The sequence below is a fragment of the Arthrobacter sp. K4-10C genome (assembly GCF_059090085.1).
Genome location: NZ_JBNHFI010000003.1, coordinates 284291 through 340126 on the forward strand (window position 1 = coordinate 284291; position 55836 = coordinate 340126).

Consider the following 55836-nt stretch of genomic DNA (forward strand, 5'->3'; position numbering starts at 1 on the left):
ACTTGCCGGTTTGCGGGACGTTGAGTTGGCGCAATGGCAGTCGCCGGCCGGACGGGCCTACCGGCATGCCGTAAGCCTCCAGGCGGCGGCGATGCGCCGGGTCATCGATCAGCTCCATGAAGCGGTGTCGGCAGTTAATTGCCATGCGCGCGCAGTCCTGAACTCCGAATGTACTTCCAGCGGTTCCTACTGATGGCAGAGGTAACCCCGTCCGGCACCGGAGGGAATATCCACTTATCCCGTTCCGCGACGGACGGGAACCTCCTCATATCCGGTGGCATTGGAGGAATCAGCTTCCAGTTGGAAGAGTTGGCCCTTGGAGCGGAGAAGCTGGATGCCCTGGCGTCGGCGCTCGGTGCCATCGAGTTTGAGGTACACCGCATTTGGAAGGATCTGTGCCCGTACCAAAACGAGCCGAGGACCACCGGAACTGCAGCACTCTACTCCGTCATGGATGCGCAGCGCAGCGTTCAGGCCGTCCGTACCGGGCTGCAACAGGTCAGCGACAAGGTCTGGGAGTGCAGGCGGGACTACGAAGCTGCGGAAGGATTCTCCCGCGCAAGCCGAAGCCTTGGGCTTTGGGATCCCTCGGTGGAACTTGAGAAGCATGCGGACTTTTGGCGGACGGGTTTCCTCAATGGCAAAGCGGCCGAGATGCTTGCCGGCGATTCCGTCTCGGCCTTGCCCTTGATCAAGGCCATCACCGAGGGAGCGGTGCCCGCGTCGGCGCCACGTCCCCTCACGGTACGGCAAGAGGAGTCCGTCCCTATTGATCTGGATGCTTCACCGGCAGGCCTGCTCGAGCGGGTCCGTCAGATCGATGCGCGCGGCAGTGGGTACGTGGAAGTCATAGAGGTGGATAACAACGCCGTCAAAACCTACGTCGTGGTTATACCGGGAACACAGATGGCGGATGCCGGCTCCGGGACCAATCCGTTCGGCCTTGGAGGCATAGCTGACGGGTTGGGCGGCAATTCTACCGGCATCAATACCGCTGTCCTTGAGGCGTTGCAGGAGGCGGGTGCGGAGAAGGGGGCTCCGGTAGTAGCTGTGGGGTACAGCCAGGGCGGTATCCATGCGATGAACCTCGCGGCCGACGAACGGTTCCGCTCGGAGTACGACATGAAGTACGTGCTGACAGCAGGGTCGCCCGTTGGCCGCATAACGCCCCCTCCGGAGGTCAGTACGCTCCACCTTGAACATCGGACCGATTGGGTTCCGGGGAGCGACGGTGCCCCCAACAGGGATGGCAGGAACCAGGTAACGGTCACAATGAATGACGACTTATATGTTCGGCCGGGGGAAGACGTCGGTTTGGGCCCTGGTCACAGTTTCGGCGGGTACCAGGAAGCCGCCCGGCTGGTGGCGGACAGCAACGATGCATCCCTGATGCAGTCCACTGCCGTGCTGGGCAGCGTCCTGGGGGCCGGCGGGGCGGCCACGGCCACCCGCTTCTCCCTGTCGAGGGCCAAGAGTCCCGCGTCCACGCCTACTCCACCTGATCCGCGCGGACACGAACGTGCCCATGGAGGCCGCTGAATCCTGCGGTACGTAAAAGGTCGGCGCCCGAAATGAGTTAGCGCTTCCGTCCTCCTGGCAGCACACCCGCCACCAGCGAGACCAGCGAAATGATGATTGCGGCCAGCACTGCGGTCCAGAAGAAGGAATCGATGCTGAACTCCACCGGCGTGTAACTGCTGATCCATGACGTCAGGTAGAGCATGGCTGCATTGATGACGATTGTGAACAGGCCCAGGGTCAGGATGGTGATCGGCAGGGCGAAGAATCTGACCAGGGGCCGGACAAAGGCATTCACAATGCCAAAGATGGCTCCGATGAACAGGTATGCCAGGACAAGCCCGATGGTGTCGGTGCCCTCGGTGACGCCGGTCTTCGCGACGGCCTCAGAGGTCGCCGAACCGGAAATTTCCAGGCCGGGCAGGACCCAACTCGCCACCCACAGCGCGGCGGCGTTGATGATGACCCGAAGAATGAAAGAACCCATGGACCAATGCTTGCACAGGGGGCTGAATGGGGGCTGGCAGCACACCACCTTCCGTCCCTGGCCGGCAGGGCGGAGAGAAGTAGGCTGGACTTCATGACGTCATCAGAGACCCTGGCCGGTGGAATCGCGCCGCGACCGGTGGTTGGCCAATTACCCCGCTATGCAGCAGGAAAGGCGGCTGCCCCCGTCCAGGGACTGGCAAGCTACAAGCTCTCCTCCAACGAGAACCCGCTACCGCCGATCCCTGCCGTCATTGACGCGATAGCGCACCAGTCGGACTTCAACCGATACCCGGACCCGCTCAGCAGCCGGTTGAGGGCGGCGCTCGCCGAATTCCTTGACGTCCCCGCGGACGACATCGTTACCGGGGCAGGCAGCCTGGGCGCCCTTAACCAGATCCTGGCTACCTTTGCCGGCCAAAATGACGACGGCAAGCCCGATGAGGTGATCTACGCCTGGCGTTCCTTCGAGGCCTACCCCATCAGCGTCGGACTCTCCGGCGCCCGGAGTGTCAGGATTCCCGTGACCTCTGACGGCCGGCACGATCTGGACGCCATGGCCGCAGCAGTGACCGCGCGCACCAAGGTAATCCTCCTGTGCACGCCGAACAACCCCACCGGTCCGGCACTTACAGCCGCCGATACCGAGGCCTTCATCCGCTCCGTTCCTTCAAGCGTGGTGGTGGTTATTGACGAGGCATACCAGGAGTTCGTCCGGGCAGGGGATGCTGTGGATGGCCTCGCCCTTTACCGCAAATACCCCAATGTTGCAGTGCTCCGCACGTTCTCCAAAGCCCACGGGCTGGCAGGGCTCCGGGTGGGCTACAGTGTGTCCAATCCCGGGCTCACCCAGTATTTGAGGGTGGCCGCGACACCGTTCGCCGTGTCGCAGATTGCCGAAAAGGCGGCAATAGTCTCCCTGCAAAATTTCCCGCAGGTTGTAGAAAGGGTACAAACCCTCGTAGACGAGCGGGCGAGGGTCATGGAGGGCCTGAAGGACCTCCGCTGGGTTGTGCCCGACGCCCAAGGAAACTTCGTTTGGCTGGCGTTGGGCGCTGAGAGCGCCCGTTTTGCAGAGCTAGCGGCAGCACAGGCCTTGTCCGTCAGGGCCTTCCCCGGTGAGGGTGTGAGGGTCAGCATCGGCGAGCAGGAGGCCAATACGCGCTTCCTGCAGTTGTGTGCGGACTATACAAACGCGCCGCAGCCTTCCTAGCGCTTAACAAGTAGTCCCGCGCCTACCTACTGAAGATAAAGTTAGGATCAGTAAGCCAATGTATATGCCCCAAGCGGAATGTATTCCGACCGAGGCATATATCCCAGCGACATTTGCATTGCATCCGGATGCGGCAAGCAAGGAGACGGTATGGGCACACATCTGCCTTCCACCGAGTTTGACGGAACAGCGGTAGACGACCAGCGCGAAGCTGACGCGGAAGCTGTCATGGGCGAGCCCCCTGCCCAGATGGTGCAGCTGCTGGGTCCCGACGGCAAACTGGGCACGGACCCGGTGTTCAGCGAGTACGCCAACAAACTGTCGCCCGAGGACCTGCGCGGACTGTATGCCGATATGGCCGCGATTCGCCGCTTTGACGTTGAGGCCACCGCCCTGCAGAGGCAGGGCCAGCTTGCGCTTTGGGTGCCGCTGACGGGCCAGGAGGCAGCCCAGATAGGTTCGGGCAGGGCAAGCCAGCCGCAGGACTACATTTTTCCCACCTACCGTGAACACGGCGTGGCGTTGACCAGGAAGGTGGACCTGGCTGAACTTCTGCGCCAGTTCCGGGGTGTGTCCAACGGCGGCTGGAACCCGAAGGACACCAACTTCCACCTCTACACACTGGTCCTGGCTGCCCAGACGCTCCACGCGGTGGGCTACGCCATGGGAATCCAGCGGGACCAAAAGCTGGCAGGAGCATCCGGTGTGGCGCGGCAGGAGCAGGATGCCGCCGTGATTGCCTACTTCGGTGACGGCGCCAGCTCCGAAGGCGACGTCCATGAGTCCATGGTCTTCGCCTCCTCCTACAACGCCCCTGTGGTGTTCTTTTGCCAGAACAACCACTGGGCCATCTCCGTCCCCACCAACGTACAGACCCGCGTTCCGTTGTCCAACCGTGCCAAGGGCTACGGCTTCCCCGGCATCCGGGTGGACGGCAATGATGTCATCGCCGTGCACGCCGTCACCGAGTGGGCACTGGAACACGCGCGGCAGGGCAAGGGCCCTGTCCTGATTGAGGCCTTCACCTACCGGGTCGGTGCCCACACCACCGCGGACGACCCCACCAAGTACCGCCATTCGGCCGAAGAGGACGCCTGGCGCGCAAAGGATCCCCTGCTCCGGCTGGAGAAGTACCTGCGTGCGGAGGGCCTGGCGGATGATGCCTTCTTTGCCAGGGTGAAGGCCGACGGCGACGAGCTCGCAGCGTATGTCCGGCGCACCACCCACGACCTTGAGACCCCCGACATCCGCTCCGCCTTCGCCAATGCCTACGCCGAGGCCCACCCCCTGGTGGCCGAGGAACTGGCATGGTTCGAGGAATACGCGGCCGGGTTTGCCGGTGAGGAACCCTCCCCGGAGCATGGACAGGCAGCAGCAAAGGCAGGCCACTGATGACCACCATGACCATCGCCAAGGCGATCAACCAGGGCCTCCGCGCCACATTGGCCAGCAACCCCAAGTCGCTCCTGATGGGCGAGGACATCGGCCCCCTGGGCGGCGTCTACCGCGTGACCGACGGACTGATCGCCGAATTCGGCCCCGATCGGGTGGTGGACACCCCGCTGGCTGAATCCGGCATCATCGGCACCGCCATCGGCCTTGCACTGCGCGGGTACCGGCCGGTCTGCGAAATCCAGTTCGACGGATTCGTCTTCCCCGGCTTCAACCAGATCACCACGCAGCTGGCAAAAATGCATGCGCGCAGCAACGGCAACCTCACCGTGCCAGTGGTCGTCCGCATTCCCTACGGTGGCGGCATCGGGTCCGTGGAGCACCACTCCGAGTCACCGGAGGCGCTGTTCGCCCACACGGCCGGGCTGCGGATCATCACCCCGTCCAACCCCCACGACGCCTACTGGATGATCCAGCAGGCCGTCGCGTGCCAGGACCCTGTGATTGTCTTCGAGCCCAAGCGCCGCTACTGGCTCAAGGGCGAAGTGGACGTGGAAACACCCGGCTCCGCCGCGGACCCGTTCAAGGCCCATGTCCTGCGCGAAGGCACCGACGCCACGATTGTGGCTTACGGCCCCCTCGTCCCGGTGGCCCTCGCGGCAGCGAATGCCGCGGAGGAGGACGGCCGCAGCGTGGAGGTTATCGACCTCCGGTCGATCTCGCCGCTGGACTTTGATACCGTCACTGCCTCCGTGCAGAAGACCGGGCGCCTGGTCGTTGCCCACGAGGCGCCCACCTTCGGCGGGATCGGCGGCGAGATCGCGGCGCGCGTCAGTGAGCGCGCCTTCCACTCGCTTGAAGCCCCCGTGATCCGCGTCGGCGGCTTCCACATGCCGTACCCCGTTGCCAAGGTGGAGGAAGACTACCTTCCGGACATCGACCGCATCCTGGAGGCGCTGGACCGCGCCCTCTCCTACTGAGGACACCATGACTCTCAACAAGTTCAACCTGCCCGACGTCGGCGAGGGCCTTACCGAGGCCGAGATCGTTTCCTGGAAGGTCAAGCCTGGCGACGCCGTCGCCATCAACGACGTCCTGTGCGAGATCGAAACGGCCAAGTCCATCGTCGAACTGCCGTCCCCCTTCGCGGGTACGGTCACGGAACTGCTGGTCCCCGAGGGGGTGACCATCGACGTCGGCACACCCATCATCAGTGTCAGTGATGAGGTGGCGGGAGACCCCACGCCCGCTGACGTGCGCGCCCCGGAAACGCTCGTGCAGCCTGTGTACGGGAAGCTGCCTGCCGACGCAGAGGGTGTGAAGGACGACGGCGGCGCCCAGGACAACGCCCCGGCCGCCGGTCCGCTGGTGGGGTCCGGCCCCAAGGCCGACGCCGTCAAGCGCCGTCCACGGAAAACGCAGCCCTCCGCCGCCGTGACGCTCAATGAGCCGGAGGTGGAACCGGTCCAGCCGCTCACGCCGGCTGCCGTGACCGCCGCGCCGCCGGTGACTGCCGGAAGCGCCGGCAGGCAGGCTCCCGTTCAAAGAGCCGGCGACGCCGTCGACAACCGTCCCACCCTGGGCGGCACCCTCACCGGCCTGGTCAACCGCGTCCTGGCCAAACCTCCAGTCCGCAAGATTGCACGTGACCTGGGCATCGACCTGGCGGACGTGGTGGCCACCGGTTCCCGCGGTGAAGTGACCCGGGAGGACCTGGTCAGCTACCAGGCCCAGCGCGACGCCGAGCTGGACAAGGCCGACGGCTTCTGGGGCAAGGCCGGCAGGCCGCAGGACCAGCGGATCGAACGGATTCCGGTCAAGGGCGTCCGCAAGGCCACGGCCAAGGCCATGGTGGAGTCGGCCTTTGCTGCGCCGCACGTCAGCATTTTCGTGGACGTGGATGCCAGCCGCACGATGGAGTTCGTCAAGCGGCTCAAATCGTCACGGGACTTCGAGGGGATCAGGGTTTCGCCGCTGCTCATCCTGGCAAAAGCCGTGATCTGGGCTGCTGCACGGAACCCCAGCGTCAATGCCACCTGGGTGGACAACGCCGACGGCGGTGATGCTGCTGAAATCCACGTCAAGCACTACATGAACCTGGGCATTGCGGCGGCCACCCCGCGCGGCCTGATGGTGCCAAACATCAAGAACGCCCAGGACCTGTCCCTCAAGGAACTGGCGCTGGCCCTGAACAACCTGGCCACCACTGCACGGGCGGGCAAGACTCAGCCTGCAGAAATGCAGGGCGGAACGCTGACCATCACGAACATCGGCGCCCTGGGCATCGATACCGGCACGCCCATCATCAACCCGGGTGAGGTGGCCATCGTCGCGTTCGGCACCATCAAGCAGAAGCCCTGGGTCCTGGACGGCGAAGTGATTCCGCGATGGATCACCACCCTTGGCGGCTCGTTCGACCACCGGGTGGTGGACGGCGACCTGTCCGCACGCTTCATGGCCGACGTCGCAGCCATCCTGGAAGAGCCCGCGCTGCTCCTGGACTGAGGACGTGGTCATCAACAGCAACGCCATCCGGGCGAAGAACAGGACGGCCAGATGGCTGACCGAGACGTTCCAGCCGCCTGTAGTGGTGAGCATCCAGCTGCTGATCAGTCCCCTCACGGAGGACGGGTTTCCCGAAACCATGGTGTACGGGGCGCTGGCTGCGTTGTTTGTCTGCGTGCTGCCACTGATCCTGCTGCTGGTTCTGGTGCGGTTCGGGAAAGTCACCGACCACCACGTCAGCGACCGGAAGCAGCGGGCGCCCGTCTTGCTGATGGCTCTGGGTTCGATCCTGGCCGGCCTGCTGGTCCTGGCGTCGGCAGGTGCGCCGAGCAGCGTGGTAGCCATGGTTCTTGCCGTGGTGGGCGGGGTGGTGGTCCTGGCGGTGGTGAGCCCGTTCTGGAAAATAAGCGGGCACGCTGCCGCCATCTCCTGTTCCGCCGTTATCGCCGTCCTGATGCTCGGCGCGGCATGGGCACCCGTGCTGCTGCTGATTCCGGCGGTCGGCTGGTCGAGGGTGGTACTGCGCGCCCACACCGTGGCTCAGGTGGTGGCAGGCTCACTCTTCGGGGGAGTGGTGATGGCGGGCATCTGGTGGATGCTTCAGGGCCTGATGGTGCCGTAGGACATGGTGGTGAGCATCTCCAGCGTGGCCGGGTCGGTGGTGGTCCCCAGGGCCACTGCCGCAGCGGTCATCAGGACACCCACGGCGGCGGCCATGCCGGCCCACGCGGTGAGAAGCTTCCAGTCCTCGCGCAGGACGCTCCGCACGGTTTCCGGAAGCTGAAGGTCCGGGGAAATGAGGTTCGGTGCGCTGTCCACGGAGCCGTCATCCAGCAGGGCCACGACAGTGCCGTTGCTGCGGTCGACGCGCATGGAGCAGATGTGGTTTCCGTGGCGGGCCAGGAGGATGTCGTGTCCTACGAGCTGGCGGCGCTGGAGAGTGATCAATGGTGCCCCTTGGTAGTGTGGTTCTCTTTTCCGCACCGTTGGGGCTTATCCAATTTTATCGTCGCGCCGAGGGCTTAACCGACGTGTGGGGCGTGAGAACGGACACCCCCCGCAGCGACGCTTGCCACCAGGGGGAGTGTCCGCGGTAACTCCTAGTCGGCGTCGTAGGTGTTGGCGATGTAGACGTCGCAGGGTGCGTTGTGTGCCACGCTGTTGGCCACGCTGCCCAGCACCCGGCCGATGCCCTGCATCCTGCGGTTTCCCACCACGATGATGCGGGCCTCTGTGCGGACTGCTTCCTTGATGAGCGCATCTGCCGGGCGGCCACGGGCAGCGGAATACGTCACGTTGACCCCGCCGCCGAGGGATTCCGCAACGGTGCGGGCCACCTGTTCGGCCGCATCGGCATCAGAGACGATCCACTGGTCGCTGCCGCTGCCAAACACCTCGGTCCGGTCGCTGTCGAAGGCCGAGACGACGTGGAGTGATGCGTCCAAGGCAGCGGCGAGGTCCCGCGCGGACTCGGCTGCCTTTTTGGCAGTTCCACTGCCGTCGACCCCAACAACGATGATTCCGCTCATGTATATGCTCCTTTGCTTGGTTTCTGCGGCACTGCTCAGGCCAACGCTACAGGGCGGAGATGGCTTCTTGAAGCACCGGCGCCAGGCGGCGAACCCCTTCGGTGATGGCTTCCGGAGGCACGGCACTGAAGGCGAGGCGCAGCTTGTTGGAAGGCTCGTCCGACGGCGTGAAGGCGGCACCGGGGATAAACACCACCCCGGCGTCAATTGCCTTGCGCAGCAGCGGGTACGTATCCAGTCCTTTTGGCAGCGTCACCCAGACAAAGAAGCCGCCCTCGGGGCTCGTCCAGGTTGTTCCTGCCGGCATGTACTCCTTCAACGCGGCCAGCATCGCCTGGCACCGCTCGGCGTAGAGGCCCCGGTAGGTCTCGATCTGGCCCTTCCAGTCGTAGTCCCTGAGATACGCGGAGACCAGCATCTGGTTCAGGGCCGGCGGGCAGAGCGTGACGGACTCGGCGGCAAGGTAATACCGGCGCTGCAGGTGTTCCGGCACCAGTGCCCAGCCTATGCGCAGGCCGGGGGCGAAAATCTTGGAGAACGAACCCATGTAGATCACATCGTCGGGATTTCCGGCACGCAGGGGAGCCAGAGGTTCGCCTGTATACCGCAGAAGACCGTAGGGGTTGTCCTCAAGGATCAGGATATTAGCGTTACGGCATATGTCCACGATCCGCTGCCTGCGCTCCCTGGCAAGGGTTATTCCGGAGGGGTTGTTGAAGTTCGGGATGGTATAGAGGAACTTAATGCTTTTGCCCGAGAGCTGGAGCGCCGCAATCTTGGCCTCCAGGAGTTCCGGCACCAGGCCGGACTCGTCCATCTCCACGGTTTCCACCCGGACCTGGTAAGCCTCGAAGGTGTTAAGGGCGCCAACATAGGTGGGGTCCTCAACCAGTACCACGTCACCCGGGTTGCAGAACACCTTAGTGGCCACATCCTGGGCCGACTGTGAGCCGGCGGTGATCACCACATTCCGTGGAAGCGCGTCCAGGATTCCCTCCGCAGCCATGACGTCGCAGATCTGCGTCCGCAGTTCCTCTGTCCCCTGTCCGGTCCCGTACTGCAGGGCAGTGAGGCCGTCCTCCGCGATGATCCGCGCGGCGGTGGCTGCCAGGCGGTCCAACGGCAAGGACTGGAGGTAAGGGCTTCCGCCGGCGAGGGAAACCAGGCCCGGGCGCATGGAGATGTCGAAGACATCCCGCACGGCGGACTGCCGGATGTTGGCGGCGCGCTCCGAAAAGAGTTCCTCGTGACGATGGGCCGACGTTGCGGCCCGCTCGATCGCATCTATTGCTTCCGCTGGCAGCGTCCCTGCTGCATCGATTGTTTCGTGGCTCACACCGACAGGATACAGCCGACAGTTGCCTCAAATGCAACATTCGTTGTTTCAGAACGACCTGTCCGGCCGTCAGTCCTGCCTCAGCGCTTCGGCCAGGCTCTGCCCGTTCACGTAGATCTCAGCCCGGATGGCACCCACTGCGGCTACCGCTGTCTGGGTGAGTTGCGCCTCAACGCGGGGGAGGTCGCATGCGCCGCCCAGGCTGAGGGTCCCGGCAAGGTAAACCGTCACAGTAGTACCGTCGAAGGTGCCTGACAGGAACTTCAGCCGGGAATTCTCCAGCGCATTGTAGACTTCCGGTCCAAACCCAACTGCCGCGCCGGTTGTATCCTCCTCTTCGAGCAGGGCGCCAATCGCGGCCGGCAAGGGTTCGTCGGTATCCTGCGCCGCGCGGTCCACGCCCACCAGGCTGTCGTTGCAGCCGAAGCGGACGCCGTTGCTGCCGCCGTCGTCCAGAAGCACGTAGTATGCGGTCGCGGTGCGTGGTGCTGCCGGGGTGCCGGCAACGCTTTCGGGCGCCGTGCCCGGGGTTGGGGTTGCCGTTGCCCGCCCCGTCTCAGGCGTGGGCAATGCTTCCGGTTGCACTGGCGGCGCTGGAGGAGCGGCCGTCGGTTCGCCCGTGTGTGTGCTGGACGAGGGAGGTTCGAATCCCGTTCCTGCCGGCGGCGCCTCCTGGGGTTGCGGCGCCGGGGCTCCCGGTGGTGGTGCGGCTGTCGCGCTGCCCGGGAGACCAAGTGGGAACGGTTCTCCGCCGGGTGCGGCCGGTGCGGGGTTTGTGCAGGCGCCCAGCAGCAGCGGAAGCGCCAGGCAGGCTTTTGCCATCCCGCTCCAGCCCTGCCGACGCCTTCCGGCGTTCAATGCTGCTGCTGCCATAACTGCACCGCGATCCGTTCCGGTACGTTCCGTGGATTAACGTTACGGCGCTCATTTCCGGCGCGTATGTCCGGGAGGTACCGGTTGGGACAAGAGTTGGTCACGGCGGTACCTGCATGCGGCAGCGCCCGGTCCGCGGGACTGCGTACCGGGCGCTGGGGCCGGCCGTGCGTCTAGGCGGCGGGTGCCGCTGCGGCGAGTGCGTCGAGGACGCCCTTGATCTGCTCAACCACCTCGGCGTCATCCTTGGGGTGAACCTCGGCGAACCGGACCATGGAGCCGGGAACGGCGAGCTTGACGTCCTCCAGGACCTGGGCGCCCGCGATGCCTACGGCCTTGCGGGCCTCATCCTGCGCCCAGACGCCGCCGTACTGGCCGAACGCGGTGCCGACGACGGCGGTGGGCTTGCCGGCCAGCGCGCCGGCGCCGAAGGGGCGCGACAGCCAGTCGATGGCGTTCTTCAGGGCTGCCGGAACGGTGCCGTTGTGCTCGGGGGTTACCAGGAGGACGGTGTCAGCTTCGCTGGCCGCGGAGCGAAGGGCGGCGGCAGCGGCAGGAACCTTGCCTTCGACGTCGATGTCCTCGTTGTAGAAGGGGATGTTTCCCAGGCTATCGTGAATGACCACGTCCACCTGCTCGGGGGCGTTGAGCTGGATGGCCTCGGCCAGTTTCTGGTTGGTGGATTCGGCGCGCAGGCTGCCGACGAGTGTCAGTACGGTGCTCTTGGTCATGAAAACTCCTGGGATAGTGGCAGCGGTGGCCCGCACGCCGGTTCTGCTGTGGCTGGTCATGCCTTACACCACACTAAACGGACTGCGGTCCGTTTGTATTCCCGGGGCTAGAATGACGCTTGTGAGCTCCATCCCACTGCGGCCGGGAATGACGCCGGCGACCGCCGCTGAACGCAGTGACGCCGCCCGTAACCGGGAGCGGCTGCTGGTGGCCGCGCGGGAACTCATCAAGGAGTGTGGCGCCAAGGGCCTGACCATGGACCGGCTCGCGGAGCGCGCCGGAGTGGGCAAGGGGACCGTGTTCCGCCGTTTTGGCAGCCGGGCCGGTCTTCTGCTGACGCTGCTGGACGACTCGGAAGCTGCCTTCCAGGCGCGCTTCCTGTTCGGACCGCCGCCCCTGGGTCCCGGTGCCCCCGGGCTCGACCGGCTGATTGCCTTCGGAGCAGGGCGGATCGCGTACGTTGTGGAGTTCGGTGACCTGGTGCTGGCGGCGGAGAACGCTTCGCGTGGCCGGCCTGAGGTGCCGGCAGAGGTGCTCCGGCACCGGCACGTCGAAGTGCTGCTCCGGGACGCGGGATGCGATTCCGATCCGTGGCTGATGGCGGGGTCGCTGAGCGCCACCCTCGATGCCGTCAGGCTGCTCAACTTGGTCCGCGTGCACGGCATAACCGCTGACAGGCTGGCGGCTTCCTGGGAAGACCTGGTCACGCGGGTGGTAAAAGGAGCTTAGAGCGGGCGGTCACAAGCCTTACCGTTTAGTCAAATTAACTTCACAGACCATTCATAACGATTTGATACGGGCGGATAGTTTCCCCGGCATTCAGCGGCATTTTGAGTTGGGGCCTGTGGTAGTTTCCTCTGGAATGTGACCCGCGACATAGCTCACCAAAACTGCCCGTCAAGGGCTGCGGGACGCCAACCACCAGCTGGCAAAGGACCCGGCGAAGCGGCACAACTCCCGCTGATCCGGTGAGGACGGAAGGATCTTGCTCGTGACTGTAGATTTGCCTGGCATCCCAGTCCGGAGGGGGGCGCAAAGGCCCCAAGCCGGGTGCCGTTCCGCTGCCCCGCCCGCGGTGGCGAAGCGGAAGTAGCGTGCTCAGGTATCTCGGGAGGCGCGGCCTCACCTACGTCATCATGATCTTCCTGACCACTTCGGCGGGCTACTTCCTGGCTGTCAGTTCCCTCAAGCCTGCTCTCCTGGAACAGGAACGCATCCCGCGCCCCACTCCCGAACAGGTGGCCACTTCCATGCGCCTGAAGGGGCTCGACCCGGACCTCAGTCCCTGGGAGCGGTACGTGGACTGGCTGACCGCCATTGTCACCCGCTGGGACTGGGGCAGGAGCCCCAACGGTGCCTACATCAACGCCGAATTCGGGGACAGGGTGTGGATCTCCACCAGGTTGTTCCTGGCATCCATCATCCTGACCCTGGTCATCGGCGTGGCCCTGGGAGTCTACTCCGCCGCCCGGCAGTACAAGTTCCAGGACCGGGTCATCACCTCCTACAGCTACCTCGCGTACATCGTGCCCGCACCCATTGCCTATTTCCTGGTGCAGCTTGGGGCCATCAACATCAACGAGTCCGTGGGGGAACGCATCTTCTTCGTCACGGGGATCTCCACCCCAGGGGTGGAACCCGGCTGGGCACAGTTCACGGACATGCTGGCGCACTATGCAGTTCCCACAATTGCCATCACCCTGGTGGGTTGGGGTTCCTACCAGATCGCCCAACGCCAGTACCTGCTGGACAACGTAAACGCAGACTTTGTCCGGACGGCGCGCGCCAAGGGGCTGAGCCGCAACCAGGCCATCGCCCGGCACGCCCTCCGCGTTTCCTTCATCCCGGTGGCGCAAAGCATCGCCTTCACCATCCCGGCCATCTTTGCCGGCGGATTCTTCGCGGAGAAGATCTTCGCCTGGCCGGGAGTTGGTTCCTGGAGCATCGACGCAATCTCGCTTCAGGATGTCAACGCCGCTACCGCTACCCTCGCCTACGGCTCGGTCATTTTCGCCCTTGGGGCCATCCTGGCCGACTTCGCCACCACACTGGTTGACCCGAGAGTGCGGGTGCAGTAGCCGTGACCAACCTCAACGCCGTCGACCCGGCAGCCGCCGCGCAGGACGCGCACCTGGAAAGCGCCGACGTCGTCATCGGTAAATCCACCATCATCTTCCGCCGGTTCATGCGGAACAAGACAGCCGTGGCCGGCCTGGCCATCTTCCTTGCCCTGACCCTTTTCTCGTTCGTGGGCGGTTACTTTACGTCCTGGGACAAGGAAACCATCGACCCCTTCAGCATCGGGATGCCGCCCTCCGCCGAGCATTACCTTGGCACCTCCCAGGCCGGCATCGACCTCTACGCCATGACCGTCGAGGGCACCCGGATCTCCATCCTGATCGGACTGGTGGTTGGCTTGGTTTCAGTGCTCATCGCCGCGGTCTATGGCTGCACCATGGCCTACTTCGGCGGCAAGGTGGACAAAGCGATGCTCTTCGTCCTGGAAGCGCTCATCATGATGCCGGCACTCCTGGTTGTCGCCGTAGCCACCAGCGGCGGTGGGGCCGGACTGAAGCGGGACCTGCCTTCCTGGCTGCTGCTGATCATCGTGCTGCTCGTCTTCAGCTGGATGGGAACCGCCCGGCTCATCCGCTCACTGTCCATGTCCCTCATGCAGCGCGACTTCGTGAAGGCAGCCCAGTACATGGGCGTGCCGCCGCGCCGGATCATCTTGCGGCACCTGGTGCCAAACATCGGCTCGCTGCTGGTCCTGGACATCACCCGCGGCGTCACCGCAGCCATCCTCGCGGAGGTTGCCTTCTCCTTCATCGGCATTGGCATCAAGCTCCCGGATGTGAGCCTTGGTGTACTGATCGGCGGTGCCACGTCCCAAGTCCAGACCTTCCCCTGGATGTTCTGGGTGCCCCTGACCGTCATGTTCCTCCTCACCGGCTCCCTGGCGATGATGAACGACGGCCTGCGCGACGCCTTCGATCCCAGCTCCAGTTCAAGCGGCAAGGCCAGGACGAGAAACGCCAGGAACAACGCGACGGAACAGGCACCTGTGAAGAAGAAGAACGCCTCATGAGCAGTGAAACCACCGCCGGACCGGCGGAAACCACAGGGTCGCCGGCTGAGCAGCTGCACGTCGCCGGGCTTTCCGCAGCCAACAACGCCGTACTGTCCGTCCGTGACCTGCACGTCCGGTTCAACTCCGAAAACGGTGAGGTGCACGCTGTCCGCGGCGTGGACTTCGACCTGATGCCCGGCAAGACGCTTGGCATCGTGGGCGAGTCCGGTTCCGGCAAGTCAGTCACCTCCCTGGCCATCATGGGGCTGCTGCCCGACACCGCCGAGGTCTCCGGCTCCGTCAGGCTCAACGGCCGCGAACTGCTTGGCCTCAGCGACAAGGCGATGTGCGGGTACCGAGGCAACGAACTGGCCATGGTCTTCCAGGATCCGCTGTCCTCCCTGACGCCGGTGTACACCGTGGGCACCCAGATCATCGAGGCGCTCACCATCCACAATCCCGGCATGAGCAGGCAGGCCAAAGAAGCCCGCGCCGTCGAGCTTCTCGCCATGGTGGGGATTCCCAGCCCCAGGAACAGGTTGAAGGCCTTTCCGCATGAATTCTCCGGCGGGATGCGCCAGCGCGTGATGATCGCCATCGCCATCGCCAACAACCCGCGCGTGCTCATTGCGGATGAGCCGACGACGGCCCTGGACGTCACCATCCAGGCGCAGGTCCTTGAGGTGCTCCACAAGGCACAGGAGGAGACGGGCGCCGCCGTCGTCATGATCACGCACGACCTCGGTGTGGTGGCGGGCATGGCCGACGACATCATGGTCATGTACGGGGGCAGGCCGGTGGAGACCGGCGCCGTGGATGACATCTACTACAACCCCCGGATGCCGTACACCATGGGACTGCTCGGGGCGGTTCCGCGGGTGGACGCGGCGGAAAAATCGTCCCTGGTGCCCATCGACGGCATTCCGCCCAACCTGCTCCACCAGCCCACCGGCTGCGCATTCGCCCCGCGCTGCCCGCTCGCCTCGGAGGCGTGCCTGGCCGGGGAACCTGGGCTGGCCTCTGTTCCAGGCAGCGCACAGCACCGCGCCGCCTGCATTAAGTCGAACGCCTTGGGAGCGGACGTGGACGTGCAGGAGTTATTTGCCGCTCCACCGGTGCCCGTCTCCCGGTTCGACGAGGTACCCCGGGCTGAGCGCTCAACAGTGCTGCAGCTCAAGGACGTCCGCAAGCACTTCCCGCTCACCAAGGGTGCCCTGATCAAGCGGCGCATAGGCACCGTCAAGGCTGTGGACGGGCTCAGTTTCGATATCCGCGAAGGCGAATGCTTCTCCATCGTGGGGGAATCAGGTTCGGGAAAGACCACCACCCTCCTGGAAATCATGGAGTTCCACAAGGACCAGGACGGCGAGGTGGTGATTGGCGGCCTCAGCAACAAGCAGGCCGCTGACGCCAGGACCAAGAACGCGATGCGACGCGAACTGCAGATGGTGTTCCAGGACCCCACGGGCGCCCTGGACCCGCGGTTCACCGTGTACGAGGTGCTGGCCGAACCGCTGCAGAACGCAGGGATGGACAGGCACGCCATCAAGAAGCGGATCATGGAGCTGATGAGGCTGGTTGGCCTGCAGCCGGACCACGTCAACCGGTTCCCCAACCAGTTCTCCGGCGGCCAACGCCAGCGGATCGGGATTGCACGCGCCCTGGCAGTGAATCCCAAACTGGTAGTCCTCGACGAGCCTGTTTCCGCCCTGGATGTTTCGGTGCAGGCCGGGGTCATAAACCTCCTGGACAAGCTCCGCGCCGAGCTCGGCCTGAGCTACCTCCTGGTGGCACACGATCTCTCCGTGGTCCGGCACATCTCCAACCGGGTGGCTGTGATGTACCTGGGCAAGATCGTCGAAATCGGCGAGGTTGACCGGGTCTTCGACAACCCGCGGCACCCATACACCCGCGCCCTTCTGTCCGCCATTCCCGTTCCTGATCCCCAGGTGGAACGCACCCGCGAACGGATCATCCTCAAGGGGGACCTGCCCTCCCCGCTGGACGCTCCCAAAGGCTGCAACTTCGCTACCCGTTGCCCGGTCTTCGCCGCACTTCCGCCCGCCAAGCAGGAAAAATGCCGCACCCTTGAGCCGCCACTGGAGCCAGTGCTTCCTTCCGGGGCTGCCCGGGCCCTGGAGGCCGCACCCATGCCGCTTCCGGACCAGCGCTTTGCCTGCTTCTTCCCGGACGGGCAACTGGATGAAGACATGCTGGTGGTCCACGACACGGCGGACCACCATGCACCCTAGGATTAGTCGACCCACCACTCCACCCGCACCAACGAAGGGAAAACCATGAGGAATCTGAACAGGATCGGCGGAGCAGCGGCCATCGCCGCAGCCCTGGCGCTGACGGCCTGCGGCGGTGGTGGCGGTGCCACCGGCCCCGAAACGGCCAAGGGGCAGGAGGCAGGCAGCGACCTGTCCAAGCTCATCAGCATCAATGAGAAGCCCGCAGCCGATCTTGAACAGGGCGGCAAGGTCACCCTTCCGCTGGGCAGCATCGGTCCGGACTTCAACGGTTTCTCCAACAACGGCAACAGCGCGGACAACTCCGCGCTGATGGCCCCGATCAACCCAGTTGCGGTGACGGGTGGCGGCATCGGCGGCTGCTGGAAGGTAGATTTCGAGGGCAAGGCGACCCCCAACAAGGATTTCTGCGAGTCCGTGGAGAGTGAGATGGTCGATGGCAAGCAGACCATAACCATCAAGGTCAATGACAAGGCAACCTACAATGACGGCACGCCGATCGACGTCAAGGCCTTCCAGAACACCTGGAACATCCTGAAGAGCCCGGACGCGGGCTACGATATCGTCACGTCAGGGGCGTATGCCTTTGTGGAGTCGGTAGAGGCCGGCAGCAGCGACAAGGAAGTCATCGTCAAGATGACCCAGCCGGTATACCCGCTGGAGGACCTGTTCTTCGGGCTGATCCACCCGGCTGTCAACACTCCGGAGATCTTCAATGAGGGCTTCGTCGGCGAAATGCACCCTGAGTGGATGGCGGGTCCGTTCAAGGTGGACCAGTATGACGCCGCGGCTAAAACCCTCTCCTTGGTTCCCAACGAAAAGTGGTGGGGCACCAAACCGGTCCTCGCGAATGTAGTCTTCCGCCAGCTGGAAACCAGCGCACAGATCGCAGCATTCAAAAACGGCGAGATCGATGCCATGTCCGCTAACACCATCGCGCTCTACAAGCAGCTGGAAGGCACCAAAGACTCCGACATCCGCCGCGGCCAGCGCCTTTTCGCAGGCGGCCTGAACATCAATGCCCAGCGGATCACCGACGTCGCCATCCGAGAAGCCATCTTCGCGGCGATTGACCGCGAGGCGCTGCGCAAGGTCCGGTTTAACGGCCTGAACTGGGAAGAACCGAGCTCCGGGTCCATGATGCTCCTGCCGTTCTCGGAGTACTACCAGGACAACTACCCCGTGAAGGAAACCGGCCCGGACGCCGCCAAGAAGGTCCTTTCCGATGCGGGCTACACGGAGAACGCCAACGGCATCATGGAGAAGGGCGGTGCTCCGGTCTCCTTCAAGATCAGCAACTTCGGTGACGATCCCACCACCCTGGCCTTCACCCAGACACTGCAGAAGCAGCTCCAGGCCGGCGGCATGGACGTTGGGATTGACCAGCGTGCCTCCGCCGACTTCGGCAAGGTGGTTGGCGGCCGCGAGTTCGACCTGAGCGTCTCCGGCTACACCGTGGGCGCCGACGCGACGTCCACGGTCAAGCAGTACTACGACTCCAAGACCAATGAAAACGGCTTGGGTGACGCTGAACTGGACAAGAAGATCGCCGATCTCGCCTCGATCGAGGACAACGCCGAGCGCAACAAGGCAGCCATGGAGGTGGAGAAGGAACACATGGCTAAATACTTCTCCATGGGCGTGGTGATGAACGGCCCCCAGATCTCCTTCGTCCGCACCGGCCTCGCCAATTACGGTCCGTCGCTGTTCCAGAGCCTGTCCCAGGTTCCGGACTGGACCACCCTCGGCTGGGAAAAGAAGTAAGGCTTCCGCCGCAGCAACGCAAAGGCCGGCATCCCCGGGCAGGGGATGCCGGCCTCGGCGTTTTAACCTGCCGGCAGCTGACAGGCGCCCGCCCGGAGGCGGCGGAGTAGCGTAGTTTGCATGACCGGAACTGTTGCTGCACGCGCCATCCGTACCGCCGTCGTCGGCTATGGGCTGTCCGGGAGCGTCTTCCACGCGCCGCTCATAGAGGCGGACCCCAGCTACTCGCTGGACCTCATCGCCACGTCCGACGGCGGCAGGCAGGCGGCTGCCACCGCCCGCTATCCGGGGGCCAAGACGGTCCGCGACGGCGGTGCGGTGATGGAGCGCGCCGCGGAGCTGGACCTGGTGGTGCTGGGAACGCCCCCGGCTACCCACTACCCCCTTGCCAAGAATGCCCTGGAGGCGGGGCTGGACGTGGTGGTGGATAAACCCTTCGCTGTCACCAGCGCGCAGGGACAGGAGCTGATTGAGCTGGCCAGTGAGCTTGGCCGGGTCCTCACGGTCTTCCACAACCGCAGGTGGGACGGCGATTTCCTGACCCTGCGGAAACTGCTGGCGGTGGAGGCGGTAGGCGCGGTGACGAGGTTCGAGTCCCGCTTCGAGCGCTGGTCCCCCATCATCGCAAAAGCGTGGAAGGCGCGCGCAACGGCTGCCGACGGAGGTGGCACACTGTTCGACCTGGGCAGCCACCTGATCGACCAGGCGCTCCAGCTTTTTGGGCCCGCCACCGTGACCCACGCGGAGCTACGCGCACGGCGCTCGGAGGAGCGCGCCGACGATGACGTGTTCGTGGTGCTGCGCCACGGGTCGGGGGTGCTCAGCCATCTTCACATGAACATGCTCTGCGCGCAGCAGGCCCCGCGGTTCCGCCTTTTGGGCTCCGTGGGCGGCTTCACCAAGCACGGAGTGGATCCGCAGGAGCCGTACATTGTGGCCGGGGGTAGCCCGCTGGATGCGGACTACGGGGTGGAAGCGCCGGAATGGGCAGGGCTCCTGGGCCGTGATGGCCATCTGGATGCCCTGCCCACCGAGCGCGGCGCGTATCCCGAGTTTTACCGGCTGCTTGCCGGGAAGATCCTTGACGGCGGTGCCAGGTCCGGGGCGCCGGTTCCCGTGGACCCGGCAGACGCCGTCGAAACCCTGAAGATCATCGAGGCGGCACGCGCGCTGGCCCGGTAGTGCCGCCGTCGACTATGCCGAGACCAGCTCGTGCCAGTCCGCGACGAGCGGCAGGTTGTGCGCCTCGGACACGGAGTGGTGTGCCACGTGGCCGGCGGCGATGTTGAGTCCTGCGGCGAGTGCGGGATCGCGGTCGAAAGCGGCCTTGACGCCCAGGTTGGCCAGCGCCACGGCGTAGCGCAGGGTGACGTTGGTCAGGGCGTACGTGGAGGTGTTGGGTACGGCGCCGGGCATGTTGGCGACGCAGTAAAAGATGGTGTTGTGGACCCGGTAGGTGGGTTCCTGGTGCGTGGTGGGACGGGTGTCCTCGAAGCAGCCGCCCTGGTCCACGGCGATGTCCACCAGGACCGAGCCGGGCTTCATCCGGGCCACGAGGTCGTTGGTGACCAGCTTGGGGGCCTTGGCGCCGGGGATCAGGACCGAGCCGATCACCAGGTCGGCGTCCACCACGGACTTCTCGATCTCGTACTTGTTCGAGGCCACGGTCTTGAGCCGGCCCTGGTACTGGGCGTCCAGTTCGCGCAGCCGGTGGATGTTGATGTCCAGGATGGTGACGTCGGCGCCAAGGCCCAACGCCATCGCGGCAGCGTTGGTTCCCGCTACGCCGGCGCCCAGCACAACAACCTTGGCGGGGCGGACTCCGGGCACGCCGCCCAGCAGGATGCCCTTGCCCCCGGCGGGGGCCATCAAGGAGGAAGCTCCCACCTGCACGGAAAGCCGGCCGGCCACCTCGGACATGGGGGCGAGGAGCGGCAGGGTGCGGCCTTCCTGCACCGTTTCGTAGGCAATGGCTGTGACGCCGGAGTTGATGAGCTCCCGGGTCAGTTCTGGCTCGGCCGCGAGGTGGAGGTAGGTGAAGAGGATGAGGCCCTTGCGGAAGCGGTGGTATTCGGCCTTGATGGGCTCCTTGACCTTCATGACCATGTCCGCGCGGGCCCAGACGTCATCCGCCTCGTTGACGATCTCGGCGCCGGCGATGGAGTATTCCTCATCGGTGATGCCTGAGCCGAGGCCCGCGCCGCGCTCCACCAGGACCGTATGGCCGTGGGTGCGGAACTCGTGGACACCGGCGGCAGTGATGGCTACCCGGAATTCGTTGTTCTTGATTTCTTTGGGGACACCGATGATCATCGTGGGCTCCAGGTTCTCGGCCGTGTGGGCCGGAAAGTGAGGAAGGATTTCGTGTTTCCACGATAAATCCGGTTGTGAGCCAGCTGACATGGAGCAGGAGCTGCCCTGCCCGCAGACCCGCGCAATTCCGCGGTATTCCGCGCACCATGATCGACAGATGTCGAGCATGAGGGCGTCAGGTGTCGCCTCCTGTCCGTTCGTCCGCCCCGGCCCGAAAGCAGTAATGTTGCCCCATGCAGCAGCAGGGTGTGGAGCAGCTCGTGGAGCAGGTGGCACAGAAGCTTGGCCGCGGGCTGTCACTGGAGGACCTGGACGGCGTGCTCCTCGCGTACAGCTCCAACCAGTCCCACGCGGACCGGGTGCGGGTGAATTTCCTGCTCAGCAAGAAAGTGCCGGCGGACGTCAGTGCCTGGCAGCTCTCACACGGCATCGCCACCGCGGTGCGACCCGTGGTGGTTCCGGCCAACCCGGACCTGGGCATGCTCGGCCGCGTGTGCGTGCCGTTGATGGTGCGCGGCTTCCGCGTGGGCTACCTGTGGGTGCAGCAGGACTCCGCGGAGGAAAATCCGGCGGCGATCCTCACCCAGCTGCCCGCAGTGAATCATGAGCTGGAGCTGCTGTCCGGGCTGCTGCTGGATTCGAACACCGCCGAATCGGAGTACCGGCGGGGCCGCGAGCGGGAGTTCCTGGCCGCCTGCGCCGGTGAACCAAATGCGGTGGCCGCCGTGGCCGGCTGGAAGGAGGTCCAGGGGAAGGGTCCCTGGCAGATGGTCACGGTGCTCGACGCGGACGGCTGGGCCAGCGGCCCCGATCCCATCGCCGCCACCCTTGCCCACCGTTCCACGGCGCTCCAAGCCACGGTGGGCGTGGATGCGGCCCTGTTCAGCGCCGGAACGGAGACGCACTCCGTGGTGCTGTTCCGCGATTCGACGGGCCGGGCCAACCACGCCCAGGTGCTGGTGCACTACCAGCTGGAACTGGCCAAACGCTCGGGCCGGCCGGTCCACCGCATCATCCTCGGCATCAGTGAAGGCTTCAGCCGGACACGGCAGTTGCCGGAGGCGTACCGCCAGTCCCGGGTGGCGGCCCAGGCCGCGGCGGTGGACCCGCAGCTGGGCGAGCTGGTGGACTGCCGCGCCGCAGGCGTCTACCAGCTGCTTGCTACGGCCGGTGGAGGGGTTGGTGCGTGGGCGGACTCCGGCTCCGTCTACTTCCGGATGCTGGAGGACCACGACCGCAACGGCGAACTCATCCCCGTCCTCGAACTCCTCTACGACAACGACGGCTCGGTCCAGGACGTCGCCGCGAGGCTGCACCTGCACCGCAGCAGCATCTATAACCGGCTGGGCCGCATCCGGCAGCTCCTGGGCGTGGATCCGCTCAAGGGCCTGCCCCGGCTGGAACTACATGCCGCCCTGAAGATGCGGCGCTGGGCAGCAAGGCCCCGGATCTAGGCGTCCCGGCCTGAACCGTCCGACCGGCCTGAACCGTCCGGCCCGTCCTGCGGGCCGGCCTTCTTCCTGGCGTCCTTTTTCTGCTGCTCCAGTTTCTGTTGCTCGAGCTTTTGCCTGTCCAGCCAGGCCATGATGGCCGCCAGAGGGATGCGCCGGTGCGTGCCGCGGTACTCCACCGGGATCTCGCCGCGGTCCGTCATGTTGCGGAGGTAGGTGTGCGAGATGCCGGCCAGTTCCGCCGCCTTGGAAGTGGTGAGCATTTCCTCCACGCTGCTGACGGTCACCGCTTCGCCGCGGCTGAACCGGTGGAGGAGATCGACGACGGCGTCCCTCGCCATGGGCGGCAGGCGGTGGACGGTGCCGTCCACGAAAACGGTGATGTCATCGCTGCCCGCCAGTGCCCGCTGAAGCTTGTCGGCATCTTCCCGGGGAAGCGCGCCGGTCATCCGGGGAGCTATCAGTGCCATGTTTTCAGCCTACCGGTGCCCTGCCGCGGCGGGCGGTATGCTCGGCTGATGGCATTGAGTGGCGGACAGGACGTGGAACACGGCGGGCTGCAGGGGAAGCTGTATGCCTCCGCCCTGCCGGCGGCGTTGGGGGCCAGGCCAACGTATGTGCTGCTGCACGGCATCGGTGTCTCCCACCGCTACCTCGCCCTGCTGCATCAGGAATTGGCAAAAGAAGCGGACGTTTACTCCTTCGACCTGCCCGGCTTCGGCAAGTCGTCAAACCCCGGGCGCCAGCTGCAGGTTGAAGAGTTTGCGGCATTCGTGAGCGCTGTCCTGGCGGAAGCCGGAGTCCAAAATTATGTGCCGGTGGGCCATTCCATGGGCACGCAGTTCGCAGTCCAGCTGGCGCTGCAGGAACCTGAGCGGGTGGACGGCATCGTTCTGATGGGGCCGGTGGTGGAGACCAGCAGGAAGTCGGTGGCCAGGCAGGCGATGGCGCTGACGCAGGACTCGTTGTTCAGCGAGTCGCTGACCTCGAACGCCATCGTGTTCAGCGACTACCTCCGGGCCGGCCCGCGCTGGTACCTGACCGAATTGCCCGTCATGATGGAATACCCGCTGGAGGAACGGCTCGCGGGGGTCACTCAGCCGGTGCTGGTGCTTCGCGGCACCAAAGACCCCATTGCCCGCCGCGCATGGTGCGTGAACCTCGCCGAGATTGCCCAGCAGGGAACCATGGCCGAGATTCTGGGCCAGGGCCACGTCTTCCAGCACACTGCCCCGGTAATCGCGGCCCAGGCCATCAGCGGCTGGGTCAGGGCCGTCTACGGCTTCGGCGTCACGGCCTGACGGAGGCCCCCGCGGTTAGCGGCGGGGGCCAGGGGCGTCAGCGCCTGATCAGAGTCCCAGCTCCTCCAGGACCGGCAGTTTCTCCCGGACCCATGCCCGGGCCTCGGTTGCGCTTGGGGCCGACAGCGCCAGCTTGGCGAGTTCCTGGGCTTCGGAGAGGGTGACGGTCTTCAGGACCGCGGCCACGGCCGCGAGGGAGCGGGCCGTCATGGATAGCGTGCTCACGCCCAGCCCGGTGAGTACGACGGCGAGCGCAGGGTCCGCGGCTGCCTCGCCGCAGACGCCCACGGGCTTGTTGTTCCCTTCTGCCCTGGATCCCTCAACGGTCAGCCCGACCAGCCGCAGGACAGCCGGCTGCCAAGGGGTGTTCAGGTTGGCGAGCGGGCCGAGCTGGCGGTCGGCTGCCATGGCGTACTGGGTGAGGTCGTTGGTACCCAGGCTGGCGAAGGCCACCTCGCGTAGGATGGCTTCGGCGGTAAGGGCTGCGGAGGGAACTTCAACCATGACCCCGGGAGTCTTGATACCGGCGTCTGCGCACATTGAGGCAAAGCGGGCGGCTTCCTCAGCCGTGGAGATCATGGGGGCCATAACCCACACGTCCGCCTCGGACTGCTTCTCTGCCAGCGCGATCGCTTCCAGCTGGCGGTCCAGGACGCCGGGGGTGGTGAAGTCCGTGCGGTAGCCGCGGACGCCGAGGGCGGGATTGGGTTCCGTTGAGTCGGTCAGGAACGGCAGCGGCTTGTCCGCACCGGCATCGAGCGTGCGCAGGACCACTTTCTTGCCGGGGAATGCGTCGAAGACCTTCTTGTAGGCAACGGCCTGCTCTTCAACGCTGGGTTCGGTGTCCCGTTCGAGGAAGCAGAATTCGGTGCGGAACAGCCCCACGCCCTGGGCACCGAGCTTGGCAGCCGCCTCCGCGTCCTTGCCGCCGCCCACGTTGGCGAGCAGCGGGACCAGGTGGCCGTCCGCCGTCGAGCCGGTGCCGCTGAACTCAGCCAGGAGGGAAGCGGTTGCCGCCCAAGCCTCTGCTGCTGCGCGCAGGGCTTCGTCAGGCTCGGATGTGACAGCACCGGCGGCGCCGTCCAAATACACTTCCGTGCCGTCCGGGAGTTCGTCCACGCCCACCGCGGCAACAACGGCGGGAAGGCCGAGGGACCGGGCGATGATGGCGGTGTGGGACTGTGGGCCGCCACCTGCGGTGACAAGAGCCACGACTTTGTTCGGGTCCAAGGTGGCGGTGTCGGCCGGCGCGAGGTCCTCGGCCACCAGGACGAACGGTGTGCTGGACGCGGGGATGCCCGGCGCCGGCACCCCGCGGAGTTCGGCGACGATCCGGGCGCGCACATCAAGGACGTCGGTAGCACGCTCGGCCATGTAACCGCCGAGATTATGGAGCATTTCGGAGACTGAGGACCCGGACTCCCAGATGGCACGCTCGGCTGACGTTCCGCGGGCCACAAGCTTGGCCGCACCCTTGATCAGCATGGTGTCCTTGGCCATCAGTGCAGTGGCTTCCAGGACAGCCTTGCCGTCACCGGAGGCGTGGGCGGCGCGGGCCTTCAGTTCGTCGTGCACGGCCTGGGCGGCTGCCTTCAGTGCCGCTGTGGCTTCCTCGGCGGAAATGCCTGCCGCGAGCTGTTCGCCGGCAGGAGGCTCGCTGATCGGCTTGGGCATCTTGCGGACGACGCCAATAACGCGGCCTGGGCTGACGCCTACTCCTGGGAAGTTCTGCACTGAAGGTCCTCATTCTCTTCCGGTTGCCAGGCGCGTCAGGATGTCCGGCGCCGTGCCGGGGACCGCCGGAGGACTGCTACGTCCAGGGCGGAAACGTGCCTGAAAAAAATTGTATGTGATTCAGTTCATATAGCAATGCTATAGGTGCTAGGGTAGCGGTTATGAGTTTGGATGGCCAGCTTCCCCCCAAAATGCGACTGCTGCGTGCGGCGGCCGAATTGCTGGCAAACTCCGCGGGAGCCCCTGTTTCCACCCGCCAGATCACCCAGCTGGCAGGGGTTTCGGCTCCCACCCTGTACCACCACTTCGGTGACAAGGAAGGCTTGTTTGACGCCGTCGTCACCGCGGGATTTGAGGAATATGTCGCGGGTGAAAGGGATTTCGCCCCTTCCGGACATCCGCTCGAGGACATCCGGAGAATGTGGGACAACCACGTGCAGTTCGGGCTTAACCAGCCGGAGCTGTACCTGGTGATGTTCGGCAATATCCGACCTGAGAGCCGCCCCGCCATCGTTGCCGATGCGGAGGCCCTGATGGAGGAGATGCTGAACAAGGCAGCGGCGGCGGGCCAGCTGAACGTCCAGCCCCGGGAAGCGGCCAGGTCCATCCTGGCGGCCAACGTGGGGGTGACGCTGATGCTGATTGCGGAGCCCGCCTCCGAACGGAACCTCGAACTGTCCACCATGACCCGGGACGCCATGATCTTTGCGGTGTCTGCCGAGCCCTCCGGCGGCGCGGCACCGGGCGATACCGGGAAGTCCTCGGTAGTGGTGGCAGCGATCGCCCTGAACGCCGCACTTCAGGCCTCGCACTCTGACCAGCTGTCCAGCTCGGAACTCAAACTCTTCCTCGAATGGCTGCACCGGATCTCCGCCAGCCCGGCGGGCTAGCCCTGGCAACGTCGCGTCACCCCGTTACACAGCAGTACGTCGCTCGTCATCATCGGACCATCCTGCGGAGCAGCAGGACAGACGGTTAGGAAATCACATGGCAACAGAAACAGTTGCGAAACCCCGCACCAGCATGCGGGTTGGCGTCCAGAAGTTCGGGACGTTCCTGTCCGGAATGATCATGCCCAACATCGGCGCGTTCATCGCCTGGGGCATCATCACAGCCCTCTTCATTGAAAAGGGCTGGCTGCCGGTTCCGGAGCTGGGCGGGTTCGGCACCAACGCCGCCGGCGAGCCCAACACCGGGCTCGTGGGACCAATGATCACCTACCTGCTGCCACTGCTGATCGGCTACACCGGCGGCAAGATGGTCTATGACGTCCGCGGCGGTGTGGTGGGCGCCATCGGCACCATGGGCGTGATCGTGGGTGCCGGCATCCCGATGTTCATCGGCGCCATGATCATGGGTCCGTTGGGCGGCTGGACCATGAAGAAGATCGACTCCATCTGGGACGGCAAGATCCGCCCCGGCTTCGAGATGCTGGTCAATAACTTCTCCGCCGGTATCTGGGGCGCACTGCTGGCCATGCTGGGCTTCTACGGCATCTCACCACTGGTGTCCGCCTTCAGTACGGGCGCCGGCAACGTGGTGCAGTTCCTGGTCAACAACGGCCTGCTGCCGCTTACCAGCATTTTCATCGAGCCCGCCAAAGTGCTCTTCCTCAACAACGCCATCAACCATGGCGTGCTGACCCCGCTGGGTGTCCAGCAGTCCCTGGAGCAGGGCAAGTCCATCCTGTTCCTGCTCGAGGCCAACCCCGGCCCGGGCCTGGGCATCCTGCTCGCCTACATGTTCTTCGGCCGCGGTGTCGCCAAGGCCTCCGCTCCCGGTGCCGCCATCATCCATTTCCTGGGCGGCATCCATGAAATCTACTTCCCTTACGTGCTGATGCGCCCGCTGCTCATCCTGGCCGCCATCGCCGGCGGCATGACGGGCATCGCCACCCTTGCCATCACCAACTCCGGTTTGGTTGCCCCCGCGGCACCGGGCTCCATCATCGCGGTGCTGGCCCAGACCTCCCGTGACAGCTACGTCGGTGTGATCCTCGCGGTCCTGCTCGCAGCCACCGTGTCCTTCCTGGTGGCATCGGTCATCATGAAGACCACCAAACACAGCGATGAAGTTGACCTTAATGACGCCACCTCGCGGATGGAGCAGATGAAGGGCAAGAAGAGCTCGGTTGCCTCCACCCTTACGGGCGCGGGAGCGGGTGCCGCCGCAGCCGGCGGCGTGGGTGTCCTGGCCGGTCCGGTGCGGAACATCGTGTTCGCCTGCGACGCCGGCATGGGCTCGAGCGCCATGGGCGCCTCCGTGCTCCGGAACAAGATCAAGGCGGCCGGCTTCCCGGACGTCAAGGTCACCAACGCCTCTATCGCCAACCTCAGCGACACCTATGACGTTGTGGTCACCCATCAGGACCTGACGGAGCGCGCCAAGCCTGCCACGTCCAGCGCCGTCCACTACTCCGTGGACAACTTCATGAGCAGCCCGCGCTACGACGAAATTGTTGAGCTGGTTCGGGAGAGCAATGCAGAAGGCGGCACGGTGCCGGGCACCGAGCCTGCTGAGGGTACCCCGGGAGGGGCATCAGGCGCAGGCACAGCAACGGCTGCAGGTGCTGCGAGCGGCGAGATCCTGGCGCGCGAAAGCGTGGTGCTGGAGGGCTCCGCCACCACCCGTGACGCCGCCATTGACGAAGCCGGCCGGCTGCTGCTGGCCCGCGGCGCCGTGGATGAGGGCTACATCGCGGCCATGCACGAGCGCGAGGCGTCCGTCTCCACCTACATGGGCAGCTTCCTGGCCATCCCGCACGGCACCAACGCCGCGAAGGACCACATCCGGAAATCCGCGGTATCAGTGATCCGCTACCCGGAGGGCATTGATTGGAACGGCAAGCAGGTGAAGTTCGTGGTGGGCGTCGCAGGCGTCAACAACGAACACCTGCACATCCTGTCCTCCATCGCGAAGGTCTTTACGAACAAGGAGCAGGTTGCCCGCCTTGAGGCCGCCGGCTCGGTGGACGAAGTCCTGGAGCTCTTCGGAAAGGTCAACGCATAGTGAAGGCTGTTCATTTCGGTGCCGGGAACATCGGCCGCGGCTTCGTAGGCCTGCTCCTGCATGACGCAGGCTACGAGGTGGTCTTTGCGGACGTCGCGGATGCACTCATTGCACAGCTCGCGGAAGCGGAGAGCTACCGGGTCCACGAGGTGGGGGAGGACCCTGCCGTGCGGACCGTGGACAACTTCCGCGCGCTGAACTCGAATACGCAGGAAGCGGAGCTCATCGCGGAGATCTCGACGGCGGATATCGTCACCACTGCAGTGGGCCCGCATATCCTGAAATTCGTGGCGCCGGCCATCGCCAGGGGCATCGCCGCACGCGAGGACGGGATGGCACCGCTGCAGGTGATGGCCTGCGAGAACGCCATCAACGCGACGGACATCCTGGCCCGTGAGGTGGCCTCCCGTCCGGAGGCCGGCAACGGGGCGCTGGACGGGCGGGCCGTGTTCGCGAACACCGCGGTGGACCGAATCGTTCCCAACCAGGAAGCCGGCAAGGGCCTGGATGTCACGGTGGAGACCTTCTACGAATGGGTTATCGACCGGACCGCCTTTGCCGGTGCCGCCCCGTCCATCCCGGGCGCGACGTTCGTGGACGAGCTCTCGCCGTACATCGAGCGGAAACTGTTCACGGTGAACACCGGCCACGCCTCCGCAGCCTACTTCGGGTTTGAGGCGGGCCTGGAAAAGATCTCCGACGCGATGGCCGACCAGGACGTGGCCGAGGACGTGCGCGCCGTGCTGGAGGAAACCAAGCAGCTGCTGGTGGTCAAACACGGCTTCAGCAACGACGAGCAGGAGGCCTACGTCCAGAAAATCCTGGTCCGGTTCTCCAACCCCCACCTGCCGGACACTGTCAACCGGGTGGGGCGCGCGCCGCTGCGGAAGCTCGGCCGGCATGAACGGTTTATCGGGCCGGCCGCGGAACTGGCCGAACGCGGTGTTGTGCCGGAGGCCCTGCTGGGTGCCATCGCCGCTGCGCTGCGGTTCGCCGATCCTGCCGACACCGAAGCAACGGAACTGGCGGACATCCTTGCGTCCAGCAGCCCGGCGGACGCCACGGCGAAGATCACGGGGCTGGAACCCGGGCACCCCCTGTTCAGCGCCGTCGCCACCCTGGTGGAGGAGCGCCAGGCAGAGCTCGCCCAAACCCCCGCCTAGACGCTCTATCGCTTCCCGCGGCTTCAGACCCCACGCCCTATCAGGTCCTGCCGCTTTTTCCGCAACCCTCCTGGGAACACGACGCCGGCATTCACCTGAGTGCCGGCGTCGTTCTGCGTTCTCCCGGAAGGTCCGGCGGGTAAGAGCCGGCCCTCCCGCGCAGGTGTGCAAGGCTGGGCGGGTGACTGACAGCCGTGGTGCCGTGCCCCCTTTGCTGACCGCCGACGTCGACGGCGGGACTTTCCGCCTCCGTCCCGCAACCCTGGGCGACCTTCCCGACGTCGTGCGGCTCCTCGCCGACGACGCGTTGGGTGCCGCCCGTGAGACCGCTAAGGACATGGCGCCTTACGAGCAGGCCTTCGCAGCAATCGACGGCGACCCGTCGCACTTGCTGGTGGTGGGTGAGCTGGTGCGGCAGGGCGAAGCGTCCGGTCCGGTCATCGCCACGTTCCAGCTGAGTTTCCTCCCCGGCATATCCCGCCGCGGCTCCTGGCGCTCGCAGATAGAAGGCGTACGGGTGGACGACAGCCTACGCGGCAAGGGCATTGGGAACCTGATGGTGCAGTGGGCTGTCGATGAGTCCCGGCGGCGGGGTTGCTCCCTGATCCAGCTGACCACGCACAAGTCCCGGGCTGCAGCGCACACGTTCTACGAGCGGCTCGGCTTCGAGGCCAGCCATGAGGGCATGAAGCTGACCCTTTAGCCCTTGGCGGAGCCCTTCGCCACGAACAGCGTCTCGGCCTGCTCCAGGGACATCCCGTTAGTCTCGGGCACCTTGAACATCACGAAGAAGAACGACGCCGCCGCGAACAGCGCGTACATGGCGTAGGTCAGCGGCAGGGAGCCGGCGGCCATCACCGGGAAGCTGAGGGTGATCGCGAAGTTGGCTACCCACTGGGCCGCCGCGGCCAGGCCCAGGGCCCGGGCGCGGATCCGGGACGGGAAGATCTCACCCAGGAGCACCCATACCAGCGGGCCCCAGGAAGCGCCGAAGCTCACCACGAACACGTTCGCGGCCACCAGGGCAACTGGTCCCCAGGAGCCCGGCAGGGAGATCTCCGCGCCGGAACCAACAGCGGAGGAGAAGGCGACAGCCATGGCGGCCAGGGACACGGCCATGCCCACGGAACCGGCCAGCAGGATGGGCCGGCGCCCGATCCGGTCCACCAGCGCGATGGCCACCAGGGTCACCAGGATGTTGGTGACGGACGTTGCCACGGAAATGGTGAGGGAGTCCTTCTCCTGGAAGCCCACGGCCTTCCACAACGTGGTGGAGTAGTAGAAGATCACGTTGATGCCCACGAACTGCTGCAGGACGGAAAGGATGATGCCCACCCAAACCACTGCCTGCAGCCCGAAGGTCCTGCCGCGGAGGGAGCCCTTCTGGCCCGCCAGCTTGTCCTCCTCAATGGCCTCCCGGATCTCACGGATGTGCCGGTCGGTGTCCTCCGCGGGGGCGATCGCGTCAAAGACCTTGCGCGCCTCATCCTCCTTGCCCAGGAACACCAGGAAGCGCGGGGACTCCGGAAGGGTAAAGGCTACCCAGCCGTAGACCACGGCCGGGAGGGCTGCGGCCAGGAACATCCAGCGCCAGGCCTCGATGCCCAGCCAGAACGCCTGGTCCGCGCCGCCGGCGCTGGTCGCGAACAGGGCGTCGGACAGCAGCGCGGCGAAGATGCCGGTGGTGATGGCGAGCTGCTGCAGCGACGCGAGCCGGCCGCGGACCTTGCGCGGCGAGATTTCGGAGATGTACGCGGGGGCGATCACGGAGGCCAGGCCAATGCCCAGTCCGCCCACCAGCCGCCAGAAGATCAGGTCCCACACGCTGAACGCGAAACCGGTGCCGAGGGCGCTGACCAGGAAGAGCAGCGCGCCGAGTTTCATGGCGGGGATCCGGCCGTACCGGTCCGCCACCTTGCCGGCGAGGTAGGCGCCGGCGGCGCAGCCCAGCAGGGCGATGGCGACGGCGAACCCGGTCACCGCCTCGGACAGCGCAAATTCGTCTTTCATGGCGTCCACAGCGCCGTTTACCACGGATGAGTCGAAGCCGAAGAGGAATCCGCCCACCGCCCCTGCAAGCGCCAGCCAGATCACCCGCTGCGGTATCCGGGCGGTGGTCTGCTCCTGGGCAGTGGGCATGGTTCTCCCTGGGTTTGGGGTTTGGTGGATGCGGTGCGGACGTCGTCGGCTGCGGTACCGGCGGGAAGGTGCCGGCGCACACGCGGTAAACAGTGTGGCATGTCACCGCCCGAGGTTCCACTTGGCGGCGTCGGCCCCCTTAAAACGGAGAACGACGACGGCGGGGCGCGTCGTCGTCGTCGTCCTCTTGGTGCCGGTGGGTCAGTGCGCTGCCGCGGCGGCCGCCTCCGGGGACGGCAACTGGTCCGTCAGCTTCTTGTTGGGGAGCGCGAAGCTGATGAGGAATGCGATGCCCGTGAGTGCCGCCGCAGTGAACATCACGACGTCAATGGAGTACGCAAAACCCTCGGTGATGGGCCGGGTCAGGACGCTGTTGGCGGTATGCAGCCAGCTGGTGTCGTTGAGGGATTCGTTGGTGGCGCCGTCGCGGAAGAACTCATACAGCTTGGCGTTGGCCGGATCGGCGGCCACGGCCGGGTCCTGCAGGACTGCCAGGTAGGCGGCATCTGTCATTGCGGACTTCATGCTGTCCGCGATCCTGCTGGCGGCCAGGCTGAACAGGAGCGAAATGAACACGGCCGTGCCCACTGCGCCGCCCATGGACCGGAAGAAGGCCGCTGAGGACGTTCCCACGCCCATGTCCCGCGGCGGGACCGAGGTCTGCATGGCCAGTGTCAGCGGCTGCATGCAAAAGCCGAGCCCCACGCCGAAGAAGACCGCGATGACGCCCGGGACCCAGAGGGCAGTGTCCACGCCCAAGGAGAAGCCCATCACCAGGGCCGCGGCGGTGAGGATGCCGGTCCCCATGATGGGGAAGATCCGATACGTGCCCGATGCCGAAATCGTCCGCCCGGCCGTGATGGACCCGGTGAGGATGCCGACGGTGAAGGTGATCATCATGAGCCCGGCCTGGGTTGGGGTCAGCCCCTTCACCAGCTGCAGGTACAGGGGCAGCATGGCGATGGCACCGAACATGCCAATGCCGATGATGAAGTTCAGCAGCGAGGACAGTCCGAAAGTGGGGTTCCGGAAAAGCCGCAGCGGGATCAGGGCGGAGTCGCCGGCCCGCTTTTCGGCCAGCAGGAACCAGATGATGCCCGCAACGCCGAGGCCGTAGCAGAGGAAGGAGTTCAGGGACGTCCAGCCCCAGCTGCGGCCCTGTTCAGCCACCAGCAGCAGCGGAACGATCGCCAGGGTGATGGCGGCGGCGCCCCAGTAGTCGATCCTCTGCTTCGCGTGCTTTGCCGGCAGGTGCAGGAACAGGAACACCACCGCCAGCGCCGCCAGGCCGATAGGCAGGTTGATGAAGAACACCCAGCGCCAGCCGTCGAAGCCCAGGATGTTGGAGGAGCCTGCGAACGCCCCGCCCACCACCGGGCCGAGCACCGACGAGATGCCGAACACGCTCATGAAGTAGCCCTGGTACTTGGCGCGGTCCTTGAGCGCGACGATGTCGCCGATGATTGTCAGCGCCAGGGCCAGCAGGCCGCCGGCGCCCAGGCCCTGGACGCCGCGGGCGAAGGCGAGCTCGGTCATGGAATTTACAGAGCCGGCATACAGGGAGCCCACCAGGAAAATGGCGATCGCGGTGAGGTAAAGCGGCCGGCGGCCGAAAATGTCGCTGAGCTTCCCGTACAGCGGCGTGCTGACCGTGGACGTGATGAGGTACGCGGTGGTGGCCCAGGCCTGGAGCGAGAGCCCGTCAAGGTCATTGGCGATGGTGTAGATGGACGTGGACACGATGGTCTGGTCCAGGGAGGCCAGGAACATGCCCAGCATGAGTCCCACCATCACGGTGACGATCTGGCGCTGCGTCAGCGCTTCTCCGGCGGCGCGTGCCGCGGGGGCTTTGGGCATGGAAACTCCAGGGTAAGAATCGGCTAAGCAAGGATAGTTGCTTTCAGTAACTATCCTACGCCTGCCTCCATTCCCGATGCCGGAGACTTTCCTTCTAGCGCTCCACCAGGATGCCGTCGGGATCGCACCAGACCATGGCGCCGGGGCGGAAGGTCACGCCGTCGATCACCAGGTCCACGTCCACCTCGCCGGCGCCGGCCTTGGCGCTCTTCTTCGGGTTGCTGCCGAGAGCCTTTACGCCGAGTTCCAGTTGGGCGATCGCCTCGCGGTCCCTGATTGCCCCGTGAATCACGACGCCGGCCCAGCCGTTCTCCACGGCGCTTTCGGCGATCATGTCCCCCATCAGGGCCGTGCCCAGGGACCCGCCGCCGTCCACCACCAGCACGTTGCCGTTGCCCGGGGTGGCCAGCGTGGACTTAACCAGGGCGTTGTCCTGGAAGCAGCGGATGGTCCGGATCTGCCCGCTGAAGTGCGACCGCCCGCCCAGGGACTGGAACTGCAGCGATACGGAGGCGAGGTCGTCCCCGCGCTCGTCGTAAAGGTCGGCAGTGTTGACGGTGGTAGCCGGCTGGTTTCCTGCTGCTGGAGCCATGGGTCCTCCTGGTCTGGTGGCGGCCCCTGCGGGCTGCCTTTGATAGGGCAAGCGTCGGTGATGCTGCCACGATAGTCTGATTCCGTCGCCAGCCAGCCGTCCCGGGGGAACAAATCATGAACAGGTCCGAATCACCCGCCCCCCTCGAACGCGGAGCCGGGCCTAACGGTTCGACGGCGGCGCTCGCCGAGCCCACAACCAGGGTCACTGCCCGGTGGGTTACGGGGTTGGTGCTCGTCAACGTCGGCATCAACGCCGCCTTCTTCGGGCCCCTTAATGTCTTCATCGGCCAGCACGCCATCGGCATCGACGAGGCCAGCAAGGAAGCCATCCTGTCCCTGGTGACGACCTGCGGTGCTGCCGTCTCGCTGGTGGCCAACCCGTTGTTCGGCGCCCTGTCCGACCGGACAGTCTCGGGTTTCGGCCGGCGTGCACCGTGGATCCTCGCGGGCGCCATCCTGGGCGCCGCTGCCTTGCTGGCGATGTCCGGCGCTACTGCCGTTGCCCTGCTGGTGCTGTTCTGGTGCCTGGTCCAGCTCGGCGCCAACGCTGCATACGCTGCCATCACCGCCGCCGTCCCGGACCGCGTGCCCGTGCTCCAGCGCGGGGGCGTGGGCGGCCTGGCGGCGCTGGGTTCGACGGGGGGCATCCTGCTCGGTGCGGTCTTCGGGGCGGTGGTCTCGGGAGATTACAGGGTGGGGTACGCCCTGTGTGCTGCAGCCCTGCTGCTCTCGGTGCTGCCGTACTTGTTCCACCGGAATGACCCGCCACTGCCCAGGGAGCTCCGGCCGCCGTTCTCGTGGGACAGTTTCCTGCGCGGCTTCTGGATCAGCCCGGCCCGCCATCCGGACTTCGCGTGGGCTTGGCTCACCCGCTTCCTGGTAAACGTCTGCAACCAGATGACCATCGTGTACCTGCTCTTTTTCCTCCGGGATGTCCTCAAGCACGAGGACCCCGCCGTGGGGGTGCTTACCCTGACTGGAATCTATGCCGTAATGGTGATGATCACCGCAGTCATTGCCGGGCCGTGGAGCGACCGGCTGGGCCGGCGGAAGCCGTTCGTGATCGGGTCTTCCGCCATCATTGCCGCGGCAGGACTGACCATGGCCTTCTTCCCGGTGTGGACCGGCGCGCTGGTGGGCGCCGGCATCCTGGGCGTGGGGTTCGGCGCCTACCTTGCCGTCGACTTCGCGCTGCTGACGCAGGTCCTTCCGGTAGCCGCAGACAGGGGCAAAGACATGGGCATCATCAACGTCGCGAACTCCCTTCCACAGGTGTTCGCGCCGGTCCTGGCATTCCTCGCAGTGACCTACTTCGGCGGGTACCTGACGCTGTTCGTCACGGCCGCCATCATCGGCCTTCTGGGAGCCGTCTTCGTGGTCAAAATCAGGAGTGTGGCCTGAGCGCCGGAAGGCCGGGTAGTAAGGCGGCTGTCTAATTAGGCCAGAGCAGCGTGCCGTATAGTTGAACCGGACTGCAGGCGGATTCGGGATGGGGACGCTCCCGGCTGCTGCGCTACAGGATCACAACCCCGGAATGCTGATGCCCGAGACCATTTCAGACCATCCGCCCATGGCCGCCAGGCCTTCCGCCCCTCGCCAGCGGCTTCGCTATACCCGCATCCTGGAGGCCGCAGCCGCCTTTGCCCGCAAGGGCCTGGACTCCGTGGAGCTCTCCGAGGTGGCCGCCAAAGCCGATGTGCCGCTGGGGACGCTGTACCGGTACTTCCCATCCCCCACGCACCTGATGCTAGCCCTGTACCGCCACCAGCTGGATGAGCTGCAGGCCGGTGCGCGAAGCGCCTCCGCCCGTTTTCGGGGCCGCGCCCTCCCCGGGCTGGTGATGGAGATCTTCCACATGCGCGTCATGCAGCCTGCCGTGGAACAGTGCCTGAGCCGCAGCGTCTATCTTCCGGACCGGGACACCACTGCGTTGCTGCGCGAGATCGACGTGTTGAGCGAAAAGGTGGTTGCCGCAGCAGCTTCCGATGCTGTTGCCGCGCGGGTCCTGCTGCTGACCGTCACTGGTCTGGTCCAGTCCGTCCGGAACCGGCGCCTGTCGCTCTTCGAAGCCGAAGAAGACCTCAAAAAGGCCTGTGCACGCCTCTCGCCGGGCGCCGAAGCCGGATTCACACTCCACCAAAGCGCGTAACCGGCCTAGACCAATTAGCAAATAAATACGCCTTTATGGAGTGAGCTGGATCACAAGTAATCGTGATCAAGCGTTTTGGCGCCGATTGGGCGTGTCAAATCGTCCTTCAGGCCCGCCCACGGCTGCCTACCATGGAGCCACCGGAGCAACAGGGGGGAACAAGACAGCCCCACGCTCCCGCGGACCCGCCACCCCTGGGTTTCCTGTCGCACCATTCCCACTGCCCTGAGCCCGCCCAGGCCGGGGCTCCCATGTGCCGTGCGTGCACGGCAAGCACCAGGAGACAAAGACGTGTCCATTGACGCAATCACAGCCACTGACAATTCCGCAGCCACGCCCCTCACCGAAGACGAGATCTTCGGTGCCCACCAGGGCGGCAAGCTGACCATCGGCACCACCGCCCCGCTGGCCAACAAACGCGACCTGTCCATCGCCTACACGCCCGGTGTCGCTGAGGTAAGCCGTGCCATCCACAAGCAGCCGGAACTTGCCCGCACCCTCACGTGGGCCGAGCGCCTGGTGGTGGTGGTCAGCGACGGCACGGCCGTCCTCGGGTTGGGCAATATCGGGCCCAGCGCCTCCCTTCCCGTCATGGAGGGCAAGTCGGCACTGTTCAAGACCTTCGGTGACCTCGACTCCATCCCCCTGGTCCTGAACACCACGGACGTCGACGAAATCGTGGAGACCCTGGTCCGCCTCCGCCCCAGCTTCGGCGCCGTCAACCTTGAGGACATCTCGGCACCGCGCTGCTTTGAGCTCGAGGAAAAGCTGATCGAGGCACTGGACTGCCCGGTCATGCACGATGACCAGCACGGCACCGCCGTTGTTGCCCTGGCCGCTCTGACCAACGCCGCCAGGGTGACCGGCCGCGGCCTGGAAAGCCTGCGCGTTGTGGTCTCCGGTGCGGGCGCCGCTGGCATCGCTGTCGCCGAGATCCTGCTGGCTGCCGGCGTCACCGACGTCGTCCTGCTGGACTCCCGCGGCGTCATCAACAGCCAGCGCACCGACCTGGCCGCAGACGCCACCAGCAAGAAGGCCGATATCGCCGGGCGCAGCAACCCCCGCGGCGTCGCAGGCGGTCCGGCCGAGGCACTCACCGGCGCAGACGTCTTCATCGGCGTCTCCTCCTCCAAGCTGGATGAGGAGCACCTCGCCCTGATGAACCAGGACTCCATCGTGTTCGCCCTGTCCAACCCGGATCCCGAGGTGCTGCCCGAGGTGGCCGTGAAGTACGCCGCTGTGGTGGCCACCGGGCGCAGCGATTTCCCCAACCAGATCAACAACGTCCTGGCCTTTCCGGGCATTTTCCGGGGCGCCCTGGACGCCGGCGCCCGCCGCATCACCCCCGCCATGAAACTGGCGGCAGCGCAGGCCATCGCCGAACTCGCCGCCGAGGACCTGGCCGCCGACTACATCGTCCCCAGCCCGCTGGACCCGCGGGTTGCCCCAGCCGTCACCGCGGCTGTTGCTGCCGCAGTGGAAGCCGGGTAATACATCCCACCCTGGGAACGCCCGACGGCGGTGCCTCCTTCCTGAAAGGGGGGGCACCGCCGTCGGGCGTTAAGGGCACGGCCCATAAACTGGGCTTCATGAACTCCGAAACCGTGGTGACCGTGCTGTGCGGCCTGGCGATCCTGGTGGGGGTGGCCGGCACCATCATCCCGGTCCTTCCAGGCAGCATCCTGATAGGCGCCAGCCTCCTGGCCTGGGCCATCTGGGGCGGAGCAGGGCCGGCTGGCTGGGTGGTGTTCGCGGTAGGCATGCTGTTCGTGGCCGCCGGAATGGCCGCCAGCGCCGTGCTGACCGGCAGGAAGCTGAAGGAACACGCCATTCCCAGCCGCAGCATTGTGGCCGCACTTGTGGCCGGGGTGGTGGGCATGTTCATTATTCCCGTGGTGGGACTGTTCGTCGGTTTCGCGGCCGGCCTGCTGCTGAGTGAATTCCTCCGCACCCGCAACATCGGCCGGGCGGCAACCTCCAGCTGGGCGGCGCTCAAAGCCACCGGACTGGGAATGCTCGCCGAGTTCGGGCTCGCGTCCCTCGCTGCCAGCACCTGGGTCATCGGGGTGTGGGTTGCCGCTGTCAGCGGCTGAACAGGTTGCAGACCGGAGGGCGTCGGCGTAGAACAGGGGCATGACCCACCCTGTTGCAGCCCGGGAGCACGTTGGGGCCTGGATGGAGAAGTACCAGGCGGCGTGGACAAGCAACCAGCCCGAGGATATCCGCGCCCTCTTCACGCCGGATGCCCGGTATGAGACCCGCCCCGGCGACCCGGATCCCTGGGTGGGCCAGGACGGAATCGTGGACGGCTGGCTGGCTGCCCGGGACGAGCCCGCGGACTGGACGTTCAGCTGGCAATTGCTGGGGACCGACGGCGACACCGCCTTCATCCAGGGCCTCACCACCTATTCGGGTGACCGTCCCAGCTATGACAACCTCTGGGTGGTGCGCTTCGAGGGCACCGGCCGTGCCAGCTCCTTCACCGAATGGTTCATGGAACGGGCCTGATCGGCGCCTTGCGCGCCTCGCCCCGCGCCCCTACGATTCCTGCATGAGGCAGCCCCGACGGGAGCGCCGGGCGACAGTGCGGTCGTCCCCGGCTGTCGAGACGCAACAGGTCGCCCCTGGGGCGGCTGCCCGCGACAGGGACCTGCGCTGGCGGCGCCTCAACATCGTACTGGCCCTGGCCATCGCCGTCTTGCTGGCCTTCGCCGTCCGCTCGCTGATCCCGGGTGCGTTCACCGGGCTCGAAACGACGGCAAGGGACTTTTTCACCCTCGCCATCAGCGTGGTCATCGAGTCGCTGCCGTTCGTCTTCCTGGGCATCCTGGTTTCGGTTCTTGTGCAGGTGTGGCTGCCGCCCGACGTCCTGTACCGCAGGCTTCCCGCCAACCCTGCGCTGCGTCGAGTGGTGCTCTCCTTCCTGGGCATGCTGATGCCGGTATGCGAATGCGGGAACGTCCCGATGGCCCGCGGGCTGATGCTCAAGGGCCTGGGCGTGGGGGAGTCCATGACGTTCCTTTTCGCGGCGCCCATCCTCAATCCGGTCACCATCATCACCACGCAGCAGGCGTTCGGTTCGGACAACGGCATCCTCGCCGGGCGCATCGCCGGCGGCTTCCTCATCGCCAACCTCGTGGGCTGGCTCTACAGCAGGCGGGAGGCGGCCGGAGTCCTGCGGCCCAGCTTCGAGGACGCCTGCGCCGCGGACGGGCGCGGGCAGCAGACCGAAGGCAGGCTGCGGCGCAGCCTCCAGCTGTTCTCGCGCGAGAGCAACGCCATGATGCCCGCCCTGTTTGCCGGCTCAGCCCTGGCCGGCCTGATCCAGGTCGCGGTGCCGCGGGACATACTGGTAAGGCTGGGAAGTGACCCCCTGTGGTCCGTGCTGGCCCTGATGGCGCTGGCCTTCGTGGTGTCCATCTGTTCCACGGTGGACGCCTTTTTCATCCTGTCCTTCGGAGCCACGTTCCTGCCGGGGTCCATCGTGGCGTTCCTTGTCCTCGGACCCATGCTGGACGTCAAGATGCTGGCACTGCTCCGCACTACCTTCACCGCCGGAACGCTCCTGCGCCTGGTGCTGCTGATCGGTTCCTGCTGCGCCGTCCTGGGGGTGGTGATGAACTTTGCTGGCTAAGGGATTGGCAGGACGGCAGGGCGTGATGCTGAGCCTGACCGGTATCGCCGCGACCCTGGGGCTTGCCGCCAGCGGCAAGCTGGAGCTCTACATCCATCCCCGCTACGTGCCCTTCACTGTGGCGATGGCCGTGCTGGCGGCCGTGGTGTCCGTAGCCGCGTTCCTCCTGGTCCCGCCCGATGCCGGTGAAAGCCATGACGACGGCGGCACGCACGCCCATCACGAAAGCCGGCTCGGTGAGGGAAATGCAGGCCCGGGCCGGCTTCGCGCTGCAGGAAGCCTGCTGGCCGTGGCCGCCGCCGTGGTGGGGCTGCTGGTCCTGCCGCCGGCCACGCTGTCCTCTTCGGCAGCGCTCCAGCGGGACCTCAACGTTTCCGGAACCCTTGGGCCGGCCATGACCGCCAGGCTGGTTGAGGAAGACCCGTCAGGATTCGGTGTGCGGGAGTGGGCGTCCCTGCTCCGGCGCAGTCCTGGAGACGACTATTTCACCGGCAAAACCGCCACCGTGACAGGGTTCGTCACAGCTGCCAGGGACGATCCGCAGAACGTCTTCTATGTCACCCGGTTCGTGGTCACCTGCTGCACTGTCGATGCCCAGCCGGTGGGGGTGCCCGTCTACAGCCCTGGCTGGCGGGAGCGGTACGCGGCCGACAGCTGGGTAACGGTGTCAGGGCAATTCGCCCGCAATCCGGACAGCGGCAGCAGGGTGGGCCTCCTCATGGCTTCACCCGAGATCACGCAGGCGACAGAACCGGACCGCCCCTACGTCCACTAGGGGAGAGGCCTGCTAGATGCCCAGCCCCCCGAGCTTGTCGCCCAGCCCGCCGGGAAGCTTGCCCAGCAGCTCCGCGGGGTTGATGCCGAGCTTGGACAGCAGGTCCGAATGCCGGTCCGTATCCACCTGGTCCGGCAGTTCCGTGTCAGCCCGGTCTGCCTTCTCGTGGTCCCCCTGGGACCGCAGGAACTCAAGGATCTGGGACTTGTCGATCTGCATGGCGTTCTCCCCTGTGCTGGTGCTGGGAACTGCTAACGATGCTAGTTACCTTTCCTGAAATCAGCCGGCGGGACAAGGGCCGATCCACCGCCATGTCCCGGTTAGCATGGAAAGATGACCGCCGGGGACACTGCACCGATCTACTGGGACAGCCGGGACCTCACCCCCTTTGGCCGCCCCCAGTTGCGCACGCCCGTCCATGACCTGGCCGGCGGCGTGGAAGGCCTGCTCAGCGGCGTGATGGGCGGCCGGAACCCGGCCCTGCTGTCGGTTGACGGCGACGTCCCCCGCTTGAAACTTCTCCTGCCCAAGCCTGCCAAGGCTGTCCATGACGCCGTTTTCACCAGCCGGGAACCCGAGCGGCTGATCGCGCTGGCGCGCGCCTACCCGGGCTGGGCGGGACTGTGCTACCTGATGGCCGGGCTGCTCGTGTACAAGCACGGCGGCTACCTGCGAGCTTCCGAACTCCTGCACCGCGGGCTCACCATCCGCAACGACGACGACGCGAACCGCTACTCGTCCACGTACCTCACCAGGATCGTCACCCGGATCGAACTTGCCGAACGCGTGGAGATACCCGTCCTTTTCAGCGAGGAATCCGTGTTTCTTGCGTTGTCCCACTCTCTGCGCGAAACCGGCCGGACGGAAGCGGCTCTGGACGCGCTGACCGGCCTGCCGCCGTCGCTCCCCATGGCCCTGGCGCGCTGCTCGCTGGCCTTGACGCTCGGACGCAGCCGGACGGTGATCGACTGGACCGAAGGGCTGCTCAACGCGGACGATCTTTCCGCGGCGTTGCTGCTGGTGCGGGCGCGCGCCCTGCGGCGGGAGGGGCGCTATGAGGCCGCCCGTGAGGCGATCGGCGAGGTCCTGCGCCGTCGCAAGACGCACATAGCGCTGCGCAACGACGCCCTGACCGACCGTGCGCTGCTGGTCCTGGAATCCAGCCGGCGGTCCCTGAACCCCCGCGACTGGGGCCGGCACCGGCCGGATCCTGAACCGCAGCGGGAGATAGCGGCTCCCATCCCCATCCGCAAGGATGAGGAGATGCGGCGGATCTGGGAACAGGACTGGAAAAAGCTCAGCGAGGACTAGCTGCGGAAGCGAGCAGCGGTAGCAGTTGCTCGCCCAGCAGGACCACACCCAGCAGCACCATAATGATGCCGCTGGCCAGGGTGACGGCGCGGGCTGCCCCGGGCCGGCTCTGCAGGAGGGTGCGGGAGAGCAGCGCAACGGCCGTATACACCAGGCCCGCCAGCGCCACGAACGTCATGCCCAGCAGTCCCGACTGCACCGGCACCGGCAGGGATGCCTCCGCGCTGACAAACTGCGGGATCAGGGCCAGGTAGAAGAGGAGGCCCTTGGGGTTGATGCCGCTGGTGCCCATGCCTTGCAGGAAGGTTCTCAGCTGGCTTCCGGCTGGACGTACGACGGCGTCTGCCGCGCTGAAGGAGGCACCGCGCCACGATCGCAGGGTGCTGACACCCAGCCACATCAGGTATCCGGCGCCGGCCAGGGTGATCCAGCCCAGGACGCCTGGCGTACCGGCCAGCACGGCCGCCAGTCCCGCCACCAGCAGGACGGTGTGGAGGACGTAGCCGCCACAGAGCCCGGCCACTGCGGGAACGAAGCTGCGCTGCCGGAGGCCGGCCGTGATGGAGTACGCCCAGTCCACGCCCGGCGTGCAGGCCAGGGCGGCGGCCACCAAAATGAAGGCCAGGAACAGCTCCGGATTCATTGCGTTTCTCCCGTCGGTTCTCTCAGGAGAAACGATAGGGATTTTCCGCGCGGAAGTGCTGTCCCTTTTTCGCTCGCCACACGGCTCGGGCAGTAACATTATTGCGTGATTGACGCGATTGACCGAAACATTTTGCGCCACCTGAAAGAGGACGGCAGGATCACTGCCACGGCGCTTGCCGCCAAGGTGGGCCTGACCGTGGCGCCGTGCCACCGGCGGCTGCGTGACCTGGAGCAGTCAGGCGTCATCCGCGGGTATAAGGCGGACATTGATGCTGCTGCCGTGGGCCTGGGCTTTGAGGCGATCGTGTTCGTCACGCTCCGGCAGGTGGACCGGCCCACCATGGAGATCTTTGAGCAACGGGTGTCGGACCATCCCAACATCGTGGAGGCGCAGCGGCTCTTCGGCTCGCCCGACTACCTGCTGAAGGTCATCGCCGAGGACCTGCCGGCCTACCAGCGGTTCTACGACGCCGAGCTGACGTCCCTGCCCGGCGTGGAACGCCTGACATCCACGCTGGTGATGAAGAACCTGAAGTCGAACGCGGGCCCGCCGGTGTAGCCGTCCTGTCAGTCCGCGGGAAGCATGTGAACGATGCGGCTTGCGGATCGGCCAGGGCCCGGCCCCTGAACCACCACCTGCGCCCCCTGCGCCTCCATAACCACCCGGGCCGGTGCCGCCCGCACCGCCGCCGGTTGATGGCCTTCTCCTGCTCGTCGGCAGCCGAGGCGGGTCAATCGGCCGCAAGCAATCCGGTGGTGCGGTACGGGATGACTTCCCGGAGGAACATGCTGGTGGAGGTGCGCACGATGCCCGGGCACAGCCTGATCTCTTCGGAAACCCGGTAGAGGTCGTCCGGGCTGGTGGCCACTACCCGGATCAGAAGGTCGGTATCCCCGGCCGGGGCGTGGCATTCGAGGACCTCCGGGATTTCGCGAAGGGCCGCGATGGCCTCGTTGAGGTGGCTCTGGTCGAGCTCGGCGCTGACGGCTGCCGCAACGCCGCGCCCCAGGGCGGCGGGCAGCACCCTGCTGCTGTTGGCGCGGAGCGCGCCGGAAGCAGTCATCCGCTCCAGCCGGGATTGCACCGTCCCGCGGGCCAGCCCCAGCCGCTGGGCAAGCACCATGATGGGCACCCGCGGGTCCTCGTCAAGTGCCCGGAGGATTCGCTTGTCCGTAGCGTCCAGTTCCTGCAATCTGATCAGTTCCTGTCTCGTTGTCGCGAGGGAAATTAGTCAAAGTGACCAGTGGAAGCCCTGCCGGTTGCACCAACTGTAGGTGGGCTGCTGAAATGTTGGCAAATGGGAAACGGCTACCGCCGGACCCCGCAGGCCACGGGCTTTCCGGAACACCACCCGGAGGCTGCAGAAACGCCTCCCGCAAGGAGGCCGCCGCTGATTGACTCTTGTTCACGCATCGTCATTCCGCACCTTTCACGGCAAGGGCCCCTGAGCCACCGATCACCGGGTTTCGGCAGCAATCGGTAGCTGAGGGGCTCTTGTGCTGTTCCGCATAGGCTGGATCCATGACCTCCGCCGGCCGCTTCGCTCCCAGTCCTTCCGGCGAGCTGCATGTGGGCAATTTGCGCACGGCCATCCTGGCATGGCTGTTTGCCCGGTCCACCGGACGTGCCTTCCTGCTCCGGGTTGAGGATCTGGACCGTGCGCGCGCCGGGGCGGAGGCTGCGCAGCTGCGGGACCTTGCGGTAATGGGCGTGACCTGGGACGGCGGCGTGGTCCGGCAGACTGCCCGGGGCCGGCTCTACGAGGATGCCATCACCCGGCTGCGAAGCGCGGGCCTGACCTATGAGTGCTTCTGCACCCGCCGGGAAATCCAGGAGGCGCCGTCAGCCCCGCACGCCCCGCAGGGTGCCTACCCCGGAACCTGCCGCAACCTGGATGCCGCGGAGCTGGAGTTCAAGCGTTCCCTCCGTCCCGCGGCCATCCGCCTCCGGTCGGATGTCGGCGAATACACCGTGCGGGATATGTTGCACGGTGACTTCACGGGCGTGGTGGACGACTTTGTACTGCGCCGGAACGACGGTGTGGTGGCCTACAACCTGGCCGTGGTAGTGGACGATGCGGAGCAAGGCATCGACCAGGTGGTCCGCGGCGACGATCTGCTTCCCTCCACTCCGCGGCAGGCCTACCTGGCCGCGCTGCTGAATATTCCCTTACCGGAATATGCGCACGTTCCGCTCGTGGTTAACTCCGACGGCGCCCGCCTGGCCAAGCGCGACGGAGCTGTCACCATCACCGACTTGGCGAAGGCCGGCGTCCCCGCTGACGCCGTGCGCGCCCGGCTCCTGCGATCACTCGGCCTCCCCCCGGGGACGCTCCACCAGGCACTGGAAGCCTTCAACCCCTCCAGGCTGCCCCGGGACCCATGGGTCTGGCCGGGGCCGGCGTCAACATGGGTTGACGGTCCGGCGGCCGTCAACTAATGTTGACGGCGTGGAGGTGGAGCGGATGAAGACACTGGTTGGATCGATGGACGGCAAAGGGCCCGCCGAGGCCCTGTATGCGGTGGCCGAACTGCAGAAGGAAGTCAGCCGGGCGGAATCTGCCCTGGTGCGGAATGCCCGGCAGGCCGGGCTGTCCTGGGAAGCCATCGCCCTGTGCCTTGGGGTCAGCAAGCAGGCTGTACACCGGAAGTACGGCAAGCAATAGCGCCGCCCGGGACGGATTTAGGCGGGGCGGATTTAGGCCGGGCGGGCAGGTTCTCCTGACTCGAGCCGCTGCAACGCAGTATGCAGGCGCTCGGTCCCGCGCCGCTCATCAATAACAATCGACGCCGCCAGCCCAAGCACGATGACCAGCATGCACACCGGGACCGAGGCCCCCAAAGCCGCGAGGCCGACGGCGCCTGCCAGGACCGCCATGATTCCGCCTGCCACGGCGATTACGGTCCTGTCCGGACCCATCATCACGCTGTACAGCCAGGTCAGCGCCAGTTTGAAGACAGCAACCGGGATGGCAATGGACGCCACGGCCGCGGCTGCACTGACGTGCGCCTCATGGTCGATGTAGTAAGCCGCAACGTGGAGCCCGGCCCCGGTGGCTGCGATCGCGGCGAAGATGGGGATGTGCCCGTAGCCGAAGAGGAACGAGCGGTGCCGCCGGACGTGCAGGGCCCGTCCCGCCGGAAGCATGAAGTACACCCACCACATCCCGAAGGCCAGCGCCGTACCGCCGAAGCCGACCAGTGCCGCGTCCACGCTCCAGCCGTGGTTGGCCACGATGGCCCGGAGGGTTTCAATGGCGCCAATCAGGCACTCCCCCAGGGCGATGATGGCCAGCAGGCCGTAGCGTTCAGCGATATGGTGAGCGTGCCACGGAGTCCTCTCGCTGCGCTCCGCGGCGTAGGGGATGGCCATTTCCAGTGCAACCAGGGGGATGACCAGGAGGAATGTGGTGGCCACGTCGGTCTCGACGATCAGCACGGCGATCCAGCCGAGCTGCACGAGGGCCAGGTACCGGGCGTAGCGCAGGCAAGTCTGCCGGCGCGCCGGGTCCTGTCGGGACGCCCTGACCCACTGGGCCACCAGGGCGAGCCGCATGAGTACGTACCCGGCCACGATCACCCGGTTGTCCACGTGGTGGCCCTCGGCGATCGAGTGGAACATCGGCTCGATCCCCATGGTGAGGATCAGCACCCCCACGATCTGGACCATGGTGACCACCCGGAACACCCAGTCGTCCGTGTCATAGGCGCTGGCGAACCAGGTGAAGTTGATCCAGGCCCAGATCACCGCGAACATCGCGAAAGCGAACCCCAGGAGCCCCGCCGCGAAGTGGGTCTCGGCGATCTCGTGGGCGAACTGGCTGCCCGCCACCCCGAAGGCGATAACGAAGGTCAGGTCGAAGAAGAGCTCAAGGGGAGTGGCGGCCCGGTGCTTCTCATGGGGGTCACGGCCGCCCATGCGCGCAAAGGCATGCCGAAGAGGGTTCGAGGACATGCCTCAAAGATTACTTGCCCTAGACACGGGCTGGTTATACGCGTCCCAGAACGTCGATGTCTTCAAGGAAGTCCTGGTGGACTTCCTTGCTGACGGTGGTCCGGGTGTCGGCGATGGCGTCCAGGTAGTCCTGGGTGGACGGGCCTTTCCGAACCGCCTCCCGGACCGACGGCCCGGCTCCGGAGGCCAGCCCGCCGTCGCTGTCGTTACCGTAGACAGCGTTTTCAAGCGCGCGCTGGGAGGCGCTGCGGGCCGCGTACTCGATGTCCGCGGGGGAGAAGCCCTCGGTGCGCTCCACCAGGAGCTCAACGTCCACGGCATCCACCACGGGCGCGGGAATGAAGCGCTGCCACATGGCTTCGCGCGCCTGCCGGTCCGGCAGCCCGATGGGGATTACGTAGTCGAACCGGCCGTGCCGCAGGAACGCGGAGTCCAGCGCCCGGATGAAGTTCGTGGCGCACACCAGCAGCCTGCCGGGCTGTTCGCGGAAGGCCGGGATGATCTTCAGGAGTTCGTTGGTGACGCCTTGCAGCGGCGACGGCGGCTCGCCGGAACGCTGCGAGGCGATTTCCTCCACCTCGTCGATGAACACCACGGCGTGTTCCAGTTCCGCGATTTCCAGGAACGTCTCGCGCAGCGCCCCGGCCAGGCCCTGCGGGTCGGCCGCCAGGCGGGAGGGGAACACTTCCACGAAGGGCCATTCCAGCCGGGAGGCGATGGCCTTGGCGAAGGTTGTCTTGCCGGTACCTGGCGGACCAAAGAGTACGACGGCGCGCGGCGGGACCACGCCGAATTCATCAGCCAGGTCGGCCTCGGCCAGCGGAAGCACCAGGCGGCGTTCCAGCAGCTCCTTTTCCCGGTGCATCCCGGCCACGTTCTCCCAGAGGTCCCGGGCCAGGACGCGTCCGCCCAGCTGGCCCAGCGCGCCGAGTTCCTGCCGCTGGACGGGGATGGTCCGTTCGAAGTAGCGCAGGTTCTTTTTCAATGCGAAGCCGCGGCCCAGGAAGGCTTCCACCCGGGTCTCCGATTCCGGCATCAGGGCAGAGAGTTTGTTTAGTCCGTGTGGAGCCATGCGGTTTTCGACGGCTGCCAGGAGCGAAGTGCCGATCCCGCGGCCGCGGTATTCGGGGAGGGTGGCCAGGAAGACGATCCAGCCCTGGTCATGTGCGGCGCGTCCGACGGCGGCGCCCACCACCTGCTCGCCCTGCACGGCGACGACTGCATGGTCCTTTTCACAGGACGCCAGCACCTCGGAAAGGGCATAGACCGGTTCGACGTTGCTCGCCTTCAGGGTCTCCCAGAGGTGCAGGATCCCGTCCAGGTCCGCCGAGTGGAAATCCCTGATCCGCCAGTTGGTCATCTGTTTCTCCCGGGTGGTTCGTCATTGAACTGCTGTCGTGAGCTCCCCGCCTGAGCGCGGTGGCTGCACAGGAAGCATAAGCGATCGGCCGTCTTCGGCAGGTTGCGGGCCCGTTGCGTGACGCGCCCTGCAACGGGCTCCGGTTAGGTAGGCGCAGGCGTTGAGTGTCCCATGCCCGAGGAGTAACGTGTGGCCCACCTCACCCGCACCCCCATCAGGAGCAACCATGCCACATCTGGGACGCCGGTTTGCTGCAGTAACGGCAGCGTTGGCGATGAGCGTGACCACCGGGGCGATCATGAGCCCCGCCTCTGCCCACCAGCAGCAGCAGAAGGACAACATTCAAAAGACCCCCACGGCAACGGGCTACGGCGGCGCCGTGAGCACCGTCGACGTGGACGCATCTGCTGCAGCGATCGAAATCCTGCGCAAGGGTGGCAACGCTGTGGATGCTGCCGTGGCAGCGGCCGCCACCCTCGGCGTCACTGAGCCATACAGCGCCGGCATCGGCGGCGGCGGCTACTTTGTTTATTACGACGCGAAGAGGGGCAAAGTCAGCACGATCGACGGCCGCGAAACCGCGCCCGCTGCAATGCCCAGGGACGCGTTCATCAACAAGGCGACCGGAGCGGCATATCCGTTTCGGAAGCAGGCCACGAGCGGGATTTCCGTCGGCGTGCCCGGCACGCCTGCCACGTGGGAGCGGGCTTTGGATCGCTGGGGCAGCATGAGCATTCGGGAAACATTGAAGCCTGCAATCCAGGTGGCGAACCGGGGCTTCGTGGTTGACGAAACATTCCGTCAGCAGACGCTGGAGAACAGGGACCGCTTCCTGCCATTCGACGCAACCCGGCAGCTATTCCTTCCGGGGCCGGATAACGATGCACCCGCTGTCGGATCCATCCTGAAAAACCACGGTCTCGCCGAGACATACCGGCTCATGGCAAGGGAGGGTGTAGACGTCTTCTACGAAGGTTCGATCGCGGAGGAAATCGTCACCACCGTCCGGACCGCCCCCTCAAACCCGGATCCCGCAGCCCTTCCGGGGCCTGCAGGCGTCATGACCACTGAAGACCTGGATGCCTACGAGGCTCTTGACCAGGACCCCACCCACGTGAACTACCGTGGCTACGACGTCTACGGCATGGCGCCTTCCAGCAGTGGCGGCACCACCGTGGGCGAGGCCCTGAACATCCTGGAGGTCTTCGACCTGCCGTCCCTGCGGCAGGACCAGCCCAAGGTCCTCCACCACTATCTCGAAGCCAGTGCCCTGGCCTTCGCAGATCGCGGCGCGTACGTGGGAGACCCGGCCTTTGTGGACGTCCCCACGGCGGCACTGCTGGACCCGGTCTTCGGAAAGGAACGCGCCTGTGAGATTGATCCGGCAAAGGCAGCGCCGAAGCCGGTTCCCGCTGGCGACGTAAGGTCCTACGACGGTGCCTGCGAGCTGCCGGCAGCTGTCCAGAGCAATCGGACCGACACGGAACAGCTTTCCACTACCAACCTCACCGTTTCTGACAGGTGGGGCAACGTTGTGGAGTACACGCTCACCATTGAGCAGACCGGTGGTTCCGGCATTGTGGTCCCTGGCCGGGGCTTCATCCTCAATAACGAGCTGACGGACTTTTCCCCGGTGTACAGCGAAACGGACCCCAACCGCATCGAACCGGGCAAGCGGCCGCGCTCGTCTATGTCGCCCACCATCGTGCTCAAGGACGGCAAGCCGTTCGTCGCGCTTGGCTCGCCGGGCGGTGCAACCATCATCACCACGGTGCTGCAGACACTCATCAACCGCATCGATCTCGGCATGAGTATCTCTGAGGCACTTGCCGCACCGCGCGCTTCCCAGCGCAACTCGGCAACACCGCAGGCCGAACCGGCTTTCATCGCCGCCTACGAAAGCCAGCTCAAAGAGTACGGCCACCCGGCCTTCAGCTCCGTTGCCGAACTCGGCGCCGCCACGGCCATCGAGTTCCTCCCGGACGGCCGCACGGTAGCTGCAGCCGAACCCGTACGGCGGGGCGGAGGATCGGCGATGGTGGTAAAACCGTCACGCTAGCCTGCAAGCCGGTCCCTTAAAACCCGACGGCGGCACCCCAGGTTCCAAAATTCAGGAGCCCCGGGGTGCCGCCGTCGGACGTTCGCGCTGGCTGGTTGCCGGGCGTTACTTTTTGAAGGTCTCTGCCGGCGGGTTCGCCACCACGGGAGAGATTCCGGTGTAGCCGTCGCGGGTTTCGGCGATTTCGTGGATGCGTTTGCGGCAGGCGTACCAGCCGAAGACCATCAGGATTGAGGCGATGGCGGTGACGAGCATGGTCAGGGGGGAGTCGATGAAGACCATGACCAGGACGCCGAGGAGGAAGAGGAGGGAGAGGTAGCCGGTGTAGGGGGCGCCGATCATGCGGAAGGAGGGGCGTTTGAGCCAGCCTTTGTCGGCCCAGCGTTTGAGTTGGATCTGGCACAGGACGATGGTGGCCCAGGTCATGATGATGCCTACGGAGGCGACGTTGAGGACGATTTCGAAGGCCTGGGCCGGGACGAGGTAGTTCAGCGGGACGCCCAGGAGGGAGACGCCGGCGGTGATGGCGATGCCGCCGTAGGGGACGCCTGCTTTGTTCATCCGGGAGGCGAATTTGGGGGCGGAGCCGTTGACGGACATGGAGCGCAGGATCCGGCCGGTGGAGTAGAGCCCGGCGTTCAGTGAGGACAGGGCTGCGGTGAGGACGACGAGGTTCATGATGACGTCCACGCCCTGGATGCCGATGGAGCCGAAGAAGGTCACGAAGGGGCTGACGCCCTTTTCGTAGGAGGTGTAGGGCAGCAGCAGGGCGAGCAGGATGACGGAGCCGACGTAGAACACGGCGATGCGGAAGACCACGGAGTTGATGGCCTTGGGCATGATTTTTTCGGGGTTTTCGGTTTCGCCGGCGGCGGTGCCCACCAGTTCGATGGAGGCGTAGGCGAACAGGACGCCTTGCATGAGGATGATCATGGGCAGCAGGCCGTTGGGGAAGATTCCGCCGTTGTCGCTGATGAGGCTGAAGCCGACCTGTTGGCCGTCCACGGGGGTGCCGAAGATGACGAAGTAGGTGCCGACGATGAGGAAGATGACCAGGGCTGCGACCTTGATCAGGGCGAACCAGAATTCCATTTCGCCGAAGACCTTGACCGAGACCAGGTTCAGGGCGAGGACGACGAGGAGGGCGATCAGTGCCCAGGCCCATTGCGGGACGGCTGCCATCCAGGGGATGTAGTTGCCGAAGAAGTTCATGTAGAGGGCGGCGGCGGTGATGTCCACGATGGTGGTGGTGGCCCAGTTGATCCAGTAGAACCAGCCGGACACGAACGCTGCTTTTTCGCCGAAGAATTCGCGGGCGTAGGAGACGAAGGAGCCCGAGGAGGGGCGGTGCAGGACCAGTTCGCCCAGGGCGCGCAGGATCAGGAACGCGAAGAAACCGCACACCGCGTAGGCGATGACCAGGGACGGGCCGGCTGCGTTCAGGCGGCCGCCGGCGCCCAGGAACAGGCCGGTGCCGATCGCGCCGCCGATCGCGATCATCTGGATCTGCCGGGGCTTGAGGTTCTTGTGGTAGCCCTTGTCCTCAGCGTGCAGCGCCCGCTCCGAAGCATGCGCCTGTGGCGGCACGGTGTGGTCTGTGATGGGGGAAGTTGTCATGGGGTGTCCTATTTGCTCAAGTTGGCGAGGCGTTCGGGGCTAAGGAGTTCCTGGAGCTGGGCGCCGGTGAGGAGCCCGTGCTCAAGGACGAGTTCGGCCACACCCTTGCCGGTGGCCAGTGCTTCCTTCGCGATGGCGGTGGCGGTGGCATAGCCCAGGTGGGGATTGAGGGCTGTGACCAGGCCGATGGACTGCTCCACCGTGCGGCGGAGGTGTTCGGTGTTGGCGGTGATGCCCCGGATGCAGCGGGCGGTAAGGGTGCGGCATGCTGCTTCCAGGTGGGAAATGCTCTTGTGGAGGCTGTGGACAATGACGGGCTCGAAGGCGTTCAGCTGGAGCTGCCCGGCTTCGGCGGCCATGGTGATGGTCACGTCGTTGCCGATGACTTCGTAGGCCACCTGGGAGACCACTTCCGGGATCACCGGGTTGATCTTGCCGGGCATGATGGAGGAGCCGGACTGGACGGCCGGCAGGTTGATTTCGCCGAAGCCCGCACGCGGGCCGGACGAAAGGAGGCGGAGGTCGTTGCAGATCTTGGAGAGCTTCACGGCCACCCGCTTCAGAACACCGGAGAGGTGGACGAAGGCGCCCACATCCTGGGTGGCCTCAATGAGGTCGACGGCGGTGACCAGCGGCAGGCCCGTCACCTCGGCCAGGTGCCGGCAGGCTGCCTCGGCGTAGCCCGCCGGCGCGTTCAGGCCCGTGCCGATGGCAGTGGCGCCGAGGTTGATTTCGTGGATGAGCAGTTCTGCTTCGGCGAGGCGCAGCCGGTCTTCACCAATAGTGATGGCGTAGGTGCCGAATTCCTGGCCCAGGGTCATGGGCACGGCGTCCTGCAGCTGGGTGCGGCCCATCTTCACTACGGTGCGGAACTCGAGGGCCTTGGCGGCGCAGGCTTCCTCGAGTTCGGCCAGGGCGTCCACCAGTTCCCGGGCGGCGAAGATGGTGCCCAGCTTCACGGCTGTGGGGTAGACGTCGTTGGTGGACTGGCTGAGATTGACGTGGTCGTTCGGGTGCAGCCGTGCGTAGTCGCCCTTGGGGTGGCCCAGGATTTCCAGGGCACGGTTGGCGATGACCTCGTTGGCGTTCATGTTCGACGACGTGCCGGCGCCGCCCTGGATGACGTCCACGACGAACTGGTCGGCAAACCGGCCGTCCAGGATGTCCTGGCACGCCTGTTCGATGGCGTCTGCGCGTTCCGCGTCCAGAAGCCCGAGCTCCCGGTTGGTGCGTGCCGCTGCGAGCTTCACCGCTGCGAGGCCGCGGACCAGGTGGATGTTGGAGGAGAGCTTCTGGCCGGTGATGGGGAAGTTCTCCACCGCCCGGAGGGTGTGGACACCCCAGTAGGCGTCGGCCGGGACGTCGCGGTCGCCGAGCAGGTCGTGTTCGGACCTGACGTCCGCAGCGGGTTCAATGATGGTCATGGGGGTCCTCACAGGGCTTCGTTGTCGGGCGTGGACGGGTTGTGGTTCAAAAAGTCGGTGGCCTGCAGCAGGCCCACCTGGTGCCCGCCGCCGATTACCGGCGCTGTGGCGATGGCGTCGAGGGGTTCCGCGTTGACGCCAAGGGCCTCCAGCATCCCTACCGTGGCGGGCATCCGTGCGCGGTCGCCGCCGTCGGAAATTTTAACGGCCACGGCCCGGCCGTCGGACAGGCCCACTAGCTGGACGCCTTCGAAGCCGTCCTTGGCGACGGCGCCGGGGAGCAGGCGCATGAGGTCCGTGACGTCGCGCCCCTCCCCGGCCGCCATCTCCGGATGCTGCTGCATGGCGAGCCCAACGGCGGCTTCCGCGCTGCCGCCGTCGTCCGCGGTCTTGAAGGGTCCGGCTGCCTGGGCGATGCGGCCGAACGCACGGGCCATGCCCCGGAGGGTCAAGGCGAAGAGCGGCGTTCCGCAGCCGTCGGTGCTGAAGGCTGTAGGTTCCTCGCCGGTCAGGCCGGTCACGGTGGTCCGGACGAGTTGCTGCAGCGGGTGGGACGGGTGGAGGTAACCCTGGACCGGCCAGCCGTTGATGACGCAGGTGGCGGCCATGGCGGCGTGCTTGCCTGAGCAGTTCTGAGTGAGTTGTGTGGCACGGCCGCCGCTGCGTAGCCAGTCCTCGCGTTCGGACACGCCATAGGGGAGGTCGGTGCTGTTTTCCAGGTCGGTGGCGGACAGGCCGTACATTGTGAGGATTCGCAGGGCGCCGTCCCGGTGTTCCGCGGCCCCGGAGTGGCTGGCGGCGGCCAGGGCCAGAAGGTCTGCCGGGAGCTCGAGTCCGGCGCGGACCATGGCGACGGCCTGCAGCGGCTTGAGCGAGGACCGGGGGTAGAAGGGGGTTTCCGGATCCCCTGCGGTTGCCAGGGTGGAACCGTCCGCGGCGAGGGCGATGGCCGAGCCGTAGTGGATGCTCTCCACCAGTCCGTCACGGATGGCGGCGACCAGGGGAGCGTGCTGCGGGAGGCTCGATGGAGCCGGGGCAGCAGCGCGGGCAGCGGAAAACACAGGGGAGGGCATGGGGTCCTTGGGTGGTTGCTTTGTGGCTAGTTGTTGAGGATGGAGTCGAGGGCCTCGCCCACGGCGCGAAGGTGGTTGGCCATGGCCGCGCTCGCCCTGGTGGCGGAGCCGGCCTCGATGGCGGCGAGGATCTGCTGGTGTTCGATGTCTGAGGCGTGCTGCCGGTCGGCCACCATGTTCAGGGTTTCCGACTGGTGGGCCAACGCGTCACGGATATCGGCCACCACGCTGGCGAACACCTTGTTGCCGCTGGCGCGTGCGATGGCTGCGTGGAAGCTTGAGTCGAGGGAAACCCAGGATTCCGGGTCGGCTTCCGTAGTCATGGCGGCCACGATGTGGCGGAGGGTTTCCAGTTCCTCGTCGGTACGACGTTCGGCCGCCAGTCCGGCTGCAGGAACCTCGATGTGCGGGCGGGCCTCGGTCAGGTCGCGTGCTGAATATTGGCCGAGGGTGAGGTCGTTGGCCACCTTGTTGGCGACGACGAACGTGCCCTTGCCGGTCCGGGTCACCGTAAGGCCCAGGGCGGTGCAGGAGCGGAGCGCTTCGCGGATGACCGAGCGGCTCACCCCGTACTGCTGGGCGAGGGCGGCTTCCGAGCTGAGCTTGCCACCCACAGGGACCAGGCCGGACTCGATATCGCCGCGGATGGCGTTGAACACTGCTTCGGCAGCACTGAGGCGCGCGAGGGGAGAAGCCGCAGGCTGTCCTGCTGTCCGGCTGTCTGACAGGTTCACGCATTAAAATATGGCAGGGGTCACAACTGGTGTCAATTCCCGGGGCCGAGGGCGCGAGTGGAACTCGGAGTATTTCGAGCTGACCCGTGCGCGGTCCACGGAGATCGCGATGTGCGGGTTGGCGTCACGGCGCGAGAACTCGTCGATAAGGTTCTGCGCGTAGGTCACCAGATATGTGACCACCCTTTGGTGCTGCGGCAGCACCAAAGGCCATCGCCGGAGGCATGGAAAACGGCATTCTGCAGGTTGCCCAGAGCATTCAAGCTCTCGGACCCGCTGTCGTTGGGTGTTTAGCAGGGGCTCCAGGTCTTCCCGCCCGGTGCATAACACCTCGGACCTGTGTATTTGGACGGTGCCGGTGGTACATACGGGGCAGGAGCCGGTGGAACGTATGGCTGGGGAGCCGGGGCCACGTATGGCGCCGGTACGGGCAGCCTACGGAGCCGCTCTGCTTCCGCAGCGGCCTGCCGGGCCGCCTCCTCTGCGGCTGCCTTGGCCGCGGCAGCTGCTTCGTCGGCAGCCTTCTTCTCAGCAGCCGCACGTTCCTCCGCGGCCTTCTTTTCTGCTGCAGCGCGGGCTTCAGCTGCCAGGCGTTCTTCTTCCGCCTTCTTTTCAGCTGCCGCCAACGTCGACTGCTGCGACTTGAATTCGTCCCTCTTCTGCTCCCCCGTCGAGATCTTGCTGTCGAGGACAGACAATGCGGCCGCAGTTGCGGCAGCGGAAAGCCCAGCCCAATAGATCGCCCTGTTTGAGGCCTTGGTCGCAGCAAAGACTGCCCGTAGAGACTTTGCGGTTGCCAGCTGGGTCACGAGCAGTGCGGCGGCCGCGCCGGCGGCGGCCGAAGTGGCTGCAGGTGCAGCACCGGCAGC

General features: G+C 65.9%; 54 protein-coding genes (2 of these 54 only partly in view). 30 read left to right on the forward strand and 24 right to left on the reverse strand.

Features of this window, described 5'->3' with window-relative positions; all coding sequences use genetic code 11:
* Positions 1-145, reverse strand: the 5' end (the start) of a protein-coding gene (locus tag AC5RUU_RS05850) for a hypothetical protein (protein WP_493974267.1). Its footprint begins 218 nt before the window's first position; the window shows 145 of its 363 coding nt (coding positions 1-145); the start codon lies at positions 143-145; its stop codon lies beyond the left edge, outside the window.
* A 155-nt stretch (positions 146-300) separates the two neighbouring features.
* Between AC5RUU_RS05850 and AC5RUU_RS05855 the strand changes: the two genes are divergently transcribed.
* Complete coding sequence (locus tag AC5RUU_RS05855) at positions 301-1539, forward strand: hypothetical protein (protein ID WP_493974268.1); 1239 nt, start codon at positions 301-303, stop codon at positions 1537-1539.
* Positions 1540-1576: 37 nt separating this feature from the next.
* Here the strand turns inward: AC5RUU_RS05855 and AC5RUU_RS05860 are convergent, their stop codons facing one another.
* Positions 1577-2005: a phage holin family protein gene (locus AC5RUU_RS05860; protein WP_493974269.1), complete on the reverse strand. Its 429-nt coding sequence runs from the start codon at positions 2003-2005 to the stop codon at positions 1577-1579.
* 93 nt (positions 2006-2098) lie between these two features.
* Between AC5RUU_RS05860 and AC5RUU_RS05865 the strand changes: the two genes are divergently transcribed.
* The 5 genes from AC5RUU_RS05865 (at position 2099) to AC5RUU_RS05885 (ending at position 7736) form a co-directional block, all read left to right on the forward strand.
* A complete protein-coding gene (locus tag AC5RUU_RS05865; RefSeq protein ID WP_493974270.1) occupies positions 2099-3217 on the forward strand; it encodes a histidinol-phosphate transaminase in 1119 nt (372 codons plus the stop codon).
* Positions 3218-3367: 150 nt separating this feature from the next.
* Positions 3368-4609, forward strand: coding sequence for a pyruvate dehydrogenase (acetyl-transferring) E1 component subunit alpha (gene pdhA / locus AC5RUU_RS05870; RefSeq protein WP_493974271.1), 1242 nt, complete (start codon positions 3368-3370; stop codon positions 4607-4609).
* Positions 4609-5589: an alpha-ketoacid dehydrogenase subunit beta gene (locus AC5RUU_RS05875; protein ID WP_493974272.1), complete on the forward strand. Its 981-nt coding sequence runs from the start codon at positions 4609-4611 to the stop codon at positions 5587-5589. Before pdhA ends, AC5RUU_RS05875 begins: the two co-directional genes overlap by 1 nt.
* Positions 5590-5596: 7 nt before the next feature.
* Positions 5597-7114, forward strand: coding sequence for a dihydrolipoamide acetyltransferase family protein (locus tag AC5RUU_RS05880; protein ID WP_493974273.1), 1518 nt, complete (start codon positions 5597-5599; stop codon positions 7112-7114).
* Between the two features lie 4 nt (positions 7115-7118).
* The gene (locus AC5RUU_RS05885; protein WP_493974274.1) at positions 7119-7736 is read left to right on the forward strand and encodes a phosphatase PAP2 family protein; all 618 of its coding nucleotides are present in this window, start codon (positions 7119-7121) and stop codon (positions 7734-7736) included.
* Here AC5RUU_RS05885 and AC5RUU_RS05890 read toward each other — a convergent pair.
* The 5 genes from AC5RUU_RS05890 to AC5RUU_RS05910 form a co-directional block, all read right to left on the reverse strand.
* A complete protein-coding gene (locus AC5RUU_RS05890) occupies positions 7715-8062 on the reverse strand; it encodes a hypothetical protein (protein ID WP_493974275.1) in 348 nt (115 codons plus the stop codon). The two genes, AC5RUU_RS05885 and AC5RUU_RS05890, sit on opposite strands and share 22 nt — an antisense overlap.
* 152 nt (positions 8063-8214) lie before the next feature.
* The gene (locus AC5RUU_RS05895) at positions 8215-8643 is read right to left on the reverse strand and encodes a universal stress protein (protein WP_493974276.1); all 429 of its coding nucleotides are present in this window, start codon (positions 8641-8643) and stop codon (positions 8215-8217) included.
* A 46-nt stretch (positions 8644-8689) separates the two neighbouring features.
* Positions 8690-9979: an aminotransferase-like domain-containing protein gene (locus AC5RUU_RS05900; RefSeq protein WP_493974277.1), complete on the reverse strand. Its 1290-nt coding sequence runs from the start codon at positions 9977-9979 to the stop codon at positions 8690-8692.
* 69 nt (positions 9980-10048) lie between these two features.
* Entirely contained in the window at positions 10049-10564 is a 516-nt protein-coding gene (locus AC5RUU_RS05905; protein ID WP_493974278.1) for a GerMN domain-containing protein, read from the reverse strand.
* Positions 10565-11025: 461 nt separating this feature from the next.
* A complete protein-coding gene (locus tag AC5RUU_RS05910) occupies positions 11026-11583 on the reverse strand; it encodes an NAD(P)H-dependent oxidoreductase (protein WP_493974279.1) in 558 nt (185 codons plus the stop codon).
* Positions 11584-11704: 121 nt separating this feature from the next.
* Here AC5RUU_RS05910 and AC5RUU_RS05915 point away from each other — a divergent pair, with 121 nt between their 5' ends.
* The 6 genes from AC5RUU_RS05915 (at position 11705) to AC5RUU_RS05940 (ending at position 19852) form a co-directional block, all read left to right on the forward strand.
* Entirely contained in the window at positions 11705-12313 is a 609-nt protein-coding gene (locus AC5RUU_RS05915) for a TetR/AcrR family transcriptional regulator (protein ID WP_493974280.1), read from the forward strand.
* A 365-nt stretch (positions 12314-12678) separates the two neighbouring features.
* A complete protein-coding gene (locus AC5RUU_RS05920) occupies positions 12679-13662 on the forward strand; it encodes an ABC transporter permease (RefSeq protein WP_493974281.1) in 984 nt (327 codons plus the stop codon).
* 2 nt (positions 13663-13664) lie between these two features.
* Positions 13665-14672, forward strand: a complete 1008-nt coding sequence (locus AC5RUU_RS05925; protein WP_493974282.1) for an ABC transporter permease — start codon at positions 13665-13667, stop codon at positions 14670-14672.
* Positions 14669-16906 carry an ABC transporter ATP-binding protein gene (locus tag AC5RUU_RS05930; RefSeq protein ID WP_493974283.1) on the forward strand — a complete coding sequence of 746 codons (2238 nt, stop codon included), beginning with the start codon at positions 14669-14671 and terminating at the stop codon, positions 16904-16906. The genes AC5RUU_RS05925 and AC5RUU_RS05930 overlap by 4 nt, the downstream gene beginning before the upstream one ends.
* Positions 16907-16951: 45 nt before the next feature.
* Complete coding sequence (locus tag AC5RUU_RS05935; RefSeq protein WP_493974284.1) at positions 16952-18670, forward strand: ABC transporter family substrate-binding protein; 1719 nt, start codon at positions 16952-16954, stop codon at positions 18668-18670.
* Between the two features lie 120 nt (positions 18671-18790).
* Positions 18791-19852: a Gfo/Idh/MocA family protein gene (locus tag AC5RUU_RS05940; protein ID WP_493974285.1), complete on the forward strand. Its 1062-nt coding sequence runs from the start codon at positions 18791-18793 to the stop codon at positions 19850-19852.
* Between the two features lie 12 nt (positions 19853-19864).
* Here AC5RUU_RS05940 and ald read toward each other — a convergent pair whose 3' ends face one another.
* The gene (gene ald, locus AC5RUU_RS05945; RefSeq protein WP_493974286.1) at positions 19865-20983 is read right to left on the reverse strand and encodes an alanine dehydrogenase; all 1119 of its coding nucleotides are present in this window, start codon (positions 20981-20983) and stop codon (positions 19865-19867) included.
* A 233-nt stretch (positions 20984-21216) separates the two neighbouring features.
* Between ald and AC5RUU_RS05950 the strand changes: the two genes are divergently transcribed.
* Positions 21217-22437 carry a PucR family transcriptional regulator gene (locus AC5RUU_RS05950; protein ID WP_493974287.1) on the forward strand — a complete coding sequence of 407 codons (1221 nt, stop codon included), beginning with the start codon at positions 21217-21219 and terminating at the stop codon, positions 22435-22437.
* On the opposite strand, the gene AC5RUU_RS05955 is transcribed toward AC5RUU_RS05950, so the two are convergent.
* Positions 22434-22904, reverse strand: coding sequence for a helix-turn-helix domain-containing protein (locus AC5RUU_RS05955; protein ID WP_493974288.1), 471 nt, complete (start codon positions 22902-22904; stop codon positions 22434-22436). The genes AC5RUU_RS05950 and AC5RUU_RS05955 overlap by 4 nt on opposite strands.
* A 48-nt stretch (positions 22905-22952) precedes the next feature.
* Here AC5RUU_RS05955 and AC5RUU_RS05960 point away from each other — a divergent pair, with 48 nt between their 5' ends.
* Positions 22953-23735 (forward strand): alpha/beta fold hydrolase, encoded by a 783-nt coding sequence (locus AC5RUU_RS05960; RefSeq protein WP_493974289.1) that lies wholly within the window; start codon positions 22953-22955, stop codon positions 23733-23735.
* 48 nt (positions 23736-23783) lie between these two features.
* Here the strand turns inward: AC5RUU_RS05960 and ptsP are convergent, their stop codons facing one another.
* On the reverse strand, positions 23784-25469 hold the full coding sequence (gene ptsP / locus AC5RUU_RS05965) for a phosphoenolpyruvate--protein phosphotransferase (protein WP_493974290.1): 1686 nt from the start codon (positions 25467-25469) through the stop codon (positions 23784-23786).
* 161 nt (positions 25470-25630) lie between these two features.
* On the opposite strand from ptsP, the gene AC5RUU_RS05970 reads away from it, so the two are divergent.
* The 4 genes from AC5RUU_RS05970 (at position 25631) to AC5RUU_RS05985 (ending at position 30344) form a co-directional block, all read left to right on the forward strand.
* Entirely contained in the window at positions 25631-26359 is a 729-nt protein-coding gene (locus AC5RUU_RS05970) for a TetR/AcrR family transcriptional regulator (protein ID WP_493974291.1), read from the forward strand.
* A 97-nt stretch (positions 26360-26456) separates the two neighbouring features.
* A complete protein-coding gene (locus AC5RUU_RS05975; protein ID WP_493974292.1) occupies positions 26457-28478 on the forward strand; it encodes a PTS mannitol transporter subunit IICBA in 2022 nt (673 codons plus the stop codon).
* Positions 28478-29641 (forward strand): mannitol-1-phosphate 5-dehydrogenase, encoded by a 1164-nt coding sequence (locus AC5RUU_RS05980; RefSeq protein WP_493974293.1) that lies wholly within the window; start codon positions 28478-28480, stop codon positions 29639-29641. The genes AC5RUU_RS05975 and AC5RUU_RS05980 overlap by 1 nt, the downstream gene beginning before the upstream one ends.
* Positions 29642-29852: 211 nt before the next feature.
* Positions 29853-30344 (forward strand): GNAT family N-acetyltransferase, encoded by a 492-nt coding sequence (locus AC5RUU_RS05985; protein ID WP_493974331.1) that lies wholly within the window; start codon positions 29853-29855, stop codon positions 30342-30344.
* Here the strand turns inward: AC5RUU_RS05985 and AC5RUU_RS05990 are convergent.
* The 3 genes from AC5RUU_RS05990 to rraA all read right to left on the reverse strand — a co-directional run bounded on the left by AC5RUU_RS05990 (position 30341) and on the right by rraA (position 34229).
* The gene (locus AC5RUU_RS05990) at positions 30341-31780 is read right to left on the reverse strand and encodes a sugar porter family MFS transporter (protein WP_493974294.1); all 1440 of its coding nucleotides are present in this window, start codon (positions 31778-31780) and stop codon (positions 30341-30343) included. The two genes, AC5RUU_RS05985 and AC5RUU_RS05990, sit on opposite strands and share 4 nt — an antisense overlap.
* A gap of 201 nt (positions 31781-31981) precedes the next feature.
* A complete protein-coding gene (locus AC5RUU_RS05995; protein ID WP_493974295.1) occupies positions 31982-33637 on the reverse strand; it encodes an MDR family MFS transporter in 1656 nt (551 codons plus the stop codon).
* A gap of 94 nt (positions 33638-33731) precedes the next feature.
* Positions 33732-34229, reverse strand: a complete 498-nt coding sequence (rraA, locus tag AC5RUU_RS06000) for a ribonuclease E activity regulator RraA (protein WP_493974296.1) — start codon at positions 34227-34229, stop codon at positions 33732-33734.
* A gap of 116 nt (positions 34230-34345) precedes the next feature.
* Between rraA and AC5RUU_RS06005 the strand changes: the two genes are divergently transcribed.
* From AC5RUU_RS06005 to AC5RUU_RS06035, 7 genes are all read left to right on the forward strand, one after another.
* On the forward strand, positions 34346-35632 hold the full coding sequence (locus AC5RUU_RS06005) for an MFS transporter (protein ID WP_493974297.1): 1287 nt from the start codon (positions 34346-34348) through the stop codon (positions 35630-35632).
* A 139-nt stretch (positions 35633-35771) separates the two neighbouring features.
* Positions 35772-36380, forward strand: a complete 609-nt coding sequence (locus tag AC5RUU_RS06010) for a TetR/AcrR family transcriptional regulator (protein ID WP_493974298.1) — start codon at positions 35772-35774, stop codon at positions 36378-36380.
* A 291-nt stretch (positions 36381-36671) separates the two neighbouring features.
* A complete protein-coding gene (locus AC5RUU_RS06015; RefSeq protein ID WP_493974299.1) occupies positions 36672-37871 on the forward strand; it encodes an NAD(P)-dependent malic enzyme in 1200 nt (399 codons plus the stop codon).
* Between the two features lie 98 nt (positions 37872-37969).
* Positions 37970-38473: a DUF456 domain-containing protein gene (locus tag AC5RUU_RS06020; protein WP_493974300.1), complete on the forward strand. Its 504-nt coding sequence runs from the start codon at positions 37970-37972 to the stop codon at positions 38471-38473.
* Positions 38474-38513: 40 nt separating this feature from the next.
* Complete coding sequence (locus AC5RUU_RS06025; RefSeq protein WP_493974301.1) at positions 38514-38888, forward strand: nuclear transport factor 2 family protein; 375 nt, start codon at positions 38514-38516, stop codon at positions 38886-38888.
* Between the two features lie 43 nt (positions 38889-38931).
* Positions 38932-40014, forward strand: coding sequence for a permease (locus AC5RUU_RS06030; RefSeq protein WP_493974302.1), 1083 nt, complete (start codon positions 38932-38934; stop codon positions 40012-40014).
* Between the two features lie 25 nt (positions 40015-40039).
* Entirely contained in the window at positions 40040-40789 is a 750-nt protein-coding gene (locus tag AC5RUU_RS06035; RefSeq protein ID WP_493974332.1) for a TIGR03943 family putative permease subunit, read from the forward strand.
* A gap of 12 nt (positions 40790-40801) precedes the next feature.
* On the opposite strand, the gene AC5RUU_RS06040 is transcribed toward AC5RUU_RS06035, so the two are convergent.
* Positions 40802-41008, reverse strand: a complete 207-nt coding sequence (locus AC5RUU_RS06040) for a hypothetical protein (RefSeq protein WP_493974303.1) — start codon at positions 41006-41008, stop codon at positions 40802-40804.
* 114 nt (positions 41009-41122) lie between these two features.
* On the opposite strand from AC5RUU_RS06040, the gene AC5RUU_RS06045 reads away from it, so the two are divergent.
* Positions 41123-42100 (forward strand): hypothetical protein, encoded by a 978-nt coding sequence (locus AC5RUU_RS06045; RefSeq protein ID WP_493974304.1) that lies wholly within the window; start codon positions 41123-41125, stop codon positions 42098-42100.
* On the opposite strand, the gene AC5RUU_RS06050 is transcribed toward AC5RUU_RS06045, so the two are convergent.
* Positions 42087-42743 carry a LysE family translocator gene (locus tag AC5RUU_RS06050; protein ID WP_493974305.1) on the reverse strand — a complete coding sequence of 219 codons (657 nt, stop codon included), beginning with the start codon at positions 42741-42743 and terminating at the stop codon, positions 42087-42089. The two genes, AC5RUU_RS06045 and AC5RUU_RS06050, sit on opposite strands and share 14 nt — an antisense overlap.
* A 105-nt stretch (positions 42744-42848) precedes the next feature.
* Here AC5RUU_RS06050 and AC5RUU_RS06055 point away from each other — a divergent pair, with 105 nt between their 5' ends.
* Positions 42849-43304: an Lrp/AsnC family transcriptional regulator gene (locus AC5RUU_RS06055; protein ID WP_493974306.1), complete on the forward strand. Its 456-nt coding sequence runs from the start codon at positions 42849-42851 to the stop codon at positions 43302-43304.
* 172 nt (positions 43305-43476) lie between these two features.
* Here the strand turns inward: AC5RUU_RS06055 and AC5RUU_RS06060 are convergent, their stop codons facing one another.
* On the reverse strand, positions 43477-43938 hold the full coding sequence (locus AC5RUU_RS06060) for an Lrp/AsnC family transcriptional regulator (protein WP_493974307.1): 462 nt from the start codon (positions 43936-43938) through the stop codon (positions 43477-43479).
* Positions 43939-44267: 329 nt separating this feature from the next.
* Here AC5RUU_RS06060 and gluQRS point away from each other — a divergent pair, with 329 nt between their 5' ends.
* Both gluQRS and AC5RUU_RS06070 read left to right on the forward strand, forming a co-directional pair.
* Positions 44268-45185 (forward strand): tRNA glutamyl-Q(34) synthetase GluQRS, encoded by a 918-nt coding sequence (gene gluQRS / locus AC5RUU_RS06065; protein WP_493974308.1) that lies wholly within the window; start codon positions 44268-44270, stop codon positions 45183-45185.
* Positions 45186-45210: 25 nt separating this feature from the next.
* Positions 45211-45411, forward strand: a complete 201-nt coding sequence (locus AC5RUU_RS06070; RefSeq protein ID WP_493974309.1) for an AsnC family protein — start codon at positions 45211-45213, stop codon at positions 45409-45411.
* Positions 45412-45443: 32 nt separating this feature from the next.
* On the opposite strand, the gene AC5RUU_RS06075 is transcribed toward AC5RUU_RS06070, so the two are convergent.
* Both AC5RUU_RS06075 and AC5RUU_RS06080 read right to left on the reverse strand, forming a co-directional pair.
* Positions 45444-46700: a low temperature requirement protein A gene (locus AC5RUU_RS06075; protein ID WP_493974310.1), complete on the reverse strand. Its 1257-nt coding sequence runs from the start codon at positions 46698-46700 to the stop codon at positions 45444-45446.
* 34 nt (positions 46701-46734) lie between these two features.
* A complete protein-coding gene (locus AC5RUU_RS06080) occupies positions 46735-48060 on the reverse strand; it encodes an ATP-binding protein (protein WP_493974311.1) in 1326 nt (441 codons plus the stop codon).
* A gap of 226 nt (positions 48061-48286) precedes the next feature.
* On the opposite strand from AC5RUU_RS06080, the gene ggt reads away from it, so the two are divergent.
* Entirely contained in the window at positions 48287-50119 is a 1833-nt protein-coding gene (ggt, locus tag AC5RUU_RS06085; RefSeq protein ID WP_493974312.1) for a gamma-glutamyltransferase, read from the forward strand.
* Between the two features lie 105 nt (positions 50120-50224).
* Here ggt and AC5RUU_RS06090 read toward each other — a convergent pair whose 3' ends face one another.
* The 6 genes from AC5RUU_RS06090 to AC5RUU_RS06115 form a co-directional block, all read right to left on the reverse strand.
* The gene (locus tag AC5RUU_RS06090; protein WP_493974313.1) at positions 50225-51736 is read right to left on the reverse strand and encodes an amino acid permease; all 1512 of its coding nucleotides are present in this window, start codon (positions 51734-51736) and stop codon (positions 50225-50227) included.
* An 8-nt stretch (positions 51737-51744) separates the two neighbouring features.
* Positions 51745-53160 carry an aspartate ammonia-lyase gene (aspA, locus tag AC5RUU_RS06095; RefSeq protein WP_493974314.1) on the reverse strand — a complete coding sequence of 472 codons (1416 nt, stop codon included), beginning with the start codon at positions 53158-53160 and terminating at the stop codon, positions 51745-51747.
* 8 nt (positions 53161-53168) lie between these two features.
* Complete coding sequence (locus tag AC5RUU_RS06100; protein ID WP_493974315.1) at positions 53169-54233, reverse strand: asparaginase; 1065 nt, start codon at positions 54231-54233, stop codon at positions 53169-53171.
* A 26-nt stretch (positions 54234-54259) separates the two neighbouring features.
* A complete protein-coding gene (locus tag AC5RUU_RS06105; RefSeq protein WP_493974316.1) occupies positions 54260-54967 on the reverse strand; it encodes a FadR/GntR family transcriptional regulator in 708 nt (235 codons plus the stop codon).
* 3 nt (positions 54968-54970) lie between these two features.
* Positions 54971-55150 carry a hypothetical protein gene (locus AC5RUU_RS06110; protein ID WP_493974317.1) on the reverse strand — a complete coding sequence of 60 codons (180 nt, stop codon included), beginning with the start codon at positions 55148-55150 and terminating at the stop codon, positions 54971-54973.
* A gap of 107 nt (positions 55151-55257) precedes the next feature.
* A protein-coding gene (locus tag AC5RUU_RS06115; RefSeq protein ID WP_493974318.1) for a thermonuclease family protein crosses the window boundary here: on the reverse strand, positions 55258-55836 show its 3' portion. It continues 429 nt past the right edge of the window; only the last 579 of its 1008 coding nucleotides appear in the window; its start codon lies beyond the right edge, outside the window; its stop codon occupies positions 55258-55260.

What these genes read in the sequence shown, in the direction of transcription:
- AC5RUU_RS06080 (WP_493974311.1), bottom strand. Translation starts at nt 48,060, where the DNA reads ATGACCAACTGGCGGATCAGGGATTTCCACTCGGCGGACCTGGACGGG.
- AC5RUU_RS06010 (WP_493974298.1), top strand. Translation starts at nt 35,772, where the DNA reads ATGCCCGAGACCATTTCAGACCATCCGCCCATGGCCGCCAGGCCTTCC.
- aspA (WP_493974314.1), bottom strand. Translation starts at nt 53,160, where the DNA reads ATGACCATCATTGAACCCGCTGCGGACGTCAGGTCCGAACACGACCTG.
- AC5RUU_RS05940 (WP_493974285.1), top strand. Translation starts at nt 18,791, where the DNA reads ATGACCGGAACTGTTGCTGCACGCGCCATCCGTACCGCCGTCGTCGGC.
- AC5RUU_RS06070 (WP_493974309.1), top strand. Translation starts at nt 45,211, where the DNA reads ATGAAGACACTGGTTGGATCGATGGACGGCAAAGGGCCCGCCGAGGCC.
- rraA (WP_493974296.1), bottom strand. Translation starts at nt 34,229, where the DNA reads ATGGCTCCAGCAGCAGGAAACCAGCCGGCTACCACCGTCAACACTGCC.
- AC5RUU_RS06075 (WP_493974310.1), bottom strand. Translation starts at nt 46,700, where the DNA reads ATGTCCTCGAACCCTCTTCGGCATGCCTTTGCGCGCATGGGCGGCCGT.
- AC5RUU_RS05880 (WP_493974273.1), top strand. Translation starts at nt 5,597, where the DNA reads ATGACTCTCAACAAGTTCAACCTGCCCGACGTCGGCGAGGGCCTTACC.
- ald (WP_493974286.1), bottom strand. Translation starts at nt 20,983, where the DNA reads ATGATCATCGGTGTCCCCAAAGAAATCAAGAACAACGAATTCCGGGTA.
- AC5RUU_RS05930 (WP_493974283.1), top strand. Translation starts at nt 14,669, where the DNA reads ATGAGCAGTGAAACCACCGCCGGACCGGCGGAAACCACAGGGTCGCCG.
- AC5RUU_RS05895 (WP_493974276.1), bottom strand. Translation starts at nt 8,643, where the DNA reads ATGAGCGGAATCATCGTTGTTGGGGTCGACGGCAGTGGAACTGCCAAA.
- AC5RUU_RS06050 (WP_493974305.1), bottom strand. Translation starts at nt 42,743, where the DNA reads ATGAATCCGGAGCTGTTCCTGGCCTTCATTTTGGTGGCCGCCGCCCTG.
- pdhA (WP_493974271.1), top strand. Translation starts at nt 3,368, where the DNA reads ATGGGCACACATCTGCCTTCCACCGAGTTTGACGGAACAGCGGTAGAC.
- AC5RUU_RS06100 (WP_493974315.1), bottom strand. Translation starts at nt 54,233, where the DNA reads ATGCCCTCCCCTGTGTTTTCCGCTGCCCGCGCTGCTGCCCCGGCTCCA.
- AC5RUU_RS05860 (WP_493974269.1), bottom strand. Translation starts at nt 2,005, where the DNA reads ATGGGTTCTTTCATTCTTCGGGTCATCATCAACGCCGCCGCGCTGTGG.
- AC5RUU_RS06045 (WP_493974304.1), top strand. Translation starts at nt 41,123, where the DNA reads ATGACCGCCGGGGACACTGCACCGATCTACTGGGACAGCCGGGACCTC.
- AC5RUU_RS06020 (WP_493974300.1), top strand. Translation starts at nt 37,970, where the DNA reads ATGAACTCCGAAACCGTGGTGACCGTGCTGTGCGGCCTGGCGATCCTG.
- AC5RUU_RS06090 (WP_493974313.1), bottom strand. Translation starts at nt 51,736, where the DNA reads ATGACAACTTCCCCCATCACAGACCACACCGTGCCGCCACAGGCGCAT.
- AC5RUU_RS06040 (WP_493974303.1), bottom strand. Translation starts at nt 41,008, where the DNA reads ATGCAGATCGACAAGTCCCAGATCCTTGAGTTCCTGCGGTCCCAGGGG.
- AC5RUU_RS05865 (WP_493974270.1), top strand. Translation starts at nt 2,099, where the DNA reads ATGACGTCATCAGAGACCCTGGCCGGTGGAATCGCGCCGCGACCGGTG.
- AC5RUU_RS06025 (WP_493974301.1), top strand. Translation starts at nt 38,514, where the DNA reads ATGACCCACCCTGTTGCAGCCCGGGAGCACGTTGGGGCCTGGATGGAG.
- AC5RUU_RS06005 (WP_493974297.1), top strand. Translation starts at nt 34,346, where the DNA reads ATGAACAGGTCCGAATCACCCGCCCCCCTCGAACGCGGAGCCGGGCCT.
- AC5RUU_RS05875 (WP_493974272.1), top strand. Translation starts at nt 4,609, where the DNA reads ATGACCACCATGACCATCGCCAAGGCGATCAACCAGGGCCTCCGCGCC.
- gluQRS (WP_493974308.1), top strand. Translation starts at nt 44,268, where the DNA reads ATGACCTCCGCCGGCCGCTTCGCTCCCAGTCCTTCCGGCGAGCTGCAT.
- AC5RUU_RS05950 (WP_493974287.1), top strand. Translation starts at nt 21,217, where the DNA reads ATGCAGCAGCAGGGTGTGGAGCAGCTCGTGGAGCAGGTGGCACAGAAG.
- AC5RUU_RS05970 (WP_493974291.1), top strand. Translation starts at nt 25,631, where the DNA reads ATGAGTTTGGATGGCCAGCTTCCCCCCAAAATGCGACTGCTGCGTGCG.
- AC5RUU_RS05955 (WP_493974288.1), bottom strand. Translation starts at nt 22,904, where the DNA reads ATGGCACTGATAGCTCCCCGGATGACCGGCGCGCTTCCCCGGGAAGAT.
- AC5RUU_RS05990 (WP_493974294.1), bottom strand. Translation starts at nt 31,780, where the DNA reads ATGCCCACTGCCCAGGAGCAGACCACCGCCCGGATACCGCAGCGGGTG.
- AC5RUU_RS05995 (WP_493974295.1), bottom strand. Translation starts at nt 33,637, where the DNA reads ATGCCCAAAGCCCCCGCGGCACGCGCCGCCGGAGAAGCGCTGACGCAG.
- AC5RUU_RS05975 (WP_493974292.1), top strand. Translation starts at nt 26,457, where the DNA reads ATGGCAACAGAAACAGTTGCGAAACCCCGCACCAGCATGCGGGTTGGC.
- ggt (WP_493974312.1), top strand. Translation starts at nt 48,287, where the DNA reads ATGCCACATCTGGGACGCCGGTTTGCTGCAGTAACGGCAGCGTTGGCG.
- AC5RUU_RS05935 (WP_493974284.1), top strand. Translation starts at nt 16,952, where the DNA reads ATGAGGAATCTGAACAGGATCGGCGGAGCAGCGGCCATCGCCGCAGCC.
- AC5RUU_RS05910 (WP_493974279.1), bottom strand. Translation starts at nt 11,583, where the DNA reads ATGACCAAGAGCACCGTACTGACACTCGTCGGCAGCCTGCGCGCCGAA.
- AC5RUU_RS06030 (WP_493974302.1), top strand. Translation starts at nt 38,932, where the DNA reads ATGAGGCAGCCCCGACGGGAGCGCCGGGCGACAGTGCGGTCGTCCCCG.
- AC5RUU_RS06035 (WP_493974332.1), top strand. Translation starts at nt 40,040, where the DNA reads ATGCTGAGCCTGACCGGTATCGCCGCGACCCTGGGGCTTGCCGCCAGC.
- AC5RUU_RS05960 (WP_493974289.1), top strand. Translation starts at nt 22,953, where the DNA reads ATGGCATTGAGTGGCGGACAGGACGTGGAACACGGCGGGCTGCAGGGG.